Source organism: Mycobacterium sp. NPDC048908 (genome assembly GCF_043197955.1).
In the GTDB taxonomy this organism is placed as follows: domain Bacteria; phylum Actinomycetota; class Actinomycetes; order Mycobacteriales; family Mycobacteriaceae; genus Mycobacterium.
Window position 1 is genome coordinate 452,068 of record NZ_JBICUE010000004.1, and the last position, 54,891, is coordinate 506,958.

Here is a 54,891-nt window from a genome sequence, read left to right on the forward strand (position 1 = left end):
ACTACCGGGGGCCACGGCCGACGTGGCTGGCCTGGCGTGGCGCATCCCGCCGCCGCAGGACTTGCGGTCGTGCGGGCCATGGGATGTCCTGCTGGCGTCGACCGTCGCCAACAGCCGCATCGTCCTGGCACCGGCCCGATCCTGGTCGCGCACCACCTTTTCCAGCCTGATGCCACTTCGCTACGACGGCGGGGTGTGGTGGATACGCGCTCGGCTGGTCACCAAGATCGACGAGCCTGGCTTGTCGCTCGACACCATCAGAAACCACATTGACTCCGGCGAAATCGAATTCGATATCGAGCAGGCGCGCGGCATCAGCGGGTTCTCGCCGCTGGCCCGACTGACGTTGCGTCACCTCGACCCGAGCAACGACGACATCGCATTCGACCCCGTTCTGCACAGCGACGACGATGTGCAGTTGGTCCCCGGCTGGCTGGCGGATTTCCGCCGTGCGGCGTATCGGCGCAGCCGCGAAGGCCGAGACGCCGACGCCTAAGCCGTCGGCTCCTGATCGGTCTCGGCGACGTCGGGGGTGTTTTCGTCGGTGGTGTCGTGGTCGCCCGCATCGCTGGTCGTGTCCGTCGATTCGACGGTCTTCTCGTCGTCGTAGATTCCCTTACCGCGTGGCATCACAATCCCTTTCGTCCTCCGTGGAGCTACCCGCCGACGCCCCGTTTCAACCTGCCCGCCCCGGGTATGCGCTGCGGACTGTCACATCGGCGAAAGGCAAAGAAGATGGATGCGCTGGCATTCCTTCGTGAGGATCACAAGAGTGTGCTCGGCATGTTGGAGGTGCTCGACGGCGCACCGTCGGGCTCGGGCGCCCACGTCAGCGGCCTCGCGACGATGGTGACCAATCTGATCATCGCTGAGTCGCAGCACGAGGCGGTCGAGGAACAGTTCTTCTGGCCGGCGGTCCGTAAGTCTGTCGAGGGTGGAGACGAACTCGCCGACGTCGCGGTGACCCAGGAGCAGGAGGGCAAGAAACTGCTTCAGGCCCTCGAAGACGGTAAGCCCGGAGACCCGGAATACCAGCAGGCGCTCAAGGACTTCGTCAGGGCCGGTCGCGAACATATCAAATACGAGCAAGATGTCGTCTGGCCGGCGTTCGAGGCCGCGGTCAGCCGCGAGGAGCGAGAAAAGCTCGGCGAAAAGCTCGAGGCGGCCAAGAAGATCGCACCGACCCGGCCGCACCCGGACACGCCGCCCAACGCGGCAGTGCAGAAGACCATAGGTACGGCCGCCGCGATGGCAGACCATTTCCGCGACGCCGCCAGCGGCCGCGCCGACAAGAACCCGCCCGACCCACAGCAGCACTGAACGCACACGAGGGCCGGCTCACGGCCGACCCTCGTCAACGCCCGAATCAGCTTGTGGGCGTGCGCTGTTCGTGAGTGAAGGGCTTTTCACTGCGCACCGCGGGTTGCCCCTCCGGACTCCGCTCGGCGCCCTTGTTCTTGCGCTTGGTGCCGCCGAGCCATTCCTGCTCTGGGTTGTCGACGTACTCCCATTCCATGCCTTCCGGCCATGGTCCCTGACCTTCGTTCCACGGTCCACGCACCGACTCGTCGCCGTTGGACATGTTGAACGCGACGTTCTGGAAACGGTCGTCGCCGGCGAGTTGACCGGGCGGGAAGTTCACCGGCAATTCGTTGAGTGCCGCCGTGAACTGCTGGTAATGCGCGACTTCGCGAGTCATCAGGAAAGTCAGCGTGTCCTGTACGCCAGGATCGTCGGTGAACTGCTTCAGGTATTCGTACACGATCTTGGCGCGGGACTCTGCAGCCAGATTGCTGCGCAGGTCCACGGTGGGATCACCGTTGGCGTTGACGAACGTGCCCTGCCACGGCACGCCTGCAGAGTCCTTGACGTCAGGCCCACCCCCGCTGAGGGTGAAGTACAGCGGATTGACCGCGACGCTGTGGATGATGGCGTCACGACCGTCGCGGCTGGCGACCGCGGGCATCCAGTCGCAGCGTTCATTGGCCATCTTGAGGTCGTCGTTGAGGCCATCGAGAAGCATCGTGATCATCGCTCCGACCATCTCCAGATGGCTGAACTCCTCGGTGGCGATGTCCATGAAGAGGTCGTACATCTTCGGGTTCTTCTGCCGCAGCACAAAAGCCTGCGTGAAGTACTGCATAGCCGCCTTCAGTTCGCCGTTGGCGCCGCCGAACTGTTCCTGCAGAAGTGTGGCGAATCGTGGATCGGGCTCGTTGACCCGCACCTCGAATTGAAGGTCTTTGTTGTGGATGAACATCGGCGCCTCCCGGCTGTCGAAGGTGGGCAGGTCGCCGCCGGATACCCGGAGATGGATGCGCCAAACTGCAATCAGCGCGCCGCGGAACGGAGTTTCTCCAGCAGCGCGCCCGCCGCTTCCTTCAAGAACAGCTCCTGACCGTCGTCGCCGACCTGAACCAGGGCGATGTCGGTGAATCCGGCCTCCCAGTATTTGCCCACCGCGTCCACGATGGCATCCAAATCCGGCCCGCACGGGATGGATTCGGCGACATCCTCGGGCCGCACGAATTGGGTGGCCCCCTCAAAGCCCGCCGTGGTCGGAAGATCGGCATTGACGGCCCAACCGCCGCCGAACCAGCGGAACTGATCGTGTGCGCGCTGCACTGCGCGGTCGCGGTCGGGGTCCCAGCAGATCGGTATCTGGCCAACCACCCTGTGGTCGCCGGGCAGCCCGGTCGCCCGCCGCGCATCGTGCCATGCGTCGACCAGGTCCTTGTTCGGCTCGACAGCGATCAAGTGGTCCGACAGCGGGGCGAACATCTCGACCGAGCGCGCGCCTGACACCGCGGTGGCGATGGCGACGGGGGTGTCGGGCAGATCCCAGATCCGCGCCGAATCCACCTCGAAGTACTCGCCTTTCCAGTCGACCAACTCGCCGGTGAACAGCTCGCGAATGATCTGGATGGCCTCTTTGAGCATCAGCTGACGCCGCGACACCGTCGGCCAGCGCCCACCGACGACGTGTTCGTTGAGGTTCTCGCCACTGCCGAGGCCCAGGGTGAACCGGCCGTCGGCGAGGATCTGAAGCGTGGCGGCCTTCTGCGCGACGACAGCGGGGTGGTAACGCATCGTCGGGCACGTGACATAGGTGAACAGCTCGACCTGTTCGGTGGCTTGGGCGACGGCGCCGAGCACCGACCACGCGTAGGGCGCATGTCCCTGCGACGCCAGCCACGGGAAGTAGTGATCGCTGGACACCTCGAAGTCAAAGCCTGCGCGTTCTGCCGAAACGGCATACCGGACAAGCTCTTTAGGGCCGCTCTGTTCTGTCATCAGGGTGTAGCCGAACCGCGTCATGGCACTCGGATACCCGAGCACCTGATTGCGAAACGACTACAGCCTGGCCTTGACTGCTGCCGAAAGCCGGGCTCCGTCGGCCTTTCCGGCGGCGATGGCGGTGGCGGCCTTCATCACCTGGCCCATCTGCCGCATGCCGGGGCGCTCACCGATCGCCTCAGCGACCTGGGCGATCGCGGTGTCCGCGACATCGGCCACTTCGGCCTCCGTGAGTTGGGTCGGCAGGTAGTCGTCGATGACCCGCGCCTCGGCGTGTTCGTTCGCGGCGAGCTCACCGCGGCCGTTCTGCGTGTAGATCTCGGCCGCCTCGCTGCGCTTCTTCGCTTCACGCTGGAGGACTTTGATCACGTCGGGATCGGACAGCTCGCGCGGCGCGTCGCCTGCGACCTCTTCGGTCTGAATCGCGGCCAGCAGCATCCGCAACGTCGCGGTGCGCAGCTTGTCCTGCGTCTTCATCGCGGTGGTCAGGTCGGCGCGCAACCGGTCTTTGAGTTCCGCCATGGCGCAAACGCTACGCCTGGGCGGTTTCGGCGCCGGCAATGAACCGCGCGTCGACCTCCGCGGATACTTCGATGTGTTGCGGCGCGAGTTCCACGTCCGGTGCACCGCCGACAGCGCCCGCTCGCAGGTAGGCCGCGGCGGGACCGGTTTCGGGTCGCGCACCGAACATCCCGGCGTCGGCGACGGCGACCGGTTGGATCGCACCGAGTCCGAGCGCGTCGGCGTACGCCTGCGCCCGTGTCACCGCATCCCGCACAGCGCGGGTGCGTACCTCTTTGGCCAGTGCCTCCCGACGGTTCTCGGTGAGCGCCCACTCGATTCGAGAGACGCGAAAACCCTCGACATCCGCTAGTTGCGTACCGACCCAACGGGACAGCGCACTGAAGTCGCGAAACTTCACCTCGAAATCGACGCTGGCGTGGTGCACCAGCGGAAGTTGTTTGCCGTCGTTGTTCCATGGCCGGTGTGACCAGGTTCGCAGTTGGTCCGCCGACCACCACGTCACCGGACCGGTGTCGGCCAGAGGTGTGATCGACGCCTTGACGGCGTCCAGATCACGAGCGACCCGGCCGTACACGGGTTCCATCGCCGCGCCCTCGTAACCGATCGTGGCGTGGACGGTGCCGCGTTCGGGCCGCTCGAAGGCGGAGAAGGAACCCCGCACGGTGATCTCAGTCGACATGTCGTCACGGTATCGGCTGGCGCGGGACACGACGCCCGACGACGTTGTCAATTCGCGAAGTCATCGACAGGATGGTGATCATGAGCAACGACGCCGGCGGGATCCCCCCTTCAGGTCCGCCGCCGCCGGGCTATCCGCCTCCCGGCTATACGCCCCCGGGTTATCAGGGTGCTCCGACGCTTGCCCACCATGGCTATCCCGCACAGGCGGGCTACCCCCCGCCGGGCTACGGCTACCCCCCGCCCGGCTACGGCTATCCCCCACCGGGCTACGGCGGCCCGCCGCCCGGTTACCCGGGATACGGCCCGGCACTGGCGCTCAAACCGGGCATCATTCCGCTGCGCCCGTTGACGTTGTCGGACATCTTCAACGGCGCGGTCGCCTACATCCGGGCGAACCCCAAGGCAACGCTGGGATTGACGACGGTCGTCGTGGTCGCGGCGCAGCTACTCGCTCTGGTGTTGTCGTTGGGTCCGCTTGCGGTCGCCGGTCAACTGGAGCCGACGATCGCCGGCGAAGAGGTGCCCACGGGCGTGTTGCTCGGTTCGTCGCTGTCCAGCCTGGCGGGCGCGGCCGCCACCTGGTTGTCGTCGATCCTGTTGAACGGCATGCTCACGGTGGTCGTGGGTCGGGCGGTCTTCGGCGCGCGCATCACCACCGGTGAGGCATGGCGTCGGTTACGGCCACGGCTGTGGGCGTTGATCGGCTTCACACTGCTCGAGATCGTCGGCGCGGTCGTGCTGATCGGCGTGGTGGCGCTGATCATCACTGGAGTTGCGATGGCTGTCGGCGGCGTCGCGGCCGCAGTGGTCGGCGTGCCGTTGGCGCTGGTCGCGATCGTCGGGCTGATCTACCTGGTCACCCTCATCAGCTTCGCGCCTGCCCTCATCGTGTTGGAGCGGCTGCCGATCGTTGCCGCGATGTCCCGCTCGTTCAAGTTGATTCGCAATGACTTCTGGCGCGTGTTCGGCATTTGGCTGCTCGGCGGGATCGTCGCGGCCCTGATCTCCGGCGCCGTCTCCATCCCGTTCAGTCTTGGTGGTCAACTCGTGCTGACCGCGGCATCGTCCACCCTGGGGTTGATGATCGCGCTGATCCTGCTGTCCATCGGCAGCGCGGTCAGCCAGATCATCACCGCGCCGTTCTCGGCGGGTGTCGTGGTGCTGCTCTACACGGACCGCCGCATCCGCGCCGAGGCGTTCGACCTCGTATTGCAGAGCGGCGCGACGTTCGGGACCGGCGCTCCTGCCGATTCCACCGACCACCTCTGGCTGACTCGCCAAGCCTGACGTGCCGACGATAGACATCGACCGGGACGCCGCGCATGAGGCGGCGCAGCGTGAACTCGCAAAGCCGATCTACCCGAAGCCGTCGCTGACCGAACGCCTGATGAAGTGGATCGAGGAACTGCTGTACCGGCTCGCGGACGCGAGCGCCTCGGTGCCGGGTGGTTGGTTGACGATCGCCGTGCTGGCGACGTTGTTGGCCATCGCGATCGTCGTAGCGATCCGCATCGCCCGGCGGACAATGCGCACCAACCGTGGCGGCGAGATGGCCCTGTTCGGCGACCATGAGCTCAGCGCAGCGGAGCATCGGGCGGCCGCGGAACAGTATGCGGCGAACGGTGATTGGTCCGCCGCCATCCGGCACCGGCTCAGAGCCGTTGCGCGCCAACTGGAGCAGAGTTCCGTACTGGAACCCGTGCCGGGCCGCACCGCCACCGAACTGGCCCGAGACGCCGGCCGCGCGATACCGCCGCTGAGCCGCGAATTACACAGGGCGGCAGAAGCTTTCAATGACGTGACATACGGCGAGCGGCCAGGTACCGAAGCCGCGTACCGAATGATCGTCGAACTCGACGACCACCTGCGGTCACGTACGCCCGCGGCGGACGCCAGCGATGCAGCGCCAACGGCCTCCGGGGACTGGGCGGAGGTGCGATGACTTCCGCCGCCACCGCCGTTGGTCCGTCCGTCAGGCAGCGCTGGCGCACCATCCGCTGGGTGCTGTTGGCACTGGCAGTGATCGTCGGCGTCGCAGTGCTGAGCGCCTACCTGACCGCACCGCGCCCCGGCGGGCCGATGGATCCCGAGTCGACATCGCCAGATGGGGCTCGAGCGCTCGTCACGCTTCTGCGCGAGCATGGGGTGGACGTCGTCGTTGCCGACGACATCGCTGCGGTGGAGCGGACCGCGAGGCCAGACACGATGATCCTGATCGCGCAGACGTTCTATCTGTTCGACGAGGACCTGTTGCGCCGGTTGGCCGCGTTGCCCGGCGATCGACTGCTGGTGGGCCCGATAGCTCGGACCCGCGAAAAGCTTGCTCCTGAAATCACTCCCGGCGCCGCCACCACGTTCGGTGATTTCAAACCCGGCTGTGATCTGCGTGAGGCGCAGCGCGCCGGCGAGGTGCAACTCGGCTTCGCCGACGGTTATGAAGCATCCGGCGACGTTCCCGTGACGCGCTGCTACGGTGGCGCGCTGGTCCGGTACACCCACGACGGACGTGAGGTGACCGTCGTCAGCTCCAGCGAGTTCATGACCAACGGCGGTCTGCTCGAGCAGGGCAATGCCGCGCTGGCGATGAATCTCGCAGGCTCGCATCCCCGCCTGATCTGGTACGCGCCACAGCACAGCGAGGCCGGTGCCGAATCACGCGGCGGCGCAGGGCTTACCGACCTGATGCCCGCACAAGTGCAGTGGGTCGTCTTGCAGTTGTGCGTGGCGGTCGTTGCGCTGGCGGTGTGGAAGGGCCGACGCCTGGGCCCGCTGGTGGCAGAACAGTTGCCCGTAGTGGTCAGGGCTTCGGAGACGGTCGAGGGTCGCGGCCGCATGTACCGCTCGCGCCGGGCCCGTGACCGCGCGGCCGACGCACTGCGTACCGCCGCGTTGCAACGGATGACCCCGCGCGTCGGACTGGGACCCGACGCACGGCCCGCCGACGTCGCCACGGCCGTGGCGCAGCGGTGCGGGTGGCCCGCACAGGCGGTGGCGCACATCCTGTTTGGTCCGCCACCGGCCACCGACGCCGATCTGCTGAACCTCGCTGAAGACCTCGACAACATCGAAAGGCAGGTCGCCCAATCGTGACTCAGCCAACAGTATCGGAGACCGGAGCCGCAGCGGCGGCGACATCGGAGACCGGAGCCGCGACATCGGAATCGGCGCGAAATGCCCTGCTGGCCTTGCGCGGTGAGATATCGAAGGTGGTCGTCGGACAGGACGCCGTGGTCAGCGGTTTGGTGATTGCGCTGCTGTGCCGCGGCCATGTATTGCTCGAAGGTGTGCCAGGGGTGGCCAAGACGTTGTTGGTGCGCACGCTCGCGGCAGCGCTGCGTCTCGACTTCAAGCGGGTCCAGTTCACTCCCGACCTGATGCCGGGCGATGTCACCGGCTCACTCGTATACGACGCGCGCACAGCCGAATTCGAGTTCCATTCCGGTCCCGTCTTCACCAATCTGTTGCTGGCCGACGAGATCAACAGGACCCCGCCGAAGACACAGGCCGCGCTGCTGGAGGCGATGGAGGAACGTCAGGTCAGCGTCGAAGGGGAACCCCGTCCGCTGCCCGACCCGTTCATCGTGGCGGCCACCCAGAACCCGATCGAATACGAAGGCACCTATCAACTGCCCGAGGCGCAATTGGACCGGTTCCTGCTGAAGCTCAACGTGCCGCTGCCGCCGCGTGATCAGGAGATCGCGATCCTGGACCGCCACGCGCGCGGCTTCGATCCGCGTAACCTGTCGGCGGTGACACCCGTCGCGGACGCGGCGGAGTTGGCCGCAGGCCGGGACGCGGTGCGCGGGGTGCTGGTGGCCGATGAAGTGCTCGGCTACATCGTCGACATCGTGGGCGCCACCCGGCACTCTCCCTCGCTGCAACTGGGTGTGTCACCGCGTGGTGCGACCGCACTGCTGGCCACTGCACGCTCGTGGGCGTGGCTGTCCGGCCGCAACTACGTCACCCCCGATGATGTCAAGGCGATGGCCAGACCCACTTTGCGGCACCGAGTTTCGCTGCGTCCCGAGGCCGAACTGGAGGGCGCGAACCCCGACGGCGTGCTCGACGGCATACTCGCGGCTGTGCCGGTGCCACGCTAGTGGTGTTGACCGGCCGCGTCGGCCTCATCGCGCTGATCTGCGTGCTGCCGATCGCGGTTTCGCCGTCGCCGTCGCTCACGTTCGTCGTGCTGCTGGCCGTGGTGGTCGCCGTGGTGATCGCCGACGTCACACTGGCCGCCAGTCCGCGCCGACTGATCTGCAGCCGACTTGGCGAGACCGCTGCCCGGCTCGGTCAACCCGTCGATGCGGTGTTGGTGGTAGAGAACGCCAACGGCAGGCGTTTCCGCGGACAGGTCCGCGACGCCTGGGCACCGAGTGCCCGCGCCGAGCCCCGCACGCACAGAGTCAATCTCGCTGCGGGCCAACAGGTTCGGCTCGTCACGCGGCTGCGCCCTGTCCGCCGCGGTGATCAGCTCAGCGCGCTGGTCACCGCTCGCTCGATCGGACCGCTGGGCCTGGCGGGCCGCCAGGGCTCGCATCGGGTGCCGTGGCAGATCCGCATCTTGCCGCCGTTCCTTTCGCGCAAGCATCTGCCGTCACGGCTGGCGAAACTGCGTGAGCTGGAAGGCATGACGCCGGTGCTGATACGTGGTCAGGGCACCGAATTCGATTCGCTGCGCGAGTACGTCATCGGTGACGACGTCCGCTCCATCGATTGGCGCGCGACCGCGCGGCGTGCGGACGTGGTGGTGCGGACGTGGCGGCCCGAACGCGACCGGCGGGTGGTCATCGTGCTCGACACCGGCCGTACGTCGGCGGGTCGCGTCGGAGTCGATCCGACGCGTGGTGATCCCGGTGGCTGGCCACGGCTGGACTGGTCGATGGATGCTGCGCTGCTGCTGGCGGCGCTCGCGGCCCGCGCCGGCGACCACGTCGACTTCATCGCCCACGACCGGGTGACCCGCGCGGGCGTCTACAACGCGTCACGCACCGAACTGCTCGCGCAACTCGTCGATGCCATGGCGCCCCTACAACCCGCCTTGGTGGAGTCCGACGCGAGGGCGATCGCCGCCACCGTCCAGCGGCGGATCCGGCGCCGTGCGCTGGTCGTGTTACTGACTGACCTGAACGCATCGGCGCTCGACGAGGGCCTGATGGCGGTGCTGCCGCAACTGTCCGCCAAACATCAGGTGCTGCTCGCCGCGGTGTCGGATCCGCGGGTCGACCAACTGGCGTGCGGACGCGCCGATGCGGCCCAGGTGTACGACGCCGCCGCCGCGGAACGAGCCCGCAACGATCGTCGCGCGATTGCCTCGCGGTTGCGGCGGTCAGGTGTCGACGTGGTGGACTCGGTTCCCGATGAGCTGGCGCCCGAACTCGCCGACCACTATCTGGCGATGAAGGCCAGCGGCAGACTCTAGGCGGTCGGTATGACGTCTGGCGCGTCCTCGAGATCGCCGATCTCGCCGGCCCGTGCCGCTTTGCGCCCGAAGTGGAAAATGTAAGCGAGAAAAGCTATTTCGGCCGCGACACCGATGCCGACGCGGACGGCCGTTGGCAGCGGCGACGGTGTCACCAACGCCTCGATGAGCCCGGATACCAGAAGCACCGCGACGAGCCCGACAGCCACGGATACCACCGCGCGGCCCTGTTCGGCGAGTACCTGTGCGCGCGGCCTGTTTCCCGGCGACACCACCGACCAGCCAAGCCGCATGCCCACCGCGCCTGCGAGGAACACCGCGGTCAGTTCTAGCAAGCCGTGCGGGGCGAGCAGGCCGAGGAAGAGGTCACCCTTACCGGCGTCGAACATGAACGCGCCGATCACGCCGAGGTTCGCCGCATTCTGGAAGAGGATGTACGGGATCGGGATGCCAAGCAGGATCGCGAAACCGATGCACTGCGCCGTCACCCACGAATTGTTGATCCATACCTGCAGTGCGAACGATCCTGCGGGGTGCTCGCTGTAGTAGGACGCGAAGTCGTGGTTGACCAGTTCCTCGATTTCGCTTGGCGTCTTCAGGTTGGCCTGCACCTCATGGTTGCCGGACAACCACAGTGCGATCAGCACGACCACCACGAAGAATCCGATCGCCGTGCCGAGCCACCATCGCCATGACCGGTAGGCGACGACAGGAAACGACACCGTCCAGAACCGGGCGAACTCGCGCCACAGCGGCGCGTGGGCACCGGTCACTGCCGACCGCGCCTGGGCCACCAGACCCGACAACCGGCCGATGAGCGTCGCATCGGTCGAGGCGCTGCGCACCATGGACAGGTGCGTGGAAACCCGCTGGTAGAGGTCGACCAGTTCATCGACCTCTGCACCGGTCAGGCGCCGGCGGCGCTTGACCAGTACCTCGAGCCGGTCCCAGGTCGGGCGGTGCGCGAGCACGAACGCGTCGACATCCACGTGGCAAATCCTAGTAGCGTGGCGAAGTATGGTCAGCCAGCAAGAACCGGTGGTGACCGGGGATGCGGTGGTCTTGGACGTTCAGATCGCCCAGCTACCGGTGCGCGCGTTGTCGGCGATGATCGATCTGGTCGTGGTGTTCATCGCCTACATCATCGGTGTGCTGCTGTGGGCGACCACGCTGACGCAGTTCGACGATGCGTTGTCCGCCGCGGTGCTGATCATCTTCACGGTGTTGACCCTGGTGGGATATCCGGTGATCTTCGAAACCGCCACGCGGGGCCGGTCACTGGGCAAGATGGCGCTTGGGTTGCGGGTGGTGTCGGAGGACGGTGGCCCAGAACGGTTTCGCCAAGCGCTGTTCCGTGCGCTGGCCGGTTTCATCGAGATCTGGACCCTCGTCGGCGGTCCGGCCGTGATCTGTAGCTTGTTGTCTCCCAAAGGGAAACGGATCGGTGACATCTTCGCGGGCACGGTGGTGATCAGCGAGCGCGCACCGAAGCTGAGTCCGCCGCCGCCGATGCCGCCGCAGCTCGCATGGTGGGCGTCTTCCCTGCAGTTGTCCGGCCTCGGTCCCGAGCAGGCCGAGCGCGCCCGCCAATTCCTCTCCCGCGCACCGCAATTGGATCCGGAGATCCGCGATCAGATCGCATACCGGATCACCGGCGAGGTGGTCGCACAGATCTCGCCGCCCCCTCCGCCCGGTGTGCCGCCCCAATTCGTCCTCGCCGCGGTGCTGGCAGAACGCCACCGCCGTGAGTTGGCCCGCATGCAGCCGCCCGCACCGCCGACTGCCGCACCACCGCCGCCGCACTGGCCGCCCGCGCCGTCCACACCGAACTCCGGCGGCTTCACCCCGCCGAGCTGAGATCGCCTCAGCGACACCGCAAGCCGAACAGCATCAACCCGGCGGCAACGAAGCTGGTGGCAGTGCGGGCGTGATTCCAGGCCGTCCATGTCGAGGAGTACGCCCGCCACTCGTGCGCGGCGTCGGTCAGCGACAGGCCCTTGGGGTTCACGGCGTCAAGGTGAGTGTTGAGCGGAACATTGAAGGCCATCGTGATGACCGCTCCGAGGACGCCGACAGCCGCACCCATCAGCAACCACCAACTACCCGGATGGTTCAGCCGCATCATTGAGGTGGCGCCGACAGCGCCGGCGAGAATGGTCGCGCCGAAATACCCGAGTAGAAAAGCCGCATTGGCGTCGGCCTCGGCGTTGATACCGCGCATCGCCGTGATGGCGGCGATGGGACCGGTTCGGTCAAGCCCGCGCATCACGAAGGTGGAGAACGTGTACATCATTCCGCCCGCAGCGGCACTCGCGAGGGCCGTGAGCGAGGTGAGGATCACGACGGGGTTGGTGGTCATGACCAGAAGTCAAGTGGTCGCGCTCGGCACGAACCATCGCTCACCGTCCCGAATGCATACGCGCGCGTCTACACGTCTTTCTCGCCGCGTACCGAACCGGCACGCGTTAGGCTCCGGGCGTGGACGCCGTTGTCGGCCTGCTCGACGGTGTGCGAGCACGCAGCGCTTTCGTATTGCGGATGATGATGGATCCGCCGTGGTCGATGAGCATCGAAGACGAGGCACCGCTGACGCTCATCTGTCAGACCCACGGCCGCGCGGTGATCGCAGGCAAGGCCAGCGGGACGGTCTGGCTCGGCGCCGGAGATGTCGCGCTGACCCGCGGCGCCGAACCGTATCTGTTCGCCGACGACCCGACCACGCCACCGATGGTCGTCATCGGACCGGGCCAGCGCTGCACCACGCTGTCGGGCCAGGATCTGAAGTTAGAGATGTCGCTGGGGCTTCGCACGTGGGGCAACAGCGCATCGGGGGCGACGCGCTCGGTGATCTGCGCGTACGAAGGCCGCAGCGAGGTCAGCGCCCGTCTGCTCGACGCGCTTCCCGCGCTGCTGGTGTTGCGTGCCGACGAATGGCAGACCCCGCTGGTGGCTCTACTCGCCCAAGAGGCGGCCCACCAAGGTCCGGGCCAGGAAGCGTACCTCGATCGACTGCTGGATCTGTTGTTGATCGCGGTGGTGCGCACCTGGTTCGACCGAGACGGAAACGCCCCGACATGGTGGCACGCCGAACAAGACCCGGTGGTCGGCCCGGCGCTCAAGTTGATGTACAACAACCCAGAGCATCCGTGGACCGTTGCCAATCTCGCTGCCGCCGTGGGCAGTTCGCGTGCAGGCTTTGCCAGCAGGTTCACCGAGCAGGTGGGCGAGCCGCCTATCGCGTTTCTGACCAATTGGCGGCTGGCGCTGGCGGCCGACCTGTTGCGAACCACCGAGGTCACCATCGCCGCCGTCGCAAGGCGGGTCGGCTACAGCACCCCGTTCGCGTTGAGCAGCGCGTTCAAGCGGGCATACGGTGTCAGCCCGAATACCTACCGCCTCGGCTACTCCGGCGCCGCGTTCGGCTCGTCGGCTCTCTGACGGCGTGCCGCCACCGCGCCCGCCAGCGATGTGGTCGCCACGGTGACGAGCGCGCCCAGCATCAGCGCCGACGGCTCACCCGGTCCGAGCAGGTGCTGTTCGGTGCCCAGCGTCGCAGCGGCGACCGGCACCCCGAGTTGGGCGGCCGACAACGTTGCGAGCGTCGGCGGCTGGCCGAACCCGATGCCCACTGCGTGGGCGAGCAACGCGCCGAGTCCGAGACCGAGGCCAAGCAGGACCAGTGCGGGGTGCTCACCGAGCTCGCGCACCTGCAACGACGCACCGAGCCAGACAAAGAACAGCGGCCCGAAAAAACCTTCGGTGATGCCGAACAGCTGGCGGGCCAGCCGGCGCGGTTCACCGACGGCCGAGACCACAAGGCCCAGAGCGAATCCCGCCAACATGATCGACACATGCGTGGTCACCGCCAGCGCGCAGAGACCGAACAGCAGAATCAGGCTCAGCCGAAGTTCCAGCGCGAGCCTGCGCATATGCGAGTAGTGGTGCAGCCGCCTGCGCCAGCCACGTCGGGCGCCCGCGCGCAGCACCACGAACACCACGGCGGCGCAGCCGGCTATCGCGACCGCACCAAGCGTGGCCCGCGCCGCCTGGCCGGGGTTGATCACCAAGGGCAGCAACACAACCGACGCGGCGTCGGCGATCGCGATCTGGGTGGTCACCGAGAGCACCGGCGGGCCATCCAGCCGTAACGAGTCGATGACCGGCAGCGCGAGCGCCGCCGAGGACGACGCCATCAGCACGGCATACACCGCCGCGTGTCCCGTGCCGAACACCTGCGCCAGCACCAGGCCGAGTAACGCCGCCACCACACCAACGGCAACGGCCCGAAGCAGCGCCTTGGGAATCTGGGAGCGCAAGGTGCGGTCGCGTACCGGGACGTGGGTTCCGACGACGAACATCACCAAGGCGAACCCGATGTTGGCCAGCAGCGTGAACGTGGCGTCCGTGTGGTCCACGATTCCGAACCCGGTCCGGCCCACCACCAGTCCGGCGACCAATTCGCCGATGATCACCGGGACGCTGAAGCCCCGGAACGAGGCCAACAGCGGGCCCGCCATGCCGATGACCGCCAGCAGCGCCAGCGAGTGGAAGCCGAAACCTGACATCTAGTGCCACGAGGCCAAATGGCAAGGGATATCTGTGTTCTCATCCGTGAGGTAGCTGGCATAGACCCGGTGGTAGCCGTCGGCGATCTGCAGCGGGTACCCGCCGACCGCGCTGCCGCGGACCAAAAGGATCGGCGACAACTTCTTGCCGTCGCTGATCTTCGCCAGGTCCGACCGGACATGGGCGTTCGTGTCCGGCAACAACTGCAATTCGGCGGCGCGCAGAATGTCCTTGGCCTTCCGGAACACCGGTTTGCAGGCCTTCAGCGCCGTCACCGTCCTGTCCACCTCGGCCCTTTCCGCAAGCATGCTCAGGTAGGCCGCGGCCGCGTCGTAGTCGTGTGCTTCAGGCTGGTCCAGCCATTTCACCGCCATGGCCGGACACGTTACTCAACCCGCGATCCAGTTGCCGTGGAATCCATACGGAACTCGCTGCGGCAGTTTGATTCTGGCCACTGGCGACGCGCCGAATTCCGATGCATCGATGATCACCAGATCACTACCGTCGCGCGCGGAATCGTAGACGTAGCCCAGATACCAACCACTGCTCTCGTCGGCGGGACCGGTCGTCGACGGGACGAACACCGCCTCTCCCGGCCCCCCAGGTGACTGCGCGGTGCCGAACACGTGCTCGACAGCGTCACCGGTGGTCAGGTCATAGCGGATCAAGCGACTGTCGCCGACGGATACCGCGTAGCGGGCGGGCAGCGTCGCCAGCCTGTCATCGATGCGGGGAAACTCGACCGCGCGGTCGTCGAGTTGGCGTTCGGACACCGCGCCGCTCTGCAGATCGATCGTCCAGCTCCACAGCACACCGTCAACGTCGAACCCGCCGCTGTCACGCCACAGCTCCGGATACCGAACCGCGTGCAGCACAATCGAATTACCCGCATCGTAGGCGTTGGCCACGTGGAAGACGTAACACGGGTCGATCGCGAACCAGCGCACCTCGCCGTACGGGTCGTCGCGGCGCATGACGCCGAGGCGCGCACCGTACTCGTCGCTCCACCGATAAGGCATGTCGCCGCCCCCGGTGAGCGCGACGTCGAGATTGAATACGACGGGCAGATCCAAGAAGACGACGTGCTCGGCGGTCAGCGCGAAGTCGTGCATCATGGTCAGCGCGGGCACGTCGAGCGGCCGGTTGATCGTCAACTCGCCACTGGCGTCCGCGCGGTGGTACGTGACGTGTGGCGCGAAGATGTTGCCGTATCCGAAGAAGTGAAGCTCACCGGTGGTGGGGCAGATCTTCGGATGCGCGGTCATCGAGTCGACGAGCTTTCCGCCGAAATCGTAGGCGCGCAACGTCTCCAGGTCGTTGGAGACCTCATACGGCAGCGACGATTCCACCAGGGCCAGCGTCTTGCCCGCATGGTTGACGACATGGGTGTTGGCAACGCTGGCACGTAGGTTGCGAGTGCCGTCGGCGTTGTAGAGCGGGAAATCTTCGACGAAGCTGTCGGTGCGCACCCAGCGGTTGCGGTACCAGGCGGCGCGGCCGCCTTCGATGCGTACGCCGTGGATCATCCCGTCGCCGGTGAACCAGTGCGCGGTGGCTTGGCGTGGATTGGGCCCGTTGCGCAGATACCAGCCATCGAGTTCGGTGGGGATGGCTCCCTCGACGGGCAGATCGAATTCGGTCAGTTCGTCAGTGACCGGTGCGTAGTTGTCGCGCTGAAAGAACTCGCCGGTTCCGAACAAGGTGGAGGAAGCGTCCGTCATAGGTCGAATCTGACATGTCTATTTTGACATGTCAATAGTGGAGGTACGATCGGCCGGTGAGTTTGCGCATCGCAGCATTAGGTCTGCTGGCCCAGGAGCCCGGCAGCGGGTACGACCTGCTCAAACATTTCGAGAAATCGATGGCCAACGTGTGGCCCGCCACCCAGAGCCAGCTGTACGGCGAGCTGAACAAGCTCGCGGACGCGGGCCTGATCGAGGTCGCCGACATCGGCCCGCGGGGCCGAAAGGAGTACCGCATCACCGATGCCGGCCGGGCCGAATTGCGGCGCTGGGTGGCTGACGCGCAGGACGACCCGCCCTTTCGCGACGCTGGCCTGCTGCGCGTTTTCCTGCTTGGCGAAGTGCCGCGCGAGCAGGCCCGCAAGCATGTGGTCGCAATGGCCGAGCATGCCGAAGCCGAGGTCAGCCGACTCGAGCAACTGCGCGACTCCATCGACTGGACCCGCGACGACGGGCTCTTCTACGGGCGCGCAGCGCTCGAGTGGGGCCTGCGGAAGAACGCCATGGAGGCGCAATGGGCGAACTGGCTGATCGACGCGATCGACGAGCGGGCAGGAACATAGCTTCCGAAAGATGAGAGCGACTCACTTGGTCGTTGCATCGCGATAGTTTCCGATATATCGTCAATGTATCGCAAGCGCGTTCGGCGCTTCATCCTCGAACGTTAGGAAGCACCACCCATGACCAACCCATTCACCCCGCCACCCGGCCCGATCGGCTTCGGCTTCGGCGACCGCCGCGCCCTTCATCAGCAGCGCCGTCAGGCCAGGCGCGAATTCCGCGAGAACCTTCGCGATCAGCTACGCGAGCACGACTGCGGACCTGGCTTCCAAGCCAACTTCGGCGGCTTCGGCCCCGGCCGCGGATTCGAGTTCGGCTTCGACCCCCGCGCAGGCTTCGGCTTCGGGTTCGGCCCCGGCGGTCCGCGCGGTCGCGGCCGCGGCGGACGCGGTCGGGGCAAGCGCGGCGACGTCCGCGCCGCGATCCTGAAGTTGCTCGCGGAACGGCCGATGCACGGCTACGAGATGATCCAGGAGATCGGCGAACGCAGCCAGAACCTGTGGCGGCCGAGCCCGGGCTCGGTCTACCCAACGCTGCAGCTGCTGGTCGACGAGGGTTTGATCATCACGACCGAAAGCGACGGCAGCAAAAAGCTTTTCGAGCTGACCGACGAAGGTCGCAGTGCAGTCGAGAAAATCGAGACCGCGCCGTGGGACGAGATCGCCGAGGGCTTCAAGGATGAAGCGCCCGGCCATCTCAACCTCCGCGCGGCGATCGGCCAGCTGATGGGCGCCGCCGCACAGTCGGCGCACACGGCCACCGAGGATCAGCAGGCGCGCATCGTCGACATCCTCAACAACGCCCGCCGCGAGATCTACGGCATTCTCGGCGAAGATTAGCGACGTGTGGAGCCTGGGCCGCGCCCACCGCGGCTCAGGCTCCACAATTCACATATGGACACCTACTCGATTGGTTCGTACTCAGTTGGCCGCGTCGGCTTCGGCGCCATGCAGCTACCCGGTCCCGGTGTGTTCGGGCCGCCGCGCGATCACGACCAGGCGCTGGCGGTGCTGCGCCGCGCAATCGAGTTGGGCATCAATCACATCGACACCGCGCAGTTCTACGGCCCCAATGTGGCCAACGCACTGATCCGTGAGGCGCTGCACCCGTACCCGTCCGATCTCGCATTGGTGAGCAAGGTCGGCGGCGCACGCGACGATCAGGGCAACTGGCTGCCCGCCCAGCAACCAGACCAACTGCGCGCGGGGATAGAGGAAAACCTGACCACCCTTGGCACCGACCGGCTGGCCGCGGTCAACCTCCGGGTGTTCTCCAGCGAAGGCCCCAACGCCCCGGCCGCCGTTGAGGACCGCGACCTGTTCGACGCTCAGCTTTCCGCGATGATCAAGGCCCGCGACGAAGGGCTGATCGCCGGAATCGGATTGAGCAGCATCAGCCTCGAACACCTGCAGATCGCGCTGGAGCGCACCGAAATCGTCTGCGTGCAGAATGCGTACAACCTGATGGACCGGACATCGCAACCGATCCTCGACATGTGCCTGGAGCGCGGCATCGCATTCGTGCCGTTCTTCCCGCTCGGCTCGGCCTTCGCCGCCGACAATCCGGTCCTGGGGCATCCCGCAGTGCAGGGCGAGGCCGCCAAACTGGGCCGAACCCCCGCGCAGATCGCCCTCGCATGGACACTCTCGGTGGCGCCCAACGTGTTACTGATCCCCGGCACGTCGTCGGTGCCGCATCTCGAGGAGAACACGGCCGTCGCCGAAATCGAGCTGGACGACGACACCAAGACACAACTCGACGATGCGGCGTAGCTCACGTCGGGAATACCGCACAACTCCGCGGCGCTGAATTGCTTTGTCCCACAAGGAGCAACAAGGTATATTTAAGCTAGCTAACTAAACTAGTGACGTAAAGCGCGGAAGGAGTTGCTCAACGATGAAGCCCGCAAAGTTCTTCGCATCGGTAGCGGTAGCCGGAGGTCTGGTCGCAGGCGCGCTCGGACTCGGCGCCGGGGTTGCAAGCGCCGACCCAGGGCCTTGGCACGGCGGACATGGATGGCACGGCAACGGCCATGACTGGCACGGCTGGGATGGTCGCGGCTGGCGGGGCGATCCCGTGCCTGGCGGCTGGAACGGCGGCTGGGAACCGTGGGGCGGCGTTTGCGTCTTCGGCGCCTGCATCTAGCCGGTCAGTCGACGTCCACCCAGTCCAAGGTGCGCTGCACGGCCTTCTGCCAACCGGCGTAGCCGACCGAGCGCTGGTCCTCGCTCCACGCGGGTGACCAGCGCTTGTCTTCTTGCCAATTGGCCCGGAGGTCGTCAGCGTTCTCCCAGAATCCCACCGCAAGGCCCGCCGCGTACGCGGCGCCCAACGCGGTGGTTTCCGCGACCATCGGTCTGACCACGTCAACGCCGAGCACGTCGGCCTGAATCTGCATGCAGAGGTCGTTGACGGTGATACCGCCGTCGACCTTCAAAACCTCCAGGTGCACACCGGAATCGGCCTTCATCGCGTCGACGACGTCGCGGCTCTGATAACAGATCGCCTCGAGGGTGGCGCGCGCGAGGTGGGCGTTTGTGTTGAACCGCGACAGGCCGACGATGGCCCCGCGGGCGTCCGAGCGCCAGTACGGTGCGAACAGTCCGGAGAATGCGGGCACAAAGTAGACGCCGCCGTTGTCCTCGACCTGGCGGGCCAGCGCCTCGCTCTGCGCAGCACCGCTGATGATGCCCAACTGGTCGCGCAGCCACTGCACCGCAGATCCGGTGACCGCGATCGAACCCTCCAGCGCGTAAACGGGTTTGGCATCGGCGAACTGGTAACACACCGTGGTCAGCAATCCGTTCTCGGACCGCACCATCTTCTCACCCGTGTTGAGCAGCAAGAAATTCCCTGTGCCGTAGGTGTTCTTGGCTTCGCCGGCCTCAAGGCACACCTGGCCGACCATTGCGGCCTGCTGGTCACCGAGGATGCCCGTGATCGGAACCTGTCCGGACACCGCCCCGTCGTCGCGGGTGATGCCGTAGGACTCGGGGAATGACGAAGGCCTGATCTCGGGCAGCATCCCGCGCGGAATTCCGAAGAACGACAACAATTCGTCATCCCAGTCGAGCGTCTCCAGGTTCATCAGCATCGTCCGGCTGGCATTGGTCACATCGGTGACATGCACGCCGCCACGTGGGCCGCCGGTGAGATTCCACAGCACCCAGGTGTCGGGCGTTCCGAACAGCGCGTCGCCCTTTTCGGCGTCGGCGCGCACGCCGTCGACGTTCTCGAGGATCCACTGCACCTTGCCTGCCGAAAAATATGTGGCAGGCGGCAAGCCCGCTTTGCGCCGGATCACGTCGCCACGGCCGTCGCGATCCAGCGCTGAGGCGATGCGGTCGGTGCGGGTGTCCTGCCAGACGATCGCGTTGTAGTACGGGCGTCCGGTGCGCCGATTCCACACCAGGGCGGTTTCCCGCTGGTTGGTGATGCCGAGCGCGGCGAGATCAGTGGTCGACAGCTTCGTCTTGTTCAGCGCCGACTGGATGGCGGATGCGGTCCGTTCCCAGATCTCCACGGGGTTGTGCTCGACCCAGCCCGCCTTGGGAAGAATCTGGTCGTGTTCGAGTTGATGGCGGCCGACCTCGGCGCCATCGTGGTCGAAGATCATGCACCGCGTGCTGGTGGTGCCCTGGTCGATGGCCGCTACGAACTCCGCCACTACGCATTCCCTCCTCTGGCTGCTCCAATCGACCATCATGGTCTACGTGGCCGCATTGATCACTGACATCGACCGCATGCCCCGCGGCGGACCGGACGCCTCCTGCCTCGACCGGTTGTTACAGACCGATGTGCCTGAATATCTGGACCGCGACGACGTAGCCGACGGCACCAAGCGCAGTGTGATCCGGGCCCTGGAGTGGACGGGCGAATTCTTCGGCAACACCGAGAGGTTCGCGAAGGTCGTCCTCGACGAGGTGGCCGACGTGCCCGACCCGAGGATCCTCGAACTCGGTTCCGGTCACGGCGGGCTGTCGCGCAAACTGCTGGACTGGCACCCCACGGCTCACGTCACCGTGACGGACATCGACAAGCGGTCGGTGGCGGCCATCGAAGCCGGCGACCTGGGCGATCACCCGCGGGCCACCGTCAGGGAAATGAATGCGACCGCGATCGACGCCCCCGACGGCCATTTCGATCTTGCGGTGTTCGCGTTCTCTTTTCATCACCTGCCGCCGTCCGCCGCCTCGCGGGTGTTCGCCGAAGGCACCCGGGCGGCCGACAAGCTGGTGATCATCGACCTGCCACGGCCGCCGTCGCCGCTGCACCTCGCCCGATTGGCGACCATGCTTCCACTGGCCCCATTGGTGCCGTTTCTGCATGACGGGGTGATCAGCTCGCTGCGGTGCTACAGCCCGTCGGCGCTGCGTGCGCTGGCCGCGCATGCCGACCCGGCGATCGAGGTGCAACTGCGCGGCGGGCTGATGAAGCCCCAGGTCGTGGTGGCCACTAGACCGTGACCGAGGAGCCTCGTCCGAGTTCGATGACCCGGTCGGCCAGCCCCCGTCGTTTCATCTCGTCGGTGAACTCCGAAAGCGGCGAGGCGAAGACGCCGTAGTCGTCGAAGTGCACCGGAATCATCCGCGGCAGGTCGAGCAGTTCGACCGTATCCGCGCCTTGGCGCCCGTCCATGGTGACCGTGAGACCGAACGACAGATGAGCTCCGAACGGCAGCCGGGTGCCGCCGAGATGCAGTATGCCGACCTCGATCGAATCGAAACGCACTGGTATTTCCCGTAATTCGTCGACGAACAAGGTGTCGCCGGAGACATAGATCCGTCGCCGCGCCGAACCGTCGGTGAACTCGAGCATGCTACCCATCACCGGCGGGAGCAGCCTGTCCACCGGCGTCGGCGCGTGTCTGCCCGGCAGCGCCGTGACGGTGACACCGGCATTGCCCTTCACGATCTGATGGCTTCCCCATCTGGGTAACCCAAGCGCGCGACCGAAGCCGCGGCGTGCCAGCCGCTTGGCCGCGTGCGGCGTGGTCAGGATCGGCAGTGCGTGGTCGAGACGGCGCTGGGACACCCGATCCCAATGGTCGCCGTGCATATGGGAGAGCACGATCGCGTCAAGTGCCGGCAGTTCGTCGATGTCGAGCGCCGGGCCGTGGCGGCGCTTCGAGACCAACCCGTAGCCGAGGTAGGCGTGCTGCCCCTGGTGCAGGAAATTCGGGTCGGTCAGCAGGTGCAGCCCCGAGGCCGAGATGAGGGTGGTGGCATTGCCGATGAAGGTCACCGTGATGTCCATCGCGAGGGACTACCCGGCAGTTGCCGGTTTATGCGGCGATTTGCTTGCGCGGTCGTCAACAACGCTGAACCATCGGCGTTGTGGGCGAAGAGGTGAACCAGACCGATTTTTCTCGCGCACAGCGCCGGGAGTACCGGCGCAAGGTGCAGCTGTGCCTCGACGTGTTCGAGACGATGCTCGCCCAGGCCAGCTTCGAATTCGACCGGCCGCTGACCGGTATGGAGATCGAGTGCAATCTGGTCGACGGCGAGTACCAGCCGGCGATGAGCAATCAGGAAGTGCTCGCCTCGATCGCCGACCCCGCTTATCAAACCGAATTGGGTGCTTACAACATCGAATTCAACGTCCCGCCGCGCCGGTTACCCGGCCGCGCCGCACTCGAGCTGGAATCCGATGTGCGGGCCAGTCTCAACGAGGCGGAGGAGAAGGCGAATTCCAACGGCGCACACATCGTGATGATCGGGATCCTGCCGACACTGATGCCCGAACACCTCTCCGGCGGCTGGATGAGCGAGTCGACCCGCTATCAGGCGCTCGAGAACTCGATCTTCACCGCCAGGGGCGAGGACATCCTGATCGACATCGAAGGCCCGGAGCGGCTGAGTCTGCAATTGGCGTCGATCGCACCGGAGTCGGCCTGCACCAGCATGCAACTGCACCTACAGGTGTCCCCCGCCGACTTCGCCGACAACTGGAACGCGGCACAGGTGCTGGCGGGCCCGCAGCTGGCGCTGGGCGCCAACTCGCCGTACTTCTTCGGCCACCAACTGTGGCCGGAAACTCGTATCGAGCTGTTCACGCAGGCCACCGACACCCGCCCGGATGAGCTCAAGTCCCAGGGCGTGCGCCCGCGGGTCTGGTTCGGCGAGCGGTGGATCACGTCCATCTTCGACCTGTTCGAGGAGAACGTGCGCTACTTCCCGTCGCTGCTTCCCGAGCTGTCCGACGAGGATCCGGTCGCCGTGCTGGCCGACGGCCACACTCCGCGACTGGCCGAACTGCGGCTGCACAACGGCACCGTCTGGCGGTGGAACCGGCCGGTGTACGACGTGGTGGACGGCAAGCCGCACCTTCGGGTGGAGAATCGGGTGCTGCCTGCAGGGCCGACCGTGGTGGACATGATGGCCAGCGCCGCGTTCTACTACGGCATGCTGCGCACGCTGTCCGAGGAGGATCGGCCGCTGTGGACGAAGATGAGTTTCGCTGCGGCACACCACAATTTCGTAGCCGCTGCGCAACACGGCATGGAGGCAAGGCTGTACTGGCCCGGCCTGGGCGAGGTCACGCCCGACGAGTTGGTGCTGCGCAAGCTGTTGCCGATGGCCGATGAGGGACTGCGGCGCTGGGAAGTGTCGGGCGAAGTGCGCGATCGGTATCTCGGCGTGATCGAGGGCCGCGCCAAAACCGGCCGCAACGGCGCGGCCTGGCAGGTGGCCACCGTGCACGCGCTGCAGGAACGCGGGATGACCCGACCCAAGGCGCTGGCCGAGATGCTTCGGATGTACTGCGAGCGGATGCACAGCAATGAGCCGGTCCACACTTGGGACGGCCCCGACTAGTTTGGACGCCATGGCATCTGAACAAGTGATGGACTGGGACGGGGTATACCGCGGCGAGGGAGAGTTTAGTGGTCCGCCGCCGTGGAACATCGGTGAGCCGCAGCCCGATCTGGCCGCGCTGCACCGCACGGGCATGTTCCGAAGCGACGTGCTCGACGCCGGCTGCGGGCACGCCGAACTGTCGCTCGCCTTGGCGGCCGACGGTTACACCGTGGTCGGTGTCGACCTGAGCCCCACCGCAATCGCCGCGGCCACCGCCGCGGCCAACGAGCGCGGCCTGACCACCGCAACCTTCGTCCAGGCCGACATCACGGATTTCACCGGATACGGCGGCCGTTTCAACACGGTCGTCGACAGCACGTTGTTCCACTCGCTGCCCGTCGAGGGCCGCGACGGCTACCTGCGCTCGGTGTACAACGCCGCCGCCCCCGGCGCCTCGTACTTCATCCTGGTGTTCGCGAAGGGCGCGTTCCCCGCCGAGATGGACCCGAAACCGCATGAGGTCGACGAAGACGAACTGCGGGACGCGGTGTCGAAATACTGGCAGGTCGACGACATCCGGCAGGCAGCCATTCACGCCAATGCGATGGCGATTCCCGACGCGCCGTTCGAGATGCCCGCACACCAGACCGACGAGAAGGGCCGGATCAAGTTTCCGGCGTTCCTGTTGACGGCCCACAAGGCCGGCTAATGCGTTGCTGCCGCGGGCTTTGCGGCCTCGTCGTCGACCATGGTGCGCTCGTCGAACGGCCTGTCGCCGTCGAGCACCTGCGTCATCCGCTCATGGTCCATTGACTGTGTCCACGCGCCGATGAGCACCGTGGCGGCCGCGTTGCCGGAGAAGTTGGTCAACGCGCGCGCCTCCGACATGAACTTGTCGATGCCGACGATAACGCCGATACCGTCGAGCAACTCGGGCCGATGGCTCTGCAGGCCGGCCGCCAAGGTGGCCAGTCCCGCGCCGGTGACGCCTGCGGCGCCCTTCGAAGCCACCATCATGAACAGCAGCAGGCCGAGTTGCTCCCCGATCGACAGCGGGTCACCCAACGCGTCGGCGACGAACAACGATGCCATCGTCAGGTAGATGGCGGTGCCGTCGAGGTTGAACGAATATCCGGTCGGCACAACGATTCCGACCGTTGTCGGCTGCACGCCGGCGTGTTCCATTTTGGCAATCAGCCGCGGCAACGCCGACTCCGACGACGACGTCGCGACGATCAGCAGATACTCACGAGCCAGATACCGAACCAACTTGAACACCGAGACACCAGCCGCGAACCGCAGTAACGCGCCGAGCACGCCGAAGATGAAGATCAGGCAGGTCAGGTAGAAGGCCAACATCAGCACCAGCAACTGAACGACGGCGTCAAAACCGGTGTCGCCGACCACTTTTGCGATCGCGCCGAACGCACCGATCGGCGCCAGCCAGAGAATGCCTGCCAGGATGCGGAACACCAGCTTCTGCAACAGCGCGACACCAGCCAGCAGCGGTTCGCCGGTGCTTCCCATCGCCTGGATCGCAAAGCCGACCAGAAGCGCCACGAACAACGCCTGCAGCACATTGCCTTCGGTCAGCGAGGAGAACAGCGTATTGGGGATGATGTCCTGGATGAAATCCATTGCGCCGCCTGCCCCGTGCGCCTCCTCGGCGAGCTTCTGGCCAGCGCTCGGGTCGGGGGAGATGTGCAGGCCGCTGCCAGGGCTGATCAGATTGCCGACGAGCAGGCCGATGCCGAGGGCGACGGTCGACATCACCAGGAAGTAGACCAACGCCAGGCCGCCGACCTTGCCGACCGAGGCGGCTTTGCGCACCGATCCGATGCCCAGCACGATCGTGCAGAAGATGACCGGGGCGATCATCATCTTGATCAGGTTGACGAACATGGTGCCGAGCACCCCGAGTGCTTTGCCGGTGTCGGGGGCCACCAAGCCGAGGATCACGCCCGCGACGACGCCGACGATCACCAGAATGTAGAGCCAGTGGGTGCGATCGCGCTTCGTCTGGCGCGGCTTGCCGTCTACCTGGGTCATGCAGGTGGAATAGCCAAAAGCGGGCTACGTCACACCTGCGCGGCAGCGGTGGCCAGCGCGTCGGCGCACTGCTCGAGTTCGTCGGCGGTGGTGTCGACATGCGGAGACACCCGCAGCACAGGTGCGCTCATCTCGAACGGTGCCCGCTGCACCCCGGCGGAAGTGGTGACGATGCCCCGCTCGGCGATCAACCAGGACCGCACCCGTTCCGGGTCGACGTTCTTGGGCGCCAACGTGGTGATCGCCGTGGGCTCGTCGACGGGTTCGACGACCCGCCAGCCCTTGACGTCGGCCAGCGCGGTCCTTGTCATCTCGCCGACCCGTGCCAAGCCGTCGCGGATCCGTTCCGGCCCGGCGGCGAGGTGTTCACCCAGCGCGACCGAATAGCCAACGCGTGCAGCCACATTCGCTTCGCCGTGTTCGAGGCGTTGCAGCACCGGGATCGGCAGGTTCCACTCCGGCGGTGGCAGCCGCGGCCTGAGCCGCTGCGCCAACTCCGGATGAATCGCCAACATCCCGGCGCCGCGCGGGCCGGCCATCCACTTGCGCGACGAACTGTAGATCGCCGCCACACCCACGGCGCAGTCGAGATGTCCGAGCGCCTGGGCGGCGTCGACGACCAACGGCACACCGATGTCGCGGCACACCTCGGCGACCGCGGCCAGCGGCTGAGCCACGCCCCTGTGGCTGGCGAGCGGGGTGAGGTGCACCAACGCGGGCGGGCTGGCGGCCAACTGCCGGACGGCCTCGTCGACCGCGAGCCTGCCGAGGTCATCGGCTGGCAGCACGCTGACCTGAAAGCCGTTGGCGGCCATGACCGCCAGGTTGGGGCCGTACTCGCCGGGCAGGCACGCCAGGGTGCGCTCTCCCGGCCAACTGCTGAGCAGCAGGTCCAGCGCATTGTTGGAGCCGGTGGTGAAGACGACGTCGGACGCCTGCAGTCCGGTCAGCGCGGCCACGGCCGCGCGACCGGCATCGAGCACGGGCGCCGCGGCCTCCTCGGCGACGTACCCGCCGAGCTCCGCTTCATGTCGGGCATGTTGTGCCGCCGCATCGAGCACCGCGAGGCTCGGCCGCGAGCACGCGCCGCTGTCGAGGTGCAGACCGGCGACTTTTGGCCGTGCCGCCCGCCACTGAGTGGACAGACTCATTTCGTCGCCAGCGACAGCCCGAAATCGCCAGCGGGATCGGTCCACCAGTGCGTACGCTGCAGGCCCGCCGCCGCCAGTTCGGATGCCACGCCCTCCGGCCGGAACTTGCACGACACCTCGGTGAGCATCTCCTCGCCAGCGGCGAAGTCGACGGTCATGTCGAGGTCGGCGATGGCGATCCGTTGCGCGGTCACGGCGCGCAGCCACATCTCTATGCGCTCCTCATTCGTGTTCCACTTCGCGACGTGTGCGAACGCGTCGATGGCGAAGTCGGCATGCAGTTCCCGGTTGACGACGGCGAGCACGTTGCGGTTGAACTGCGCGGTGATCCCGGAGCTGTCGTCGTAGGCGCGCACCAGCCTGTCGGCGTCCTTCACCAGGTCGGTGCCCAGTAGCAAGCTGTCGCCGCGCTGCAAAGTGTCCGAAAGCGTGGACAGGAACTGCGCGCGCGGGCCGTGCGTCATGTTGCCGATCGTCGAACCGAGAAACACCACCAACCGTCGGCCGACGCGCGGGATCTTGCCCAGGTGCTCCTCGAAGTCGCCGCACACCGCCTCGATGTCGACGCCGGGATACTCGTGCTGAATCGCCGAACCCGCCGCGTTCAGCATTCCCGCGTCCACGTCGAAAGGAACGAACCTGCGCAGCGATTCGCGCTCGCTCAACGCGTTCAGCAACAGCCTGGTTTTCTCCGACGTGCCGCTGCCAAGCTCGACCAGAGTGTCGGCACCCGATGCCTCGGCGATCTCGGCCGACCGGGCCCGCAGGATCTGGGCCTCCGCACGGGTCGGATAGTACTCAGGCAGGCGAGTGATCTGGTCGAACAGATCACTGCCGACGGAGTCGTAGAACCACTTGGGCGGCAACGACTTCGGCGACTGCGATAGCCCGTCCCGGACGTCTTTGCGCAGCGCCTGCGCCGCCGAGTCCGCGGCCAGATAGTTCGACAGGGAGAAGGTCATGGCGATCCTTTCAGCGGGATCAGGTCGACACGGGACCCGTCGACCAGCACGAGATGTCGGTCGGGGATCTCCTGCCAGTCGGGATTGTCGTCGTACGGTTCGCTGGCCAGCACGACTCCATCGGCTTGCCGCAACACCGAAAGCGTGTCGCCCCATGTGGTGGCCCGCAGTTGAGATCCGTTGCCTGCCAATATGTTCAGCCGAGCGTTGGGGTCGGCGGCCGCGACTTCGACGATGGTGTCGCCGAGCACGTCCAAGCCACGGTCGAAGATCAGTGCGGCCAGCAGCGCGCTGTCGACAGTGGATTCCGCCTTCCCCGACAATGGCAGCACGCCGCGATCCACCAGCCCGTTGTGGGACAGCAGCCACTGGCCATCGCTGAACGGGGCAGACGCCGACGGTTCGATGGGCATGCCGATGCTCGCCGAACGCACCGCGGCGACAACGCATTCACTGCTCAGTGCGGGCGCCACCGATGCAAACGAGACATCGCCCCACAGCGGTGCGGCACTTCGCCACCGCCGCGCAACGCCGGTGTCGAAGAACCCGACGCCCCACCCGTCGGCGTTCATCAGACCGTGCTTCTGCCGCCGCGGCGCGTATGACTGGACCAGCAGCCCCGAGGGCGGCTCGAGCACCAGTGACGCGATCGACCGCGGCTTGCCGAGCCAGCCGAGATGTCGGCACATCAGATGTCCCACGCCAGGCGAACGCCCGAGAAGATCTGGCGCCGGATCGGGTGATCCCAGTTGCGGAAGCTCGGCCGCATGATGCTGGACGCGACCGCCCAGGATCCGCCGCGCAACACCTTGTAGTCGCCTGCCCCGGAACCTTCGAAGAACGGTTGCGAATATTGCTCGTAGAGCATCGGGGTGAATCCCGGCCATGGTCGCAGCGGTGATGAGGTCCATTCCCACACGTCACCAAGCATCTGCTCTGCGCCGTATGCAGAAGCACCTGCCGGGTACGCCCCGACCGGGGCGGGCCGCAACGCATCACCGCCGAGGTTGACCAGGTGTGCGGTGGGTTCCGAAGCGCCCCAAGGAAATCGGCGACGCTTGCTCGTCGTCGGGTCCCATGCCGCCGCCTTCTCCCACTCCATCTCGGTGGGCAGGCGCGCGCCGGCCCACGCTGCGTAGGCCTCCGCTTCGAAATAGGTGATGTGCTGCACCGGTTCGTTGGCGGGGATCTCCTCGACATGCCCGAACCGGGTCCGGGTGCCGTCGGGGTTCCAGAACTGCGGGGCGGTCAGCCCCGCCTCCCTGCGATGCGCCCACCCGCGGTCGGACCACCACCTTTGCTGCTGGTAGCCGCCATCCTCGATGAACTGGCGCCATTCGCCGTTGGTGACCGGGACCCGGCCGATGCGGAACGCCTGCACGTCGACGATGTGGGCGGGCCGTTCGTTGTCCAGTGAATGCGGTTCGCTGACCGCGTCCACACCGAGGACGAACTCACCGGCGGGGACCAGCACCGACGTCCCCGCCACGTCGGGACGGCCAGGCGGCAACGCGGATCCGCGGTCCAACAGCGGCGAACCGGTGCGCAGGTTCAGAGCCTGCAGCATGGTTTCGTCGTGCTGATTCTCGTGGCTGACCACCAAGGCGAAGTTGAATCCCGGGTCGTCGCCGGGCAACGCGTCCAACGAATCCAGTACCTTGTTGCGCACCGTGCTGCAATAGGCGCGGGCATCTGACGGCGGCAGCAACGGCAGGTTAACCCGGCTGGCACGGGAATTCACGAACGCGTCGTAGCAGCGCTCGACCTGTGGCTCGAGCATTCCGGGCCGCTCCGGGTTGTTGCCGCGCAGCAGCCACAGTTCCTCCTGCCAGCCGATGTGCGCGAGGTCCCACACCAGCGGGCTCATCAACGGGCTGTACTGGCGATGCAATTCGGCGTCATCGAAGTCGACCAACCGAAGCGTGCGGTTCCTGGCCGTCGCCAGTTCGCTGGCCAGCGTTTCGCGTGCGGTCACGTCTCCCCTTGCGCCAGTTGGGTGATCGCGGTTTCGATCCCGTGCTTGACCGCCCGATCTGAGAAGTCGTCGGCCGGACAGCGTCCCTTCTCCAGCGAACGCACCAATTGCTGCATCGATTCCTCGAGTTCGGCGGGCGCTCGTTCGGCAGCGGTCTGCACGCAGCGACGGGCCGCCTCGCGCAGCCGTCGATCGCCGAGCCCGATCTGGGCAGCGCGGTCCCATGCCGTCGCGACTGGCTCGGTGGCCTCGGCGGCGATGTCGGCGGCCACCGGATCGTCCAACAGGGTGACAAGGGTGAACACGACGGCGGGCCACACCGTGTCCGGCAGGCTGTCGAGATAGCGGATCTCCAGCCACCGCCGGGGCCGCACCGGCGGGAACAGAGTGGTCAGGTGATACTCCAGATCGGCCAGCGTCGGCCTGCGGTCGCCGAGCAGCACCCGGCCGTCGGCCCAGTCGGCGAAGGGCACCCAGTCCGTCACCGGAACCGCATCCGGACTGTGTACCAGCATCACCGGCGCCTTCAACGCGTACCCGGCCCATTCCCTCGCCGGATCGTCGCCGTTGACGCCGAGAACCGGACCGCATCGCGCGGAGTCCAACTGGCTCCACACCCGCTGGCGCGTGGACTGCCAACCGGAGAACTGGCCGCCGAGCAGCGGGGAGTTTGCGGCGACGGCGATCATCGTCGGGCCGAGCGCATGCGCCAACCGGACCCGGTCGGCCCAACCGTCCCGCGGCCCCGCCTCGAGGTTGACTTGAACCGAGGCCGTCGACGTCATCATCGCCGCGCCGGCCTCGCCGGTCTGGCTGGCATTGAAGAACTGCTCCATCGCGCGGTACCGGGCGCCGGGGTTCACCCTTTTCGCCGGTCGCAGCGGATCGGCGCCGAGCAGCACCAGTCCAAGCCCGGCTTGCGCGAACGCCGACCGCAACGTCGCGCGGTCGGCCGTCATCGCGGCGATGGCCGCCACCACATCGTCGGTGGGCGGCCCGGACAGCTCGACCGCACCGCCCGGTTCGACGGTGATGGCGCTGCCGCCGGGCAGCGCCGGCACGCTCGCGATCGCGTCCGTCAGCTCCGCCCAGTCCGGCCGGCGCATGGGGTCGGCCAAATCGAAGCAGTGCGCCTCGACTTCCAGTCCGACCCGGCCCACCGGGCCGTCGGCCAGTGACCTCTCGCCGATGTGCTGAGCCGCGCTGTGCGCGCTGGTCAATTCGGCGGAGTCGGCATGCGGGGGATGCCCGTCGTCCACATCGGACGGGATGGCGAAGGTCATGTCTTCCGGCCCCTTCCGGGTAGGGAATGATCGCGGCCCTCTGTCCATCTTCCAGAGCACACCGACAAAGTCTCGCGGTTTTTTGATGACACCTTCGTGACGTCTTCGCCGAAATGTTGCCCGTTACTGCCCCAGTGTGTTTTGCATGGCGCCTGCCAGCACATTCACCGCGGGACCGGCGTTGCCAGATTGGCAGACTTTCGCCTGCAGCAGAACGTTGTCCCGCTTGCGGGTGGTGGTGAAACAACGCCGGTCCGTGCCGGCCTCCTGTTTCACCCAGTCGGAATCGGTCGCGCTGGCGGGCCCCCCTGTGAAGCTCCACACCTGGGTCGTGAAGTTGTCCAGATGCATCGCCGTGGTCTGGCCGTTGCAGCCCGCTGTCCGGTCGACCACCCGGTGGAACGCCCGATCGGCGGCGTCGGCGGTGGCGAACACACCGACGGCCTGCTTGGCGAAGTGGGTCTGATCGTTGTCACCCGTCTGTGCGACCGCACCGTTGAACGACGCCAGATCGGGGTCGACGAACACCTCGGGCAACCCGATGTCGGCCCAGTTGTTGCAGGCCGGTTCGTCCACGTAATACGACTGGAACGGGTCGTTGTACGTCCACGCGAATCGCATTGGAGCGCCGACGATATTGCTGACCGAACCCTTGCCCAGTACGGCGTAATTCACCACCCCGGGGTCGGACGGTCGCGCCAGGGCTGGCGCAGCAGGTGCCGCCGCTGACAGACCGACGGCCAGACCGGCGCCTATCGCTGCGACGGTCCGCACCGGCTCAAACCTTCGCCGACAGCGTGACGTCGATGTTGCCCCGGGTGGCCTTCGAATACGGGCACACCTGATGCGCCTGGTTCATCAGATCGTCGGCAACGCTCTGCTCGAGACCAGGCAGATAACCGATCAGGTTCGCGTTGATCCCGAAGCCACCCGCGGAGTCCTTACCGAAACCGACCTGCGCGGTGATGCCGCTGGCATCGTCGAGGTCGATCTTGTTGTTGCGGGCCACCAGGCGAAGCGCGCCAAGGAAGCAGGCGGCGTAGCCGGCCGAGAACAGCTGTTCGGGGTTGGTCCCCTCGCCGCTGCCGCCTGCTTCTTTGGGTGGTCGGGTGTCGAGGTCGAGCCTGCCGTCCGAAGACTTCACATGGCCGTCCCGGCCGCCCCCTGTTGCCGTGGACTCCGCGGTGTAAACGACGTCGATGCTCATGCGGACGATCATGCCAGCCCGGGCGGAGACGGCAAGACGGGTCAGCCGCTATGACGGCCTGGGTGCCGTGGTGGTCGGGCCGCCAGGCTGCGGCGAACCCGGCCCCTGCGGTCCCTGGACATTCGGGCCGCCGGGCCCGAACGGCGGGTTCGGACGGCCGAACTCGCCGCGCGGCGGCCCCATCGGGAACATCATCGGCCCGTGGTGCATGACACCGAAGTCACGACCGCGGTCGCCGTGGTGCCAGCCGCGGTGCCCACCGCCGGAATGCGCCCCGAGGAAGAAACCGGAGAAGAAGATGACGGCCACGATGAACACGACACCCGCCACGATGCCGACCCATGCGGCCACCGTGCCGAGCCTGCCGTGGCGGCGTGGCTCGACGGCGACGGCGTGCGGTTCGCCGGGCGGCGTGGTGCTCAGTGGGCCGGTCGCAGTGTCAGAGGAGGTGGTTGGTTCGCTCATGCCTTGAGAATGCAAGCGGCGTCGATGTCCCTGTCATGAATTACTTATGAATCAGCTGTGAATGGCGGCACCGGTCGCTCGTGCATGCCTGCCTCTCGCCGGTTCTGTTCAGACAGCCTGGAATCCTCTTCAGCGAATTTCCGGTGGAGCTGGGCGCTCGCACGCCTGCGCGCATCTTCGGCGCTTTGAAGCGCAACGCCGCGCGCCCGATCTCGGTACCGGCTACTGGATCGGCCACGCTTGGCAGGTACCCGCATTGCGCCCCAGCATGCGCGCCAGTCATGTAATGCACTCACCACGCCCGTCGAGGAGGTAGCGGACACGTGCCATGCGAACATCGTTGTCTCGCAATCTGATTGACATACAACTCGAACACCCGCCACCAGGGCCAAGTATGTGGCATCTGTGACTGATGTGTCCTATGTGACACGCTGTCCCCGAAATGATTGACGACTCCCAGGTATGGGTAACACCGCGATAACGCGGCTGAGCAGTACCGCGTTGGGATGGCCGGCAGCTTCGGCGTATAGCTGTCGGTCATGTCCTGTCACGTTGTCGCGCTGCCCTTTTCGCTCGGTGATTCGGCAGGGCGCCAGGCGGGTACAGGTTTAGCCATGAACAGCGACATGATCATGGCGATGTCGGGCTTGATGGCCCTGGCCGCGGCGGCGCTGACCGGAGCGATGTGGGGCACGCCGCTGTTTCGGTGGTTCCTTCGCTGAGCTAGGGCTTGAACGGATTCACCGCGAACTGGATCACCCGATAAGGCGTGTTGTCGCCCGGGCCGGTGTTCCATTGGCTGATGAAGACCCGCAGTTCATCGAGAGTCGAGCCGGGCGAAAGGTAGCCGCCATACGGTTGCGCGAGCCGGTTGTTGTCCGGCGGCCCGAGGTCCTCCGCGGGCTCCGGCCACGTCCCAGCGACGACGACCGTCGTCACGGGCGCCGACCCGAGTCCCGTCGGATCGTTCGCGACTCGGACCTCCATGTTGCCGGTGCTCGCGTTGAAATAGGACAGCACGGTCTCACCGTCGACCTGCCGTGCGCTCATCTCGCCGATTCGATCCGGCCACAACGGTGTCGGCGGCTTGCCCCATCCGTCACTGGCCGACCAGCCCTGCCACGTGGCGCGGTCGGTGAATGTCTCACGTTTCGCGCGGTACAGCACTGCCGGGCTGCTGCGATCGAAGTTGTTCGCGACGATGTACACCCAACCGGTGGGCGAATCGGGTTTCGGGATCGGGTCGTAGTAGCCGCTGACCTGTGACTGTCTGCCGGCCTCGTAGTTGGCGTTCCGCAAAGAGCCCGGCACCGTTGGCCAATTGCCCTGTGCCGGATTGGCTTTGACCAATCGCGACGTCTGCGGCACCAGATCCTTCACGGTGGTGACCAGCAGATAGTTGTCCCGGTTGATCTGGACGACGCCTGCGGGCAACTGAGACATACCCGCGGGCGTGGGCTCAGCCAGCAGCGGATTGAAGTTACCGGTCACCCGGTCGTAGCGCACACCGGCGGGGTCGTCGACCGAATCGGTGTCGACGTGCAACGCGATCGGCGAATGCCAAGGCCCGAACCCGACGCCCTGACCCGCGAAGCTGTCGCCGCAGACCTGCAAGATGCCGGCCGGGAACTCCATGAACTCACAGAGATCGGTCGCACCGATGTCGTAATCGCTTGTCGGCGTTCCGGTTCCGGCTGCCGGGGCGATACGGATCACCTGGCCCGGCGCCAACGGCGGCAGCACAGGCGCAGGGACCGGGGCAGGCTCGGCATGCGCGATGCCCGCCGAAACGGTATTCCAGCAGAGAAAAACCGAGAAGAGGCCTGCTGGAATACAGTTTCGGCGCAAGGTGTCAAAGTTCCTCGGCCAGCAACTCAGCGATCTGAATGGTGTTCAGCGCCGCACCTTTTCGCAGATTGTCGCCGGACACGAACAGGGCGAGGCCGCGACCGTCGGGGACACCCGGATCCCGGCGGATGCGACCGACGAGCGACTCGTCGACACCCGCGGCGGCCAGTGGCGTCGGCACGTCGACCACCTTCACCCCTGGCGCGTCGCGCAGCAGCTCGCGGGCGCGGTCCACCGACAACGGCCTGGCGAACTCGGCGTTGATCGACAGCGAGTGCCCGGTGTACACCGGCACCCGCACACACGTCCCGCTCACCAGAAGGTCGGGAATGCCAAGGATCTTGCGGCTCTCGTTGCGCAGCTTCTGGTCTTCGTCGGTCTCTCCGGAATCGTCGTCGACGTAGGAACCCGCCAGCGGCACCACGTTGAACGCGATCGGTGCGACGTACTTGTCGGGCGCAGGGAATTCGAGTGCCGAACCGTCGGCGACCAACTCCTTGCTGCTACCCACGACCGCGCTGGCCTGACCAAAAAGCTCCTCGACACCGGCGATTCCGCTGCCGGACACCGCCTGATACGTCGACGCGATCATCCGCACCAGGCCGGCCTCGTCGTGCAGTGGCTTGAGTACCGGCATCGCAGCCATCGTCGTGCAGTTCGGGTTGGCGATGATGCCCTTCGGGCGGTTACGCGCGTCCGCGAAGTTGACCTCGCTCACCACCAACGGCACCTCGGGATCCTTGCGCCACGCCGACGAGTTGTCGATGACCGTGACACCCGCGGCCGCGAACCGCGGCGCCTGCACGCGCGACATCGTCGCACCCGCGGAGAACAGTGCGATGTCCAACCCCGCGGGATCGGCGGTGGCGGCGTCCTCGACCTCGATCTCCTGACCGCGGAACGACAGCTTTTTGCCCTGTGACCGCGCCGACGCGAAGAACCGCACGCTGGTGGCGGGAAAATCCCTTTCCTCCAACAGTTTTCGCATCACCTGGCCGACCTGTCCGGTCGCACCCACTACTCCGATGTTGACCATCGCTAACGTCCCGTCCCCGCGTACACAACCGCGGCTTCGTCACCACCGAGCTCGAACGCCTCGTGCAAGGCCAGCACCGCCTTGTCCAGCTCGGTGTCCTTGATCAGCACCGAGATTCGGATCTCCGAGGTGGAGATCAGATCGATGTTGACGCCGACCTCGGCCAGCGCCTCGCAGAACTTCGCGGTGACGCCGGGATGGCTGCGCATGCCCGCGCCGACGAGCGACACTTTGCCGATGTGATCGTCGTAGAGCACCCGGGAGAACCCGATCTCCTCCTGCAGCGAGGTCAGCTTCTCCACCGCACCTGGCCCGCTCTCCCGCGAGCAGGTGAACGTGATGTCGGTCTTGCCGTCCTCGATCTTCGAGATGTTCTGCAGCACCATGTCGATGTTCACGTCGGCGTCGGCGACCGCGCGGAACACCTTGGCGGCGTAGCCGGGCACGTCGGGGATGCCGACGATCGTCACCTTCGCCTCGCTGCGATCGTGGGCGACTCCGGTGATGATGGCGTCTTCCATGGGAATGTCCTCTATCGATCCGGTCACGAGCGTGCCGGGCTTATCTGAATACGACGACCGGACGTGTACCGGGACGTTGTAGCGGCGGGCATATTCGACGCAGCGCAGCATCAGCACCTTGGCGCCGCATGCGGCGAGTTCGAGCATCTCCTCGAACGACACCGTGTCCATCCGCTTGGCGTTCGGCACGATGCGCGGGTCGGCGGTGAAGATGCCGTCGACGTCGGTGTAGATCTCGCAGACGTCGGCGTTCAGCGCGGCCGCCAGCGCAACTGCGGTGGTGTCCGACCCGCCGCGGCCCAGCGTGGTGACGTCCTTGCTGTCTTGGCTGACGCCCTGGAAGCCGGCGACGAGCACGATCAGCCCCTCGTCCAGCGCCGACTGCAGCCGGCTCGGCGTGACGTCGATGATCTTGGCGTTGCCGTGCGTGCTGGTGGTGATCACACCCGCCTGGGACCCGGTGAACGAGCGGGCCTGCGCACCGAGCGAGTCGATGGCCATCGCGACCAGCGCGTTTGAGATCCGCTCGCCCGCCGTCAGCAGCATGTCCATCTCGCGCGCCGGAGGCGCGGGGCAAACTTGCTTGGCCAGATCCAGCAGGTCGTCGGTGGTGTCGCCCATCGCGGAAACGACCACGACCACGTCGTTGCCCTGCTTCTTGGTTTCCACGATGCGTTCGGCGACTCGGCGGATCCGCTCGGCATCAGATACCGAGGATCCGCCGTACTTCTGCACGACGAGCGCCACTGTCAAACCTTTCGGTGCGGGGGTCACCTAAGAATAAGGGTTTCGCGCACCCCATTTATCCCGCCGGTAGCGTCAGAATGTGGTCAAGACTGCACAAGAGCGCCGCGCGCAGACCCGGGTACCGATTCACCCCGACCTCGCCGCCAGGTGGAGCCCGCGCATGTTCGACGCAGATGCCGAGCTCACGGCCGACGATCTGGTCGCGTTGCTCGAGGCCGGGAGGTGGGCCGCCACCTGGGGCCACCGGCAGCCGGTGCGGTTCCTGGTCGGGCGCCGTGGTGACGAAACCAACACGACCATTGCCGCGCTGCTCAAGCGAGGCAATGCCTACGCCACGGCCGCAGGCGTGCTGATCATGGTCTGCGTTGACGAAGGTGACGACGAGCGCACGGCGCGCTACGCGGCGGTCGACGCCGGGGCGGCGATCGCGCAGTTGACCGTCGAGGCGGTGTCCCGGGGACTGATCGCCCATCCGATGGCCGGCTTCGACGCCGACGGTGCGCGCGAGGCGTTCGGCATCCCCGAGGGGGTGCGGCCCATCGCGGTCGTCGCGGTCGGCTCGCTCGGCGACTACGCCAACGCGCCGCAGGAGGTCATCGAGCGCGATGCCAGGGGTCGGCAACGGCTGCCGCTGGAAGAAATCACGTTCACCGGCCGCTGGGGTTCAGGCGCACGCCTTTGACAGCTGGGCAAGGTTGTCGCTGAGCCTGGCGTTCAGCGCGGCCATCTCGAAGGCGGCGGGCGGCGCGGGCGCGCCGGGGGCCCTGGTCCCGGCCTGGGCGCGCAATATGGAGAACTGCCCAACGAAGTCATTGGCCAGGGTGGCGACGGTCGTGGCGGTGCGCGCCAGGTCGGGCGACGTCACCTTCTGGGCACGTTCGGCCATGCCGTCGGCCCACGCCTGATACGCGGTCTCCTCTGCGGCGGTCGGAATGCCCTGTGAGTCACCGGTCTTCGACGCGATGTGCTCACCCTGGGCGCGGTTGTAGTCCAGCAGTTCCTTGACCGGCCTGCATTCCTCGGACGTGCGGTCGAAGAGGCCAAGCTGAGACACCGCCAGCGCGGCCACCGCGATCACCACGGCGCCGATGGTGAACATCCATCGTCGGGCGTGTCTCATCGCCCGCCACCCTAGTGTGACGGGCCGCGCTATGTTTCGACCGGCGCCGTGCGGCCCGCGAATGTCACCGCCTCGATGCCGTGTTCGCGCGAGTCGGCTTCGGCCTTGGCCGTCTCGGCGTCGATGTCGAGCGAACGCGCCATCACGACGTAGGCCACCGCCGACGCCAGCAACCCGACGAACAGCGCGATGTCGATGTCGCCCATCGCCGAGGCGACAGGGCCGACGTACCAGACGGTCACGACGAACGGGATCATTGCGACGATGCCGATCACATAGGCGCCAAGCCCCCGCCAGCCCCATACGCCGTAGACGCTGCCCTCGGCCACAAAGATCTCGCGGATCGCGTAGTGGCCGCGGCGGACGAAGTAGTAGTCGACGAGGTTGACCGATGTCCACGGCACCAGCAGATACAGCAGGACGACGAGGAAGCTGCTGAAGTTGGCGAGGAACTCGCCGGAGGACAGTACGGCGCCAAGCAGGCCGGCGCCCGCGATCACGCTGCACGCGACGATGCGCAGCCTGCGTGTCGGTCGTACCGGCTTGAACGAGTCGACCATCGTGATCAGCTCGAGCGATGCGGCGTAGATATTGACGGTGATCACCGTGACGAGACCCGGCAGAGCGGCGGCCAGCAGCCACGCACCAGACCCCGGCAGCACGCCGTCGGCCGCGCTCTTGACGGCCTCGAGGGGCGACGCGTCGGCGAACAGCGCCGCCACGAGAGAGCCGAGGACCATCAGCCACGACGCGCCGACGAAGACGCCGAAGTACGTGTACCACAGCGCCTTGCGTGGACTTGTCTGCGGTGGAAGGTACCGCGAGTAGTCGGACACGTACGGCGCCCAGCCCAATGCGTATGCCGCAGCGGCGCCGAACTGCACCAGGAACGCGGCCCAAGTGAACCCGTCGAAGCCGAACCGGCCGGCAGGTACGTCCAGCCAGACCAGCGCCGCGACGGTGAAGAGGCCGAAGGTTGCCAGGAACAGCCACGTGAGCCATGTCTGGAACCGGTGAATCCAGTGGTAGCCGTATATCGCAAGGGCAAGCGCCAATCCCGTGATCGCGAGGAACCACACGTCGCGCAGGTCAGCGCCGGTGGTCAGCGTGATGACGTCGGCTGCCAGGATCTGGTTGAAGATGTTGAAGCCGACGATGCTGAACACCACGACGGCGCAGATGACCACGACACCCCGGTAGCCGAACTGGGCGCGCGACTGGATCATCTGCGGCAGACCGAGCTGTGGTCCCTGCGCAGAGTGGAACGCGGTGAACACGGTGCCTACGGCGGCGCCGAGCACGATCGCCACGAGCGAAGTCATGAACGACGCGCCGAGCGCCGCGCCGACCATGCCGGTGGCCAGCGTGGTGAGGTTCGCGTTCGACATGAACCATAGCGGGAACAGCGTCGACGGATTGCCGCGCCGTTCGTCCAGGGGAACCCAGTCGATGGACTTCGACTCGATGGCGGATGTCTCTGGCATGCTTCCTCGCTAGTTCGTCAGTAGGACAGGAGCGGGCGCGGATACGTCCGCGTACAGTTCGGGTCTGCGATCGGCGAAGAGGTCGTTGCGCGGGCCGATCGCCTTGTCGGTGGTGGTGTCGATGACGGCGGACGCGACACCGTCCTCGCCGGGCGTGGCAACCACCCAGCCGTCGCCGGAGATGACGGCGGTGCCGCCGGTCCACACCACGCCGCGCTCCGCACCGTGCCGGTCGGCGATCACTGTGGGCAGACGCGAGGACCGTGCCGCGGCCATCGCCTGGAGGAGTTCGGGTGGATGCTCGTCTCTGGGCCGCTCCACCACGGGCCAGTTGACCGGCAGCGCAAGCAGTTCCGCGCCTGCCAGCGCGAGTCTCCTCGGCACCTCTGGGAACTCGTTGTCGTAGCAGACCGCGACGCCGAGCTGGCCGATCGGCGTGTCGAACACCGCGCCGGCCTCATCCCCTGGCGTGAAGACGTCGGCTTCCGCGTCCCAGAGGTGCGACTTGCGGTAACAGCCGAGCACGCCCGAACCGCCGAGCACGAGCGCCGAGTTGTACAGCACGTCACCCGCACGTTCGCAGAACCCGACGACGACGACGGCTCCGTCGGGGATCGCGTCGGCCAGCGCTGTCAGCCGCGGGTCGTCTGCATCGAGCGCCAGCAGCCGCGCCTCATCGGCGTCGACGAAAACGTAGCCGCTGGTGGCCAACTCGGTGAACACGATCAGGTGTGGCCCGGCTTGGGCACTGAGAAGATTCGTTCGGATCGCGGCGAGGTTGGCGTCGGTGTCGCCGATGACGACGGGCGACGTGATGGCCGAGACCAGGATCTCGGTCACCAGTTGTCCCGGTCGACCGCGGGTGTGCCGTCGAAAAGACCTGAGTGCCTGCCGATTTCGTCGATCCTGATGGTCGCGGTGGCCTCGTGTGCGGCCAGGCCCTCGAAGGCGGAGATGCGCTCGACGGCGGGTGCGAGTGCCGGCGTGGCATCTCGTTGCGCGCGCTGGTAGGTCAGCGGCTTGAGGAATCGCGACACCGACAGTCCGGCGTTGTATCGAGACGTCTTGCCGGTCGGCAGAACGTGATTGGTCCCTGCGATCCCCTTGTCGGAGTATGCCACCGTGCTCCAGGGCCCCAAGAACAGCGATCCGTAGTTGCGAAGTTCTTTGAGGAAGTACTCGTCGTCGCCAGTCTGCACCTCGAGGTGTTCCGGACCGAGCACGTCGGAGATCGCGGCGGCCTGCGCTTCGTCCCTGGCGACGACGACGGAACCGTAATCCCGCCACGCGGCGCCGGCGACCTCACGGGTCGCCAGCGTCGTCAACTGGCGATCGATGGCCTCGATCACTCTGCGCCCCAGAGCCTCCGAAGTGGTGATCAGAGCGGCCGGCGAATTCGGGCCGTGCTCGGCCTGCCCCAGGAGGTCGGCGGCCACCCATTCGGGATCGGCCGAGTCGTCGGCGAGGACGGCCACCTCCGAGGGGCCGGCGAGCAGATCGATCCCGACGCGACCGAAGAGTTGGCGTTTCGCCTCGGTGACGTATGCGTTGCCAGCACCGACCAGCATGTCGACGGGCGCGTCGTCGAGGAGACCGAAGGCCATGGCACCTAACGCCTGTACGCCACCGATGGCGAACACGCGATCGGCGCGCGACAGGTAGGCGCCGTAGAGGACTGCGGGGTGGGCGCCGTGCTCGCCCGACGGAGGCGTGCACGCGGTCACGGTAGGCACGCCCGCGGTCTTTGCGACGCCGACGGTCATGAACGCGCTCGCCAACAGCGGGAACCGGCCGGCAGGAAGATATGCCCCGACGCGGGTGACTGGTACGTACTGGACGCCGCCGACGACACCGGGAGCCAAGTCGACCTCGAAGTCGGACAGGTGTGAACGCTGCGCGGTGGCGAACCGGTTGGTGCGCGCGTATCCAAGTTCCAGCGCCTCGCGCACATCGGCGGGAAGGGAGTCGCCGCTTTTACGCAGATCTGCCGGGGCGATCTCCAGCTCACCGGTCCACCCGTCGAGATCACGGGCGTAGGCACGGACCGCGTCGAGCCCGTTGCGTTCGATGTCGGACAGCATCTCCGAGACCCGGGTCACGACGTTGGGATCTCGTTGTGCCGGCGGACCGTCGACGGCCGGTTTCTTGAGCCAGGTGAAGGGACCGAGTGCGCGGACCTCGTCAGCGGTGATCTGCATGCGGGGGACGGTAGGCAAAATCCTGCCAGAGGACTAGATGGGTGATTCCTGCGAAAAGCAAAGGAAAACCCTATGTATAGGTTGTTCCCGCTGCTCAGAGGCGGCTGCGGTCGATCAGCGGTACCACATAACGACGCCGAGAATCTCGAGGTTCGGGTATCACGTGCAGTTCGCGCACGGTGTCCTCGGCCAGTCGTGCGAACTCCTTCGTCGCGTTCGACAGGGGCCTGCCCGAATGCTGGGCGAGCGCGATCGTGTCATAGAGCGGCTCGGCGAACGGCGCGGTGTGGAGTCCAGCGGGAAACGCCCCGCTCGCGATCACCGCGCCGCTCACGATCGTGTCGCCGACGTGGGCGGCAACCAATTTAAGGGCGGATTCGACGTGTTCGATTTCAATCATCGGCTCCAGCCGATGGCCGGCGAGCTGTGCCCGCTCGGCGAGCTGCCGCCGAGTCGGATCCTTCCACCCGTAGTGCGCATCGTAGAGGACGAGCCGAGCCTTCGCGAATTCGCCTATGGTGACCGGCTTTTCGGTGCGGGACCTGTCGGCGCTGACGTAGAACACCTCGTCTCGCAGCAGTGGCCGCACCCTCAGATCCTCGTCGTCGATGGGCAAAATCAGCATTCCCGCCTCGATCTCGCCCGTCTGGATGGCGGCTGCCGTCTCAGCGGAGTTCTGGCCGACCAGGCGAACCCGCACCGAGGGATAGCGCGTGTGGAAGGTCTGCACCAGATGCGAGAGCAGGTAGTAGTCGGCGTTGCGCGGCACACCGAACGTGGCGGTCCCGCCGCCCAGCGACCCTGCCGACCGGATCGCCTGCGCCCCGGCGTCGGCGGAGTGCACGGACTCCTGCGCGTACGGGAGCAGTTCGCGACCCGCGGCGGTGAGCGCCAGGCGCCGACTGCCCCGCACGAACAGTTGCGTGTCGAGTTCGACCTCGAGCCTGCGCACCAGTTCCGATACCGACGCCTGCGCGACCTGCATGGCGTCGGCGGCCGCCGTGAACGAGCCCAGCCGTTCGGCCTCGACGAAGGCTCGCAACTGGTTGAGCGTCATGACCGATAACACTATTTCCACCCGCGCAACACTGTGAAACCGTTCACGAACAGAACGGCGATTACTGCCAGTGATCGGCCAACGGTCCGCCGCAATCACTGATGTAGACACATATGCACGTAGATACAGGAACCACAGCTTTCATGGTGTGTTTGCATCATCGGACTCACGCTGATGATTCCGGCTCGCGCTGTTCTGCGGCGGCATGGTGTCGGTCAAGAGCTCGACCAACACGATGATGATGATGCTGATCGGCGCGTGCGCGATCGTCGGCGTGCTGTGCATGCAGTTCGGTTTCTCGATGACCTTCGATACCTCCTACGGCAAATTCCTCGGCAGCATCACGGAATTCGTAGAGAGCGACCCACGGATTGCGCATTCCGAGTTCCGACTGGCGCGGTTCGCCGAGGATGAGCTGTTGACGTCGCCGTATCCATACACCGGCGTGGGACAGATGGGCTAGACAGACGGCCGTGACCGACATCCCGCTGCTGCGCAACAAGTCCGCCACCGCCCGCGAACGCGATCCGCATGAGCCGGTCGAAGAAATGGAGATCGAGGCGGCGATCGCCCGCAACGTCCGGCAACTGCGCCAGCAGCAGGGCCTCACCGTCGCGGAAATGGCTGTCCGCGTTGGTATCTCGAAAGCCATGATGTCGAAGATCGAGGACGCCCAGACGTCCCGCAGCCTGAGCACACTTGCCTTGCTGGCCAAGGGTTTCAACGTGCCGGTCACCTCGTTGTTCCGCCGTGCGGATGTCGAGCGCCCCGCGGCGTTCGTCAAGGTGGGCACCGGCGCGCGGATCGTGCGCAACGGCACCAAAGAGGGTCACGAGTACCAACTGCTGGGATCGTTACGGGGGGAAACGGCTCGAGTGCCTGCACGTCACGCTGTCGGAGAAGAGTAGGACCCATCCGCTGTTCCAGCATCCGGGCACCGAATTCATCTACCTGCTCGAAGGGGTCATGGATTACAGCCACAGCAGGTCGGTGTATCGGCTGCACCCCGGCGACTCCATGCAGTTCGACGGCGAGGGCGCCCACGGCCCCGTCGACCTCATCGAGGTGCCGATCCGCCTTCTCTCGGTGATCGCGTTCCCGGACTCGCAGGTCTGAGCGCCAGCGGTTTCACTTAGCCCGTCTCCGGGTATCTCAGGCGCACGCCGTTGCCACTTCGGCGTCAGACACCGAAAGGCGACCGCATGCTCGAGTTCATCTGCCCAAGTTGTGGCGCATTCGGTCTGGATGAGACGGTGTGCGAGTCGTGCACAGGGCGCGCCGACACCGCCGTGGCTGCGGACGCGGCCCAGTGATTCGATCGCTGCATCCCGTCGACGTGGTACTGGCGTCGACGCGGCTGTACTCGTCGCTGCCGATCGTCGGCAAGCATCTCGAGCCGTTCGCCGGCCTCACCGCGATGGCGCTGTGGGGCGGTCACTACGCACCCGCCGCGATCCGCGGGGCGCTCTCCCGCCGCTTGAGCGCCAATCCGGCGGCCCCCGCCGCGCCCGCCGACGAGGCGCAGACCGTGGTCGCCAAGCGACACGGTACCCGGGTGCCGCCGTATCTGCTGTTCCGCGCACAACGGCAACGGTGCCTGTACCGCGGTTCCGTGCAATACGGCAGCCACCCTGCCCAGCTGCTCGACGTGTGGCGCCGACCCGACCTTCCCTCCGGTGCGCCGGTGCTGTTGTTCGTGCCCGGCGGTGCTTGGGTGCAGGGCACCAGGGTGCTGCAGGGCCACACACTGTTGGCGCATCTGGTCAAGAAGGGGTGGGTCTGCCTGACAATGGATTACCGGGTCTCACCCGTCCATCGCTGGCCTCGGCACATCGCCGATGTCAACGCCGCGATCGCCTGGGCGCGCGCGAACGTCGATCAGTACGGCGGCGACACGGACTTCGTCTCGATCGCCGGCTGCTCGGCAGGCGGTCACCTGGCGGCCCTGGCCGGACTCACCCCCGGCGACCCGGCCTTCCGCGGGGAACTCGGCGACGACGCAGACACCTCAGTGGACGCGGTGGTCGGCGTCTACGGTCGGTACGACTGGCAGGGCCGGTCCAGCGCCACCCATCGCAGCTTCCAGAACTTTCTCGAGCGAGTAGTGGTGGGCCGCAGCGCTTCTCGCCACCCGGAGATCTACGCCGCCGCTTCGCCCCTTGCCCGCATCCATCAGGACGCGCCGCCGTTCCTGCTGATTCACGGTGAGCAGGACGTCATCATCCCGGTCGACGAGGCGCGACACTTCCACGCCGAACTGCAATCGGTGTCGAAGAACCCGGTGCAGTTCCACGAGGTGCCGCGGGCCGGACACGCCTTCGACCTGGTCGACACGGGGCTGGCGCGACGCAGCGCGGCCGAGGTGAGCGATTTTCTCACCGGCGTCCACGCACGCCACCTCGAGAGCCGGTCTACCGTCGCGGTCTGATCGCGACCTGGCGTTTTGGGCTGCCAGTTCCACTTGCTACAGTGGTCGCGTGCAGCGAGTGCTCCTTCTCGGCAGCCGCGACGGGGTCTGATCAGACTGGCCTCCCGTCGCGGGTAGTCGCGATGCGCCGGTCGAGTCCCGTCTATAACTCCCGGAGCAACCGTGACCACCTTCTCGAAATCCTCACCTGATTCGCCCGACGCTTTCGCCTGGGCGCCTGGGGCACGCAGCATCAACAAGCCGTCCGGCCCAGCGAACCCCGGCCAGCCCGGCTGGAACACCCAGCGCGGCACGTCCATGCCGGTCAACCGGTACCGCAGCTTCGCCGACGAGGTCGAGACCATCACGTTGGCCGACCGCACTTGGCCGGACAAGGTCGTCGACCGTGCCCCGATGTGGTGTGCGGTCGACCTGCGCGATGGCAACCAGGCCCTGATCGACCCGATGAGCCCGGCGCGCAAGCGCCGCATGTTCGACCTGTTGGTGCGGATGGGCTACAAGGAGATCGAGGTCGGTTTCCCGTCGGCCAGCCAGACCGACTTCGACTTCGTCCGCGAAATCATCACCGAGGGCGCCATTCCCGACGACGTCACCATCCAGGTGCTGACCCAGTGCAGGCCCGAACTGATCGAGCGCACCTTCGAGGCGTGCGAGGGCGCCCCACGCGCGATCGTGCACTTCTACAACTCGACGTCGATTCTGCAACGGCGGGTGGTGTTCCGCGCCGACCGCGAAGCCGTCAAGAAGATTGCGACCGACGGCGCACGCATGTGCGTCGAGGAAGCCAAGAAGTACCCCGGGACGATGTGGCGGTTCGAGTATTCGCCGGAGTCGTACACCGGCACCGAACTCGAGTACGCGGTCGACGTTTGCAACGCCGTCGCCGAGATCATCGCGCCCACCCCGGACGTGCCGTTGATCGTCAACCTGCCGGCGACCGTCGAGATGGCGACGCCGAACGTGTACGCCGACTCGATCGAGTGGATGCACCGGCACCTGACCCCGCGCGAGGCCATCATCCTGAGCCTGCATCCGCACAATGACCGCGGAACCGCCGTCGCCGCAGCGGAATTGGGCTATCAGGCCGGTGCCGACCGCATCGAGGGCTGCCTGTTCGGCAACGGTGAGCGCACCGGCAACGTGTGCCTGGTGACACTGGGCTTGAATCTGTTCAGCCGCGGCGTCGACCCGCAGATCGACTTCTCCAACATCGACGAGATCCGCCGCACCGTCGAGTACTGCAACCAGCTGCCCGTGCACGAGCGCCACCCCTACGGCGGCGATCTCGTCTACACCGCGTTCTCGGGCAGCCACCAGGACGCCATCAACAAGGGCCTGGACGCCATGAAGGTCGATGCGGACGCCGCCGGCGCGGATGTTGAAGACATCCTGTGGCAGGTCCCTTATCTGCCCATCGATCCGAAAGACGTCGGCCGCACATACGAAGCGGTCATCCGGGTCAATTCGCAATCCGGCAAGGGCGGTGTGGCCTACATCATGAAGGCCGACCACGGCCTGGCCCTGCCACGCAGGCTACAGATCGAGTTCAGCCAGGCGATCCAGAAGATCACCGACGGCGAGGGCGGCGAGGTCTCGCCGAAGGAGATGTGGGACGTCTTCGCCGACGAGTATCTGTCCCCGATCCGGCCGCTGGAGCGCATCCGACAGAAGGTCACCGCCGCCGAGGTCGACGGGGGGACGGACACCATCGAGGCGGTGGTCAAGGTCGATGGCGTCGAGCGCGAGATCGTCGGTGCGGGCAACGGCCCACTCGCCGCGTTCGTCGACGCGCTTGGCGCGATCGGCTATGACGTATCGGTGCTGGATTACTCCGAGCACGCCCTGTCGGCGGGCGAGGAGGCGCAGGCCGCCGCCTACGTCGAGGCGTCCATCGGCGGCAAGACCATATGGGGCGTCGGCATCGCGACGTCGATAACCACAGCATCGCTTCGTGCGGTGGTGTCGGCGGTCAACCGGGCTAGCCGCTAATCCAGGAAGGCGCTCAGCAGTCGGTCCACAAGACCGGCGGCATCAAGCGCGCCCGGTTCGGGCGCGATGGTGAGATTGCTGAACACAAAGCCGTTGAGCAGTCTGCTGAGTTCGTCCATCCGCTGCGGTGTCGGGGTGAAGCCGGCGGCCTCGATGATGAGCGTCGCCGACTTCACCGCGGCAGCCTGGAGTTCTTTCATCAACGGCCGAAGTTCTTCGCGTCGAGTGCTCTCCATGAAAAGCTCGAACCGTGCGAGGGTGAACCGCCGCATCGTCTCGTCGGGTTCGAGCATCCGAATCATGAACTCCTTCAACGCATCACGGCTCAGCGGGCCGATGGCCGAGTGCAGCATCTCGACACGCTGCCAATGCAGATCCACCGTGCGCTGGGCGGTGGCCTCCAGCAGCGCTTGGCGGGTGCGGAAATAGTTCGACGTGGTGCCCGCGGGCACGCCGGCGCGGCTGTCGACCTGACGATGCGTCAGACCCCCGACGCCGTCGTCGCACAGGATGTCGATCGCGGTGTCGAGGATCTGCGTCCGTCGTTCGGGATTGGTTGGCATCAGTTCCTATATTGCAGCTTGGCGAACAGCGTCAGGAACGCCGGGTACACCGCGATCAACAGGAAGTAGCTGAACCAGTAGCCGGCCATGTGTACGTAGAAGCTGACATCCTTGAGCACGAACAGCACGTACAGATGCAATGGCACGCTCGCGGTAATGTACGCCAGCGCCGCGGTGAGCGCGATCTTGTGCGCCCGGTTGGCAAACACCATTCGGCGGTAGCTCAGGATGCCGGCGATGGCCGCGTAGGTCATCGGGATCAGCAGCAGCATGTCCGACAGGGGCGTGACCACGTACTGCAGGGTGGCGTCGTTGCCGAAGAGCACGCGGAACAGATGCAGGAAGAAGCCGACCGCGATCGTGAGCATCGCTACCTCACGGAAGAAGTAGCCGTGTACTACATGCGTAGTGGCTGTCATGGCGCCGACAGTATCGCTACGTTTGTAGTGAAAGCAAGGGTGATTACGGACGCCGCGGCAGGTTCGCCAGCCACGAATCGGGCAGCAACTCGATCAGCTGGCCATCGGGATCGCGGATCATCGCGAACTGCGCGGTGACGTTTCGTCGATCACCGAGCCGCCGAACTCTTCGACCGCGGCCAGCACCGCGGCCAGGTCCGACACCGACAACGACATGTGCGTCAGGCCCACCTGGTCCATCACCCGCTGTTCGCTTGTGCGGACGTCGCGTTTGGAGTAGTCGATCAGCTCGAGCACGAAGCCGTCGCGCAGCAGATATGTCGCATGCACGCCGGCGGGTCCGTTCAGTTGAAGCAGCTTAGCTGTCGCCTCGTCGGGCAGCTCGATGTCCCACCAGAATTGGAAGCCGAGCAGCCCCTCGTAGAACCGGCGTGACCGCTCGCGGTCTGCGACGCACAATCCGACGTGGTTGAAAACGGTTCGATGGCTTGCCATTACAACCTTCCCTTGCTGTTGATGCAAAGATAGCCTGATGGGCCGCTCCGACGTAGTCGTCGATTTCGATCACCATTCCGACGCGTTCAGCCTCAACGAGTTGCAGATCAACGCCGACCTGCGCGACCGATGCCCGGTGGCATGGAACGAGAACTACGGCGGTTTCTGGTACGTCTGCGGCTACGACGCGGTCGACCAGGTCGCGCGCGACGGCGACACCTTCGCCCACAAGTACGAACCCGACGCCGCCGATGGTGTGAATTATCAAGGCGAGATGGGGATTCCGCGTCCCGACGGGCAACCGCCACTGGGCATCGGCGAAGTCGACGGCCCCTACCATCTGGCATTGCGCAAAGCGCTCACCCCGTTCTTCTCGTCGGGCGCCGTCGAGAAGATGCGGCCGTTCATGCTGCAGTCGGTGCACTGGTTCCTCGACCAGAAAATCGCCGACGGCCGGATGGACCTCGTGCTCGACTACGCCAGCCCGGTGCCTGCCATCCTCACCATGCGGTTGATGGGACTGCCGTATGACAACTGGCGGCTGTACGCGGAGCTGTTCCATGGGGTGATGGATGCCGCCGACGCGTCCGCCTACCGCAAGGTGATCGCCGAAGTCCCCGCGATGATCGACCGGCTGCTGAAGTTCGCGGCGACCCGACGCGAGGAACCTGCCGATGACCTGACCAGCTTCCTGGTCCGGTTTGAATTCGACGGCAGGCGGTTGGACGACAACCAGCTCGTCGACATCCTGTGGAACCTGATCGGCGGCGGCGTCGACACCACGACGTCACTGACCGCCCTGAGCCTGCTGCACCTCGGCACGCACCCGCAGTTGAGGCAGCAACTGATCGATCGTCCGGAGCTCTACCGCACGGCCGCCGACGAGTTCCTGCGATACTGTTCGGTCAACAAGACGCTCAGCCGCACCGTCAGTCACGACACAATCCTTGGCGGGCAACAACTTCGACGTAACGACCAAGTACTGATCAGTTGGTTCTCGGCCAACCGCGACGACCGTGAGTTCGAGCAGGCCGACGACGTGGTGCTTGATCGGGCCCCAAATCGTCACGTGGCGTTCGGGCTCGGACCGCACCGCTGCATCGGCGCCCCGTTGGCGCGGGTGATGTTCCAGGTGATGGTGAAGGCCGTGCTCGAAAGGCTCCCGGATTACCGGGTGGGCGTCGATGGTGTACACCGCTACTCAGGCAATCCGAGCATGACTGGGCTCGGCACGCTGCCGGTGACGTTCACGCCTGGCCCATCGCTGGGGACCGCGCTGCCGACTTAGAACAGCGCGAACTGCTCCCCCGCCAGCGTGGTGTCGGTGAACTCCTCGACGCTGGTGCCGCCGACAACGCCGTCGAGCAGCCGCATGAACTCGGCATCGGTGACCAACGGCACGCCGAGCTCGTTGGCCTGATAACCCTTGCCCTGCTCGGGCTCGTGCTCGTTGCAGATGACCAGGGACGTCTCGGGATCGACGTTGTCGGTGTACGCCAACCCGACGTGCACGATGCGCTCGATGAGTTCCTCGTGGGTGCGGACCACCTCCGACGACAGCGCCACCCGCATGCCCTGCACCAGCGGCCTGCCTGAGACGAACCGCCCTGGGTTCACGTACGGGCATGGCAGCCGCGATGCCAGCATCTTCAAGGGGCGCAGCTCGTCGTGGGTGACCTGACCGTTGGGCCACCGCCTGCGCTCGACTGACCGCACCGGCAGCCAGACCTTGCGCTCCCTTGCGCGGACCAATACCGGCTTGAGGATCTGGGCCAGGACCATCGCGTCGTCGAGCGCATCGTGCGGCTTGATCTGCGTCACGCCCCAGTGCGCGGCAAGCGTCGCCAATTGCAGATTCTCGGTGCGCAGATCGAGGCGGCGGGCCAATTCGACGGTGCACATCACGGTGTCGACGGGTAACTCCGCGCCAACGAGTTCCGCCTCGGCGGCCAGGAACGCATAGTCGAAGCCGACATTGTGAGCGACAAGTGTGCGGCCCCTCAGCAGCTCGATGAGGTGGCCGACCACGTCGCCGAAGCAGGGCTGGCCTTCCAGCATGTCGGCTGTCAGCCCGTGCACATGGGTGGGGCCGGGGTCGACGCCGGGGTTGAGCAGCGTATACAGGCTGTGCTCGACGTTGCCGTCGTCGCCGAGAGCGAGCGCGGCCACGCTGACGACGCGGGCCTGCCCGGGGCGGAAGCCGGAGGTTTCGACGTCGACAACGGCCCAACCCGTGCCGGTGTCGGTTGCCGGCCGACCCCAGGTTTGGCTCACGTTTTCGAGGATGGCATGGGGGGCCGACAAAACCTGTCAAGACCTGGATCGCTCGACACGCGTGTCGGCTGCCTGCTACTGCCCTCTTAGACTGCCGGGGATGGTCACCACTCGTGGACGTGTCGCACTCGCCGCCGGTGCGGGGGCGCGCTGGGCGTCGCGCGTCACCGGTCGCGGTGCCGGCGCGATGATCGGCGGCCTGGTGGCCTTGGCGTTGGACCAATCGGTGCTGCGCCAGCTCGGCGAAGGCCGTCGCACGGCCGTCATCACCGGAACCAACGGCAAGTCGACCACCACCAGGATGACCGCGGCGGCGCTGCGCACGTTGGGGCCGGTCGCGACCAACGCGGAGGGCGCCAACATGGACGCCGGGCTGGTGGCTGCCCTGGCCGGGTCGCGGTCCGCGTCGTTGGCGGCGCTCGAGGTCGACGAGATGCACGTGCCGCACGTGGCCGACGCCGTCGACCCGGCGGTGATCGTGTTGTTGAACCTGTCGCGCGACCAGTTGGACCGCGTCGGCGAGATCAACCACATCGAGCGCACACTGCGCGGCGGCTTGGCACGTCATCCGTCGACGGTCGTGGTGGCCAACTGCGACGACGTGCTGATGACGTCGGCGGCCTACGACAGCCCGCACGTGGTGTGGGTGGCGGCGGGCGGCGGCTGGGCCAACGATTCGGTGAGCTGCCCGCGGTCGGGTGAGATCATCGTGCGCGATGGCAACCACTGGTATTCGACGGGAACCGATTTCAAGCGGCCCACTCCGCAGTGGTGGTACGACGACACGAATATCTATGGCCCGGAAGGGTTTTCACTGCCAATGACGCTGGCGCTGCCGGGAAACGTCAACCGCGGCAACGCCACACAGGCGGTGGCGGCGGCGGTGACGCTGGGCGCGGACCCGGCCGCGGCGGTAGCGGCGGTGTCAGGTGTGGACGAGGTCGCGGGCCGGTACCGCACGTTGCGACTCGGCGCCCATTCGGTGCGAATGCTGTTGGCCAAGAACCCTGCTGGCTGGCAGGAGGCGTTGTCGATGGTTGACCAGGACGCCGGTTCGGTGGTGATCTCGGTGAACGGACAGGTGCCCGACGGCGAGGATCTGTCGTGGTTGTGGGACGTCAACTTCGAGCATTTCGCCAACAAGCCGGTGGTGGCCGCGGGTGAGCGGGGCACCGATCTGGCGGTGCGGTTGGGGTACGCGGGAGTCGAACACACCTTGGTGCACAACGCGGTTGAGGCGATCGCGTCATGCCCACCGGGGCATGTCGAGGTGGTCGCGAACTATACCGCCTTCCTGCAACTCAGTCGGGCGCTGTCGCGTGGCTGAGTCGACGGTGCGGATCGGGCTGGTGCTGCCCGATGTCATGGGCACATACGGCGACGGCGGCAATTCCGTAGTGCTGCGGCAACGGTTGCGGCTCAGAGGGTTTGACGCGGATATCGTCGAGATCACGTTGTCTGACCCGGTGCCGTCGCAGCTCGACCTGTACACGCTCGGCGGTGCGGAGGATTACGCGCAACGGCTGGCGACCAAGCACCTGATCCGCTACCCGGGTCTACAGGAGGCGGCAGCGCGCGGTGCGCCGGTATTGGCGATCTGTGCGGCGATCCAGGTGCTCGGGCATTGGTATGAGACGTCGTCGGGCGAGCGTGTCGAAGGAGTCGGCCTGCTGGACGTGACGACGTCGCCACAACAGCAGCGAACCATCGGCGAGGTGGTATCCGAGCCTCTGATCCCTGGCCTGACACAGCGCCTCACCGGTTTCGAAAACCACCGCGGCGGAACGGTTCTGGGCCCGGCCGCGCAGCCGCTTGCGAAGGTGATCAGCGGCGCGGGCAATCGGGACGGTGATGGATTCGACGGAGCGGTGCAGGGCAGCGTGATCGCGACGTATCTGCACGGGCCGTGTCTGGCCCGCAATCCGGAGTTGGCCGACCATCTGTTGTCGACGGTCGTCGGCGAGTTGGCGCCGTTGCAGATCCACGAGGTGGCGCAGTTGCGCCGCGAACGCCTCGCCGCCCCGCGCCGCGTCTAGTCCCGCGCCCCGTTCAGTCCCGCGCCCCGTCTAGTCCCGCGCCGAAATGCACCTTTTGTAGCGAAAGTTCGAGAGCAGCCGTGCAAAAGGTGCATTTCGCGGTTGCGTCACGCACGCCGCGCCTAGGGTTTCCATCTGCGGCTCGTCAACGCTCTCCAAGCACGCTTGACGATGTCGTCCTCCCGGTCCTCCTTGACCACCTGATCAACAATCCATCCGAGTTCCTTTGCCTTTCGCAAACTTCGGATGTCGTTGACGTATTTTCGGCGATTGGTTTGGTGGAGTCCACCGTCGTACTCGGACACGGTCATGAACTCTTCCCAACCCATGTCCGCCATCCGGACAAGTCGCCCGCGGCCTTCGACAATGGGGATTTGAGTTGTCGGCCTTGGCAATCCAGCGTCTATGTAGAGCAACCGGAGCCACGTCTCTCGCGGCGACGCGGATCCACCGTCGACAAGCGGCAGCGCGGTCCTGAGCGCCTTCAGTCCCCGTGCACCGCGACGACGCTTGGCCAGTAGAAGGACATCTTCGATCGAGAAGACCTGTGAATGCATTAGTGCATCGAGGCGTGCCACCGCTTCGTCGCGATCCAGAAGTCGGCCCAGGTCGAATGCGGTTCGTAGCCGAGTGGTCACTGGCAACTTGCCAACCCACGTCACCTCGTCGGCGTCCAGCGCCTCGTCGCGCACGATCAGGCCTGGCTGCGTCCGTGCGTGACTTCCGATCAGTTCGATCGGCACGTCGTCGTCAACCCACTGGGCCCCATGCAATGCCGATGCCGCTATGCCGGCAATTACACCGCGGCGTTGCGACGCGAGCCACGCCGCTGTCGCTCTGTCGGGCAGAGATGGCGCAACACGCGCAGGTCCGTAGATCCCTCGGTAGAGCGGTCGATACCAACGTCGTAACTCATGCCTTGTCACCCGTCCAGCAGCAATCGCTTCGGCACCAATGAAGACTTCCCCCATGGCCGAATGGTGTCAGCGAACACCGACATCGAGCCGAAATGCACGTTTTGTAGAGGAAGTTCGAGAGGAGCCGAACAAAAGGTGCATTTCGGCGAAGCGAAGCGGAGCCGAAGCGAAGCCGACGCGAAGCGAAGCCGGCGAAGCGGTTTCGGGCTACGCCATTGCGCGGCGGCCCGCCAATGCGCGGCCCAGCGTCAACTCGTCGGCGAACTCCAGGTCGCCGCCCATCGGCAGGCCCGACGCAATGCGCGTCACCGTCAACCCCGGGATGTCGCGCAGCATCCGCACCAGATACGTTGCGGTCGCCTCACCTTCGGTGTTCGGATCCGTCGCAATGATCACCTCGGAGATGCCCGACTCACCAAGGCGGTTCAGCAGCTGACGAATCCGAAGCTGGTCCGGCCCGATGCCGGACAGCGGATCGAGCGCCCCGCCCAACACGTGGTACCGGCCGCGGAACTCACGTGTGCGCTCGACGGCCTGCACGTCCTTCGGCTCCTCGACCACACAGACGAGCGACTCGTCGCGGCGGGGATCACTGCAGATGCGGCACCGGTCGTCGTCGGAGACGTTTCCGCACACCGCGCAGAACTTCACGCCGTCGCGCACCTTGCTCAGCACGGCGGTCAACCGGTCGATGTCAGGCGGTTCGACCGACAACAGGTGGAACGCGATGCGCTGCGCGCTCTTCGGCCCGATGCCGGGCAGCTTGCCGAGCTCGTCGATCAGATCCTGGACGGGACCCTCAAACACCTGGCAATCCCAACCCGCCCATCCCGCCTGCCAGCGGCCCGAGCCGGTCGTGGGCCAGGATGGTGACCTGCTTGGCGGCGTCGGCGATAGCGCCGACGACGAGATCCTGCAACGTCTCGACATCGGACGGATCGACGACCTTCGGGTCGATCGACACCGCCACGACCTCACCGCTGCCCTTCATGGTGACCTGCACCAGCCCGCCGCCTGCCTGGCCATGCACCTCCGCAGCAGCCAGCGCTTCCTGCGCCTCCATCAGCTGCTGCTGC

The 54,891-nt window shown here is 66.2% G+C and carries 57 protein-coding genes and 3 pseudogenes (2 of these 60 cut by a window edge); 24 read left to right on the top strand and 36 right to left on the bottom strand.

From position 1 onward, the window contains the following. Positions 1-496 carry the 3' portion of a phosphodiesterase gene (locus tag ACGFK1_RS14215; RefSeq protein WP_393429713.1) on the top strand. It extends 179 nt beyond the left edge of the window, so only the last 496 of its 675 coding nucleotides appear in the window; the start codon falls outside the window, past its left edge; it ends in the stop codon at positions 494-496. Here ACGFK1_RS14215 and ACGFK1_RS14220 read toward each other — a convergent pair. Beyond that, positions 493-630 carry a hypothetical protein gene (locus ACGFK1_RS14220; RefSeq protein ID WP_393429716.1) on the bottom strand — a complete coding sequence of 46 codons (138 nt, stop codon included), beginning with the start codon at positions 628-630 and terminating at the stop codon, positions 493-495. The genes ACGFK1_RS14215 and ACGFK1_RS14220 overlap by 4 nt on opposite strands. A 105-nt stretch (positions 631-735) precedes the next feature. Between ACGFK1_RS14220 and ACGFK1_RS14225 the strand changes: the two genes are divergently transcribed. Continuing rightward, positions 736-1,320, top strand: coding sequence for a hemerythrin domain-containing protein (locus ACGFK1_RS14225; protein ID WP_393429718.1), 585 nt, complete (start codon positions 736-738; stop codon positions 1,318-1,320). A 46-nt stretch (positions 1,321-1,366) separates the two neighbouring features. Here ACGFK1_RS14225 and ACGFK1_RS14230 read toward each other — a convergent pair whose 3' ends face one another. From ACGFK1_RS14230 to ACGFK1_RS14245, 4 genes are all read right to left on the bottom strand, one after another. Beyond that, positions 1,367-2,260, bottom strand: a complete 894-nt coding sequence (locus ACGFK1_RS14230) for a manganese catalase family protein (RefSeq protein WP_393429721.1) — start codon at positions 2,258-2,260, stop codon at positions 1,367-1,369. Between the two features lie 71 nt (positions 2,261-2,331). Next, positions 2,332-3,318: an LLM class F420-dependent oxidoreductase gene (locus ACGFK1_RS14235; protein ID WP_393429724.1), complete on the bottom strand. Its 987-nt coding sequence runs from the start codon at positions 3,316-3,318 to the stop codon at positions 2,332-2,334. A gap of 36 nt (positions 3,319-3,354) precedes the next feature. After that, positions 3,355-3,819, bottom strand: a complete 465-nt coding sequence (locus ACGFK1_RS14240) for a GatB/YqeY domain-containing protein (protein WP_393429726.1) — start codon at positions 3,817-3,819, stop codon at positions 3,355-3,357. Between the two features lie 10 nt (positions 3,820-3,829). Next, positions 3,830-4,501 (bottom strand): SIMPL domain-containing protein, encoded by a 672-nt coding sequence (locus tag ACGFK1_RS14245; RefSeq protein WP_393429729.1) that lies wholly within the window; start codon positions 4,499-4,501, stop codon positions 3,830-3,832. An 80-nt stretch (positions 4,502-4,581) separates the two neighbouring features. Here ACGFK1_RS14245 and ACGFK1_RS14250 point away from each other — a divergent pair, with 80 nt between their 5' ends. The 5 genes from ACGFK1_RS14250 to ACGFK1_RS14270 are packed head-to-tail and all read left to right on the top strand — an operon-like array spanning position 4,582 to position 9,925. Further along, positions 4,582-5,790 (top strand): hypothetical protein, encoded by a 1,209-nt coding sequence (locus ACGFK1_RS14250; protein ID WP_393429731.1) that lies wholly within the window; start codon positions 4,582-4,584, stop codon positions 5,788-5,790. 1 nt (position 5,791) lies between these two features. Continuing rightward, positions 5,792-6,445 (top strand): DUF4129 domain-containing protein, encoded by a 654-nt coding sequence (locus ACGFK1_RS14255; RefSeq protein ID WP_393429734.1) that lies wholly within the window; start codon positions 5,792-5,794, stop codon positions 6,443-6,445. Continuing rightward, positions 6,442-7,593, top strand: a complete 1,152-nt coding sequence (locus ACGFK1_RS14260) for a DUF4350 domain-containing protein (protein ID WP_393429737.1) — start codon at positions 6,442-6,444, stop codon at positions 7,591-7,593. Before ACGFK1_RS14255 ends, ACGFK1_RS14260 begins: the two co-directional genes overlap by 4 nt. Then, positions 7,590-8,603 (top strand): AAA family ATPase, encoded by a 1,014-nt coding sequence (locus ACGFK1_RS14265; protein WP_393429740.1) that lies wholly within the window; start codon positions 7,590-7,592, stop codon positions 8,601-8,603. The genes ACGFK1_RS14260 and ACGFK1_RS14265 overlap by 4 nt, the downstream gene beginning before the upstream one ends. Beyond that, positions 8,603-9,925 carry a DUF58 domain-containing protein gene (locus ACGFK1_RS14270; RefSeq protein WP_393429742.1) on the top strand — a complete coding sequence of 441 codons (1,323 nt, stop codon included), beginning with the start codon at positions 8,603-8,605 and terminating at the stop codon, positions 9,923-9,925. Before ACGFK1_RS14265 ends, ACGFK1_RS14270 begins: the two co-directional genes overlap by 1 nt. On the opposite strand, the gene ACGFK1_RS14275 is transcribed toward ACGFK1_RS14270, so the two are convergent. Continuing rightward, a complete protein-coding gene (locus tag ACGFK1_RS14275; RefSeq protein ID WP_393429745.1) occupies positions 9,922-10,914 on the bottom strand; it encodes a stage II sporulation protein M in 993 nt (330 codons plus the stop codon). The two genes, ACGFK1_RS14270 and ACGFK1_RS14275, sit on opposite strands and share 4 nt — an antisense overlap. A 28-nt stretch (positions 10,915-10,942) precedes the next feature. On the opposite strand from ACGFK1_RS14275, the gene ACGFK1_RS14280 reads away from it, so the two are divergent. Continuing rightward, on the top strand, positions 10,943-11,782 hold the full coding sequence (locus ACGFK1_RS14280) for an RDD family protein (RefSeq protein ID WP_393429747.1): 840 nt from the start codon (positions 10,943-10,945) through the stop codon (positions 11,780-11,782). 7 nt (positions 11,783-11,789) lie between these two features. On the opposite strand, the gene ACGFK1_RS14285 is transcribed toward ACGFK1_RS14280, so the two are convergent. Next, on the bottom strand, positions 11,790-12,284 hold the full coding sequence (locus ACGFK1_RS14285; RefSeq protein ID WP_393429750.1) for a DUF1772 domain-containing protein: 495 nt from the start codon (positions 12,282-12,284) through the stop codon (positions 11,790-11,792). Between the two features lie 119 nt (positions 12,285-12,403). Here ACGFK1_RS14285 and ACGFK1_RS14290 point away from each other — a divergent pair, with 119 nt between their 5' ends. Continuing rightward, positions 12,404-13,363 carry an AraC family transcriptional regulator gene (locus ACGFK1_RS14290; protein WP_393429753.1) on the top strand — a complete coding sequence of 320 codons (960 nt, stop codon included), beginning with the start codon at positions 12,404-12,406 and terminating at the stop codon, positions 13,361-13,363. Here ACGFK1_RS14290 and ACGFK1_RS14295 read toward each other — a convergent pair. The 3 genes from ACGFK1_RS14295 to ACGFK1_RS14305 are packed head-to-tail and all read right to left on the bottom strand — an operon-like array spanning position 13,327 to position 16,212. After that, positions 13,327-14,490, bottom strand: coding sequence for a cation:proton antiporter (locus ACGFK1_RS14295; RefSeq protein WP_393429755.1), 1,164 nt, complete (start codon positions 14,488-14,490; stop codon positions 13,327-13,329). The genes ACGFK1_RS14290 and ACGFK1_RS14295 overlap by 37 nt on opposite strands. Beyond that, positions 14,491-14,865, bottom strand: a complete 375-nt coding sequence (locus tag ACGFK1_RS14300) for a hypothetical protein (RefSeq protein ID WP_393429758.1) — start codon at positions 14,863-14,865, stop codon at positions 14,491-14,493. It abuts the gene before it with no gap. Positions 14,866-14,880: 15 nt separating this feature from the next. Continuing rightward, the gene (locus ACGFK1_RS14305; protein WP_393429761.1) at positions 14,881-16,212 is read right to left on the bottom strand and encodes a carotenoid oxygenase family protein; all 1,332 of its coding nucleotides are present in this window, start codon (positions 16,210-16,212) and stop codon (positions 14,881-14,883) included. 56 nt (positions 16,213-16,268) lie between these two features. Here ACGFK1_RS14305 and ACGFK1_RS14310 point away from each other — a divergent pair, with 56 nt between their 5' ends. The 4 genes from ACGFK1_RS14310 to ACGFK1_RS14325 all read left to right on the top strand — a co-directional run bounded on the left by ACGFK1_RS14310 (position 16,269) and on the right by ACGFK1_RS14325 (position 18,939). Further along, positions 16,269-16,796 carry a PadR family transcriptional regulator gene (locus ACGFK1_RS14310; protein WP_393429764.1) on the top strand — a complete coding sequence of 176 codons (528 nt, stop codon included), beginning with the start codon at positions 16,269-16,271 and terminating at the stop codon, positions 16,794-16,796. A gap of 117 nt (positions 16,797-16,913) precedes the next feature. Continuing rightward, a complete protein-coding gene (locus ACGFK1_RS14315) occupies positions 16,914-17,633 on the top strand; it encodes a PadR family transcriptional regulator (RefSeq protein WP_393429767.1) in 720 nt (239 codons plus the stop codon). Positions 17,634-17,687: 54 nt separating this feature from the next. After that, complete coding sequence (locus ACGFK1_RS14320) at positions 17,688-18,566, top strand: oxidoreductase (RefSeq protein WP_393429770.1); 879 nt, start codon at positions 17,688-17,690, stop codon at positions 18,564-18,566. A gap of 124 nt (positions 18,567-18,690) precedes the next feature. Continuing rightward, complete coding sequence (locus ACGFK1_RS14325; protein ID WP_393429773.1) at positions 18,691-18,939, top strand: hypothetical protein; 249 nt, start codon at positions 18,691-18,693, stop codon at positions 18,937-18,939. 4 nt (positions 18,940-18,943) lie between these two features. Here ACGFK1_RS14325 and glpK read toward each other — a convergent pair whose 3' ends face one another. Further along, positions 18,944-20,497, bottom strand: a complete 1,554-nt coding sequence (gene glpK, locus ACGFK1_RS14330; protein WP_393429776.1) for a glycerol kinase GlpK — start codon at positions 20,495-20,497, stop codon at positions 18,944-18,946. Between the two features lies 1 nt (position 20,498). Between glpK and ACGFK1_RS14335 the strand changes: the two genes are divergently transcribed. After that, the gene (locus tag ACGFK1_RS14335; protein WP_393429779.1) at positions 20,499-21,260 is read left to right on the top strand and encodes a class I SAM-dependent methyltransferase; all 762 of its coding nucleotides are present in this window, start codon (positions 20,499-20,501) and stop codon (positions 21,258-21,260) included. Here ACGFK1_RS14335 and ACGFK1_RS14340 read toward each other — a convergent pair. Continuing rightward, positions 21,250-22,050: an MBL fold metallo-hydrolase gene (locus tag ACGFK1_RS14340; RefSeq protein WP_393429782.1), complete on the bottom strand. Its 801-nt coding sequence runs from the start codon at positions 22,048-22,050 to the stop codon at positions 21,250-21,252. The genes ACGFK1_RS14335 and ACGFK1_RS14340 overlap by 11 nt on opposite strands. Positions 22,051-22,130: 80 nt before the next feature. On the opposite strand from ACGFK1_RS14340, the gene ACGFK1_RS14345 reads away from it, so the two are divergent. Continuing rightward, complete coding sequence (locus tag ACGFK1_RS14345) at positions 22,131-23,609, top strand: glutamate--cysteine ligase (protein ID WP_393429785.1); 1,479 nt, start codon at positions 22,131-22,133, stop codon at positions 23,607-23,609. A 10-nt stretch (positions 23,610-23,619) separates the two neighbouring features. Continuing rightward, positions 23,620-24,300, top strand: a complete 681-nt coding sequence (locus ACGFK1_RS14350) for a class I SAM-dependent methyltransferase (protein ID WP_393429788.1) — start codon at positions 23,620-23,622, stop codon at positions 24,298-24,300. On the opposite strand, the gene ACGFK1_RS14355 is transcribed toward ACGFK1_RS14350, so the two are convergent. From ACGFK1_RS14355 to ACGFK1_RS14410, 12 genes are all read right to left on the bottom strand, one after another. Then, the gene (locus ACGFK1_RS14355) at positions 24,297-25,640 is read right to left on the bottom strand and encodes a cation:dicarboxylate symporter family transporter (RefSeq protein WP_393429791.1); all 1,344 of its coding nucleotides are present in this window, start codon (positions 25,638-25,640) and stop codon (positions 24,297-24,299) included. The two genes, ACGFK1_RS14350 and ACGFK1_RS14355, sit on opposite strands and share 4 nt — an antisense overlap. A 29-nt stretch (positions 25,641-25,669) precedes the next feature. Further along, positions 25,670-26,791: an ergothioneine biosynthesis PLP-dependent enzyme EgtE gene (egtE, locus tag ACGFK1_RS14360; RefSeq protein WP_393429794.1), complete on the bottom strand. Its 1,122-nt coding sequence runs from the start codon at positions 26,789-26,791 to the stop codon at positions 25,670-25,672. Then, on the bottom strand, positions 26,788-27,753 hold the full coding sequence (egtD, locus tag ACGFK1_RS14365; RefSeq protein ID WP_393429797.1) for an L-histidine N(alpha)-methyltransferase: 966 nt from the start codon (positions 27,751-27,753) through the stop codon (positions 26,788-26,790). Before egtD ends, egtE begins: the two co-directional genes overlap by 4 nt. Beyond that, entirely contained in the window at positions 27,750-28,442 is a 693-nt protein-coding gene (egtC, locus tag ACGFK1_RS14370; RefSeq protein ID WP_393429800.1) for an ergothioneine biosynthesis protein EgtC, read from the bottom strand. Before egtC ends, egtD begins: the two co-directional genes overlap by 4 nt. Continuing rightward, complete coding sequence (gene egtB / locus ACGFK1_RS14375) at positions 28,442-29,728, bottom strand: ergothioneine biosynthesis protein EgtB (RefSeq protein WP_393429803.1); 1,287 nt, start codon at positions 29,726-29,728, stop codon at positions 28,442-28,444. Before egtB ends, egtC begins: the two co-directional genes overlap by 1 nt. Beyond that, positions 29,725-31,011, bottom strand: coding sequence for an ergothioneine biosynthesis glutamate--cysteine ligase EgtA (gene egtA / locus ACGFK1_RS14380; protein ID WP_393429806.1), 1,287 nt, complete (start codon positions 31,009-31,011; stop codon positions 29,725-29,727). The genes egtB and egtA overlap by 4 nt, the downstream gene beginning before the upstream one ends. 123 nt (positions 31,012-31,134) lie before the next feature. After that, positions 31,135-31,785, bottom strand: coding sequence for a sensor domain-containing protein (locus ACGFK1_RS14385; protein WP_393429809.1), 651 nt, complete (start codon positions 31,783-31,785; stop codon positions 31,135-31,137). A gap of 4 nt (positions 31,786-31,789) precedes the next feature. Then, positions 31,790-32,218, bottom strand: coding sequence for an organic hydroperoxide resistance protein (locus ACGFK1_RS14390; RefSeq protein WP_393429812.1), 429 nt, complete (start codon positions 32,216-32,218; stop codon positions 31,790-31,792). Positions 32,219-32,266: 48 nt separating this feature from the next. Then, on the bottom strand, positions 32,267-32,683 hold the full coding sequence (locus ACGFK1_RS14395) for a hypothetical protein (RefSeq protein ID WP_393429815.1): 417 nt from the start codon (positions 32,681-32,683) through the stop codon (positions 32,267-32,269). A gap of 723 nt (positions 32,684-33,406) precedes the next feature. Then, the gene (locus ACGFK1_RS14400; protein WP_393430127.1) at positions 33,407-34,462 is read right to left on the bottom strand and encodes a DUF4185 domain-containing protein; all 1,056 of its coding nucleotides are present in this window, start codon (positions 34,460-34,462) and stop codon (positions 33,407-33,409) included. A 73-nt stretch (positions 34,463-34,535) separates the two neighbouring features. After that, positions 34,536-35,567 (bottom strand): aspartate-semialdehyde dehydrogenase, encoded by a 1,032-nt coding sequence (locus tag ACGFK1_RS14405; protein WP_393429818.1) that lies wholly within the window; start codon positions 35,565-35,567, stop codon positions 34,536-34,538. Between the two features lie 2 nt (positions 35,568-35,569). Continuing rightward, a complete protein-coding gene (locus ACGFK1_RS14410; protein ID WP_393429821.1) occupies positions 35,570-36,835 on the bottom strand; it encodes an aspartate kinase in 1,266 nt (421 codons plus the stop codon). A 79-nt stretch (positions 36,836-36,914) separates the two neighbouring features. Between ACGFK1_RS14410 and ACGFK1_RS14415 the strand changes: the two genes are divergently transcribed. After that, on the top strand, positions 36,915-37,517 hold the full coding sequence (locus ACGFK1_RS14415; protein WP_393429824.1) for a nitroreductase family protein: 603 nt from the start codon (positions 36,915-36,917) through the stop codon (positions 37,515-37,517). Here ACGFK1_RS14415 and ACGFK1_RS14420 read toward each other — a convergent pair. The 5 genes from ACGFK1_RS14420 to ACGFK1_RS14440 form a co-directional block, all read right to left on the bottom strand. Beyond that, a complete protein-coding gene (locus tag ACGFK1_RS14420) occupies positions 37,500-37,955 on the bottom strand; it encodes a hypothetical protein (protein ID WP_393429827.1) in 456 nt (151 codons plus the stop codon). The genes ACGFK1_RS14415 and ACGFK1_RS14420 overlap by 18 nt on opposite strands. Positions 37,956-37,984: 29 nt before the next feature. Continuing rightward, positions 37,985-39,439: a purine-cytosine permease family protein gene (locus ACGFK1_RS14425; protein ID WP_393429830.1), complete on the bottom strand. Its 1,455-nt coding sequence runs from the start codon at positions 39,437-39,439 to the stop codon at positions 37,985-37,987. Between the two features lie 9 nt (positions 39,440-39,448). Continuing rightward, on the bottom strand, positions 39,449-40,279 hold the full coding sequence (locus tag ACGFK1_RS14430) for a nitrilase-related carbon-nitrogen hydrolase (RefSeq protein WP_393429833.1): 831 nt from the start codon (positions 40,277-40,279) through the stop codon (positions 39,449-39,451). After that, entirely contained in the window at positions 40,276-41,637 is a 1,362-nt protein-coding gene (gene hisD, locus ACGFK1_RS14435; protein WP_393429836.1) for a histidinol dehydrogenase, read from the bottom strand. Before hisD ends, ACGFK1_RS14430 begins: the two co-directional genes overlap by 4 nt. Positions 41,638-41,731: 94 nt before the next feature. Continuing rightward, positions 41,732-42,694, bottom strand: a complete 963-nt coding sequence (locus ACGFK1_RS14440; RefSeq protein ID WP_393429839.1) for a LysR family transcriptional regulator — start codon at positions 42,692-42,694, stop codon at positions 41,732-41,734. A 113-nt stretch (positions 42,695-42,807) separates the two neighbouring features. Here ACGFK1_RS14440 and ACGFK1_RS14445 point away from each other — a divergent pair. The 4 genes and pseudogenes from ACGFK1_RS14445 to leuA all read left to right on the top strand — a co-directional run. After that, a pseudogene (locus ACGFK1_RS14445) lies at positions 42,808-43,046 on the top strand (ammonia channel protein); the annotation flags it as partial. Between the two features lie 121 nt (positions 43,047-43,167). Then, positions 43,168-43,810, top strand: a pseudogene (locus tag ACGFK1_RS14450) (helix-turn-helix domain-containing protein). Positions 43,811-44,003: 193 nt separating this feature from the next. Continuing rightward, on the top strand, positions 44,004-45,122 hold the full coding sequence (locus ACGFK1_RS14455) for an alpha/beta hydrolase fold domain-containing protein (protein WP_393429842.1): 1,119 nt from the start codon (positions 44,004-44,006) through the stop codon (positions 45,120-45,122). Positions 45,123-45,284: 162 nt separating this feature from the next. After that, on the top strand, positions 45,285-47,111 hold the full coding sequence (gene leuA, locus ACGFK1_RS14460) for a 2-isopropylmalate synthase (protein ID WP_393429845.1): 1,827 nt from the start codon (positions 45,285-45,287) through the stop codon (positions 47,109-47,111). On the opposite strand, the gene ACGFK1_RS14465 is transcribed toward leuA, so the two are convergent. The 3 genes and pseudogenes from ACGFK1_RS14465 to ACGFK1_RS14475 form a co-directional block, all read right to left on the bottom strand. Next, positions 47,108-47,674, bottom strand: coding sequence for a TetR/AcrR family transcriptional regulator (locus tag ACGFK1_RS14465; RefSeq protein ID WP_393429848.1), 567 nt, complete (start codon positions 47,672-47,674; stop codon positions 47,108-47,110). The two genes, leuA and ACGFK1_RS14465, sit on opposite strands and share 4 nt — an antisense overlap. Further along, on the bottom strand, positions 47,674-48,093 hold the full coding sequence (locus ACGFK1_RS14470; RefSeq protein WP_393429851.1) for a hypothetical protein: 420 nt from the start codon (positions 48,091-48,093) through the stop codon (positions 47,674-47,676). The genes ACGFK1_RS14465 and ACGFK1_RS14470 overlap by 1 nt, the downstream gene beginning before the upstream one ends. 43 nt (positions 48,094-48,136) lie before the next feature. Then, positions 48,137-48,588 (bottom strand): annotated as a pseudogene (locus ACGFK1_RS14475) (VOC family protein). A 37-nt stretch (positions 48,589-48,625) separates the two neighbouring features. On the opposite strand from ACGFK1_RS14475, the gene ACGFK1_RS14480 reads away from it, so the two are divergent. Beyond that, entirely contained in the window at positions 48,626-49,876 is a 1,251-nt protein-coding gene (locus tag ACGFK1_RS14480; RefSeq protein WP_393429854.1) for a cytochrome P450, read from the top strand. Here ACGFK1_RS14480 and ACGFK1_RS14485 read toward each other — a convergent pair. Then, a complete protein-coding gene (locus ACGFK1_RS14485) occupies positions 49,873-50,862 on the bottom strand; it encodes a DEDDh family exonuclease (protein WP_393429857.1) in 990 nt (329 codons plus the stop codon). The genes ACGFK1_RS14480 and ACGFK1_RS14485 overlap by 4 nt on opposite strands. A 100-nt stretch (positions 50,863-50,962) precedes the next feature. Between ACGFK1_RS14485 and ACGFK1_RS14490 the strand changes: the two genes are divergently transcribed. Then, a complete protein-coding gene (locus ACGFK1_RS14490) occupies positions 50,963-52,189 on the top strand; it encodes a MurT ligase domain-containing protein (RefSeq protein ID WP_393429860.1) in 1,227 nt (408 codons plus the stop codon). After that, on the top strand, positions 52,182-52,898 hold the full coding sequence (locus tag ACGFK1_RS14495; RefSeq protein ID WP_393429863.1) for a type 1 glutamine amidotransferase: 717 nt from the start codon (positions 52,182-52,184) through the stop codon (positions 52,896-52,898). Before ACGFK1_RS14490 ends, ACGFK1_RS14495 begins: the two co-directional genes overlap by 8 nt. Before the next feature lie 122 nt (positions 52,899-53,020). On the opposite strand, the gene ACGFK1_RS14500 is transcribed toward ACGFK1_RS14495, so the two are convergent. The 3 genes from ACGFK1_RS14500 to ACGFK1_RS14510 form a co-directional block, all read right to left on the bottom strand. Then, entirely contained in the window at positions 53,021-53,869 is an 849-nt protein-coding gene (locus tag ACGFK1_RS14500; RefSeq protein WP_393429866.1) for a hypothetical protein, read from the bottom strand. Between the two features lie 153 nt (positions 53,870-54,022). After that, positions 54,023-54,622, bottom strand: coding sequence for a recombination mediator RecR (gene recR, locus ACGFK1_RS14505; protein WP_393429869.1), 600 nt, complete (start codon positions 54,620-54,622; stop codon positions 54,023-54,025). After that, positions 54,615-54,891: the 3' portion of a YbaB/EbfC family nucleoid-associated protein gene (locus tag ACGFK1_RS14510; RefSeq protein ID WP_393429872.1), read on the bottom strand. The gene runs 56 nt beyond the window's last position; only the last 277 of its 333 coding nucleotides appear in the window; its start codon lies off the right edge, out of view — the gene reads right to left on this strand; the stop codon is at positions 54,615-54,617. The genes recR and ACGFK1_RS14510 overlap by 8 nt, the downstream gene beginning before the upstream one ends.

Bases quoted from the DNA above. Each gene is read 5' to 3' on its own strand.
- ACGFK1_RS14220 (WP_393429716.1), bottom strand. From the start codon at position 630: ATGCCACGCGGTAAGGGAATCTACGACGACGAGAAGACCGTCGAATCG.
- ACGFK1_RS14225 (WP_393429718.1), top strand. From the start codon at position 736: ATGGATGCGCTGGCATTCCTTCGTGAGGATCACAAGAGTGTGCTCGGC.
- ACGFK1_RS14230 (WP_393429721.1), bottom strand. From the start codon at position 2,260: ATGTTCATCCACAACAAAGACCTTCAATTCGAGGTGCGGGTCAACGAG.
- ACGFK1_RS14235 (WP_393429724.1), bottom strand. From the start codon at position 3,318: ATGACGCGGTTCGGCTACACCCTGATGACAGAACAGAGCGGCCCTAAA.
- ACGFK1_RS14240 (WP_393429726.1), bottom strand. From the start codon at position 3,819: ATGGCGGAACTCAAAGACCGGTTGCGCGCCGACCTGACCACCGCGATG.
- ACGFK1_RS14245 (WP_393429729.1), bottom strand. From the start codon at position 4,501: ATGTCGACTGAGATCACCGTGCGGGGTTCCTTCTCCGCCTTCGAGCGG.
- ACGFK1_RS14250 (WP_393429731.1), top strand. From the start codon at position 4,582: ATGAGCAACGACGCCGGCGGGATCCCCCCTTCAGGTCCGCCGCCGCCG.
- ACGFK1_RS14260 (WP_393429737.1), top strand. From the start codon at position 6,442: ATGACTTCCGCCGCCACCGCCGTTGGTCCGTCCGTCAGGCAGCGCTGG.
- ACGFK1_RS14280 (WP_393429747.1), top strand. From the start codon at position 10,943: ATGGTCAGCCAGCAAGAACCGGTGGTGACCGGGGATGCGGTGGTCTTG.
- ACGFK1_RS14285 (WP_393429750.1), bottom strand. From the start codon at position 12,284: ATGACCACCAACCCCGTCGTGATCCTCACCTCGCTCACGGCCCTCGCG.
- ACGFK1_RS14295 (WP_393429755.1), bottom strand. From the start codon at position 14,490: ATGTCAGGTTTCGGCTTCCACTCGCTGGCGCTGCTGGCGGTCATCGGC.
- ACGFK1_RS14300 (WP_393429758.1), bottom strand. From the start codon at position 14,865: ATGGCGGTGAAATGGCTGGACCAGCCTGAAGCACACGACTACGACGCG.
- ACGFK1_RS14305 (WP_393429761.1), bottom strand. From the start codon at position 16,212: ATGACGGACGCTTCCTCCACCTTGTTCGGAACCGGCGAGTTCTTTCAG.
- ACGFK1_RS14315 (WP_393429767.1), top strand. From the start codon at position 16,914: ATGACCAACCCATTCACCCCGCCACCCGGCCCGATCGGCTTCGGCTTC.
- ACGFK1_RS14320 (WP_393429770.1), top strand. From the start codon at position 17,688: ATGGACACCTACTCGATTGGTTCGTACTCAGTTGGCCGCGTCGGCTTC.
- ACGFK1_RS14325 (WP_393429773.1), top strand. From the start codon at position 18,691: ATGAAGCCCGCAAAGTTCTTCGCATCGGTAGCGGTAGCCGGAGGTCTG.
- glpK (WP_393429776.1), bottom strand. From the start codon at position 20,497: ATGGTCGATTGGAGCAGCCAGAGGAGGGAATGCGTAGTGGCGGAGTTC.
- ACGFK1_RS14335 (WP_393429779.1), top strand. From the start codon at position 20,499: ATGGTCTACGTGGCCGCATTGATCACTGACATCGACCGCATGCCCCGC.
- ACGFK1_RS14340 (WP_393429782.1), bottom strand. From the start codon at position 22,050: ATGGACATCACGGTGACCTTCATCGGCAATGCCACCACCCTCATCTCG.
- ACGFK1_RS14350 (WP_393429788.1), top strand. From the start codon at position 23,620: ATGGCATCTGAACAAGTGATGGACTGGGACGGGGTATACCGCGGCGAG.
- ACGFK1_RS14355 (WP_393429791.1), bottom strand. From the start codon at position 25,640: ATGACCCAGGTAGACGGCAAGCCGCGCCAGACGAAGCGCGATCGCACC.
- egtE (WP_393429794.1), bottom strand. From the start codon at position 26,791: ATGAGTCTGTCCACTCAGTGGCGGGCGGCACGGCCAAAAGTCGCCGGT.
- egtD (WP_393429797.1), bottom strand. From the start codon at position 27,753: ATGACCTTCTCCCTGTCGAACTATCTGGCCGCGGACTCGGCGGCGCAG.
- egtC (WP_393429800.1), bottom strand. From the start codon at position 28,442: ATGTGCCGACATCTCGGCTGGCTCGGCAAGCCGCGGTCGATCGCGTCA.
- egtA (WP_393429806.1), bottom strand. From the start codon at position 31,011: ATGACCTTCGCCATCCCGTCCGATGTGGACGACGGGCATCCCCCGCAT.
- ACGFK1_RS14390 (WP_393429812.1), bottom strand. From the start codon at position 32,218: ATGAGCATCGACGTCGTTTACACCGCGGAGTCCACGGCAACAGGGGGC.
- ACGFK1_RS14395 (WP_393429815.1), bottom strand. From the start codon at position 32,683: ATGAGCGAACCAACCACCTCCTCTGACACTGCGACCGGCCCACTGAGC.
- ACGFK1_RS14405 (WP_393429818.1), bottom strand. From the start codon at position 35,567: ATGGTCAACATCGGAGTAGTGGGTGCGACCGGACAGGTCGGCCAGGTG.
- ACGFK1_RS14420 (WP_393429827.1), bottom strand. From the start codon at position 37,955: ATGAGACACGCCCGACGATGGATGTTCACCATCGGCGCCGTGGTGATC.
- ACGFK1_RS14425 (WP_393429830.1), bottom strand. From the start codon at position 39,439: ATGCCAGAGACATCCGCCATCGAGTCGAAGTCCATCGACTGGGTTCCC.
- hisD (WP_393429836.1), bottom strand. From the start codon at position 41,637: ATGCAGATCACCGCTGACGAGGTCCGCGCACTCGGTCCCTTCACCTGG.
- ACGFK1_RS14440 (WP_393429839.1), bottom strand. From the start codon at position 42,694: ATGACGCTCAACCAGTTGCGAGCCTTCGTCGAGGCCGAACGGCTGGGC.
- ACGFK1_RS14465 (WP_393429848.1), bottom strand. From the start codon at position 47,674: ATGCCAACCAATCCCGAACGACGGACGCAGATCCTCGACACCGCGATC.
- ACGFK1_RS14470 (WP_393429851.1), bottom strand. From the start codon at position 48,093: ATGACAGCCACTACGCATGTAGTACACGGCTACTTCTTCCGTGAGGTA.
- ACGFK1_RS14480 (WP_393429854.1), top strand. From the start codon at position 48,626: ATGGGCCGCTCCGACGTAGTCGTCGATTTCGATCACCATTCCGACGCG.
- ACGFK1_RS14490 (WP_393429860.1), top strand. From the start codon at position 50,963: ATGGTCACCACTCGTGGACGTGTCGCACTCGCCGCCGGTGCGGGGGCG.
- ACGFK1_RS14500 (WP_393429866.1), bottom strand. From the start codon at position 53,869: ATGGGGGAAGTCTTCATTGGTGCCGAAGCGATTGCTGCTGGACGGGTG.